General features: G+C 34.6%; 52 protein-coding genes (1 of these 52 cut by a window edge). 17 read left to right on the forward strand and 35 right to left on the reverse strand.

Annotated features, from left to right (window positions below):
- The 4 genes from DN408_RS29980 to DN408_RS29995 form a co-directional block, all read right to left on the reverse strand.
- On the reverse strand, positions 1-395 hold the 5' portion of the coding sequence (locus DN408_RS29980; protein WP_002147366.1) for a GNAT family N-acetyltransferase. Its footprint begins 118 nt before the window's first position; 395 of the gene's 513 nt are visible here — the first part of the coding sequence; it begins with the start codon at positions 393-395; its stop codon lies beyond the left edge, outside the window.
- Positions 396-456: 61 nt separating this feature from the next.
- Complete coding sequence (locus tag DN408_RS29985) at positions 457-1,464, reverse strand: HAAS signaling domain-containing protein (protein WP_033734045.1); 1,008 nt, start codon at positions 1,462-1,464, stop codon at positions 457-459.
- Positions 1,451-1,798, reverse strand: a complete 348-nt coding sequence (locus DN408_RS29990) for a PadR family transcriptional regulator (protein WP_003189810.1) — start codon at positions 1,796-1,798, stop codon at positions 1,451-1,453. The genes DN408_RS29985 and DN408_RS29990 overlap by 14 nt, the downstream gene beginning before the upstream one ends.
- Positions 1,799-1,971: 173 nt before the next feature.
- Positions 1,972-2,304: a DUF952 domain-containing protein gene (locus tag DN408_RS29995; protein ID WP_016095585.1), complete on the reverse strand. Its 333-nt coding sequence runs from the start codon at positions 2,302-2,304 to the stop codon at positions 1,972-1,974.
- Positions 2,305-2,386: 82 nt separating this feature from the next.
- Here DN408_RS29995 and DN408_RS30000 point away from each other — a divergent pair, with 82 nt between their 5' ends.
- From DN408_RS30000 to DN408_RS30005, 3 genes are all read left to right on the forward strand, one after another.
- Positions 2,387-2,593, forward strand: coding sequence for a hypothetical protein (locus DN408_RS30000; RefSeq protein ID WP_003189808.1), 207 nt, complete (start codon positions 2,387-2,389; stop codon positions 2,591-2,593).
- 72 nt (positions 2,594-2,665) lie between these two features.
- On the forward strand, positions 2,666-2,803 hold the full coding sequence (locus tag DN408_RS31700; RefSeq protein ID WP_000882914.1) for a hypothetical protein: 138 nt from the start codon (positions 2,666-2,668) through the stop codon (positions 2,801-2,803).
- Between the two features lie 84 nt (positions 2,804-2,887).
- The gene (locus tag DN408_RS30005) at positions 2,888-3,616 is read left to right on the forward strand and encodes a hypothetical protein (RefSeq protein WP_003189806.1); all 729 of its coding nucleotides are present in this window, start codon (positions 2,888-2,890) and stop codon (positions 3,614-3,616) included.
- 64 nt (positions 3,617-3,680) lie between these two features.
- On the opposite strand, the gene DN408_RS30010 is transcribed toward DN408_RS30005, so the two are convergent.
- The 4 genes from DN408_RS30010 to recQ form a co-directional block, all read right to left on the reverse strand.
- Complete coding sequence (locus DN408_RS30010) at positions 3,681-5,756, reverse strand: HelD family protein (protein WP_033734042.1); 2,076 nt, start codon at positions 5,754-5,756, stop codon at positions 3,681-3,683.
- Positions 5,757-5,827: 71 nt separating this feature from the next.
- Positions 5,828-6,616 carry a class I SAM-dependent methyltransferase gene (locus DN408_RS30015; RefSeq protein WP_003189802.1) on the reverse strand — a complete coding sequence of 263 codons (789 nt, stop codon included), beginning with the start codon at positions 6,614-6,616 and terminating at the stop codon, positions 5,828-5,830.
- A 193-nt stretch (positions 6,617-6,809) separates the two neighbouring features.
- The gene (locus DN408_RS30020; protein ID WP_003189801.1) at positions 6,810-7,193 is read right to left on the reverse strand and encodes a gamma-glutamylcyclotransferase family protein; all 384 of its coding nucleotides are present in this window, start codon (positions 7,191-7,193) and stop codon (positions 6,810-6,812) included.
- Between the two features lie 25 nt (positions 7,194-7,218).
- Positions 7,219-9,336: a DNA helicase RecQ gene (gene recQ, locus DN408_RS30025; protein ID WP_002013002.1), complete on the reverse strand. Its 2,118-nt coding sequence runs from the start codon at positions 9,334-9,336 to the stop codon at positions 7,219-7,221.
- Positions 9,337-10,428: 1,092 nt separating this feature from the next.
- Between recQ and DN408_RS30030 the strand changes: the two genes are divergently transcribed.
- The 3 genes from DN408_RS30030 to DN408_RS30040 all read left to right on the forward strand — a co-directional run bounded on the left by DN408_RS30030 (position 10,429) and on the right by DN408_RS30040 (position 12,128).
- Complete coding sequence (locus DN408_RS30030) at positions 10,429-11,052, forward strand: hypothetical protein (RefSeq protein ID WP_002127750.1); 624 nt, start codon at positions 10,429-10,431, stop codon at positions 11,050-11,052.
- A 129-nt stretch (positions 11,053-11,181) separates the two neighbouring features.
- A complete protein-coding gene (locus tag DN408_RS30035; RefSeq protein WP_002012999.1) occupies positions 11,182-11,538 on the forward strand; it encodes a hypothetical protein in 357 nt (118 codons plus the stop codon).
- A 137-nt stretch (positions 11,539-11,675) separates the two neighbouring features.
- Positions 11,676-12,128 carry a hypothetical protein gene (locus DN408_RS30040; protein WP_002012998.1) on the forward strand — a complete coding sequence of 151 codons (453 nt, stop codon included), beginning with the start codon at positions 11,676-11,678 and terminating at the stop codon, positions 12,126-12,128.
- Positions 12,129-12,179: 51 nt separating this feature from the next.
- Here DN408_RS30040 and DN408_RS31705 read toward each other — a convergent pair whose 3' ends face one another.
- A complete protein-coding gene (locus DN408_RS31705; protein WP_002085081.1) occupies positions 12,180-12,365 on the reverse strand; it encodes a hypothetical protein in 186 nt (61 codons plus the stop codon).
- A gap of 126 nt (positions 12,366-12,491) precedes the next feature.
- Positions 12,492-12,941, reverse strand: a complete 450-nt coding sequence (locus DN408_RS30045) for a DUF6884 domain-containing protein (RefSeq protein WP_002012995.1) — start codon at positions 12,939-12,941, stop codon at positions 12,492-12,494.
- Between the two features lie 319 nt (positions 12,942-13,260).
- Here DN408_RS30045 and DN408_RS30050 point away from each other — a divergent pair, with 319 nt between their 5' ends.
- On the forward strand, positions 13,261-13,449 hold the full coding sequence (locus DN408_RS30050) for a DUF4017 family protein (protein WP_002012993.1): 189 nt from the start codon (positions 13,261-13,263) through the stop codon (positions 13,447-13,449).
- 129 nt (positions 13,450-13,578) lie between these two features.
- Here the strand turns inward: DN408_RS30050 and ppaC are convergent, their stop codons facing one another.
- The 4 genes from ppaC to DN408_RS30070 form a co-directional block, all read right to left on the reverse strand.
- Positions 13,579-14,508 carry a manganese-dependent inorganic pyrophosphatase gene (gene ppaC, locus DN408_RS30055; protein WP_002032629.1) on the reverse strand — a complete coding sequence of 310 codons (930 nt, stop codon included), beginning with the start codon at positions 14,506-14,508 and terminating at the stop codon, positions 13,579-13,581.
- Positions 14,509-14,659: 151 nt separating this feature from the next.
- Complete coding sequence (locus DN408_RS30060) at positions 14,660-15,325, reverse strand: lytic polysaccharide monooxygenase (RefSeq protein ID WP_063226209.1); 666 nt, start codon at positions 15,323-15,325, stop codon at positions 14,660-14,662.
- Between the two features lie 437 nt (positions 15,326-15,762).
- Positions 15,763-16,278, reverse strand: a complete 516-nt coding sequence (locus DN408_RS30065; protein ID WP_002168219.1) for a DinB family protein — start codon at positions 16,276-16,278, stop codon at positions 15,763-15,765.
- 255 nt (positions 16,279-16,533) lie between these two features.
- A complete protein-coding gene (locus tag DN408_RS30070; protein WP_048516846.1) occupies positions 16,534-17,037 on the reverse strand; it encodes a GNAT family N-acetyltransferase in 504 nt (167 codons plus the stop codon).
- Between the two features lie 105 nt (positions 17,038-17,142).
- Here DN408_RS30070 and DN408_RS30075 point away from each other — a divergent pair, with 105 nt between their 5' ends.
- Positions 17,143-17,784: an HD domain-containing protein gene (locus tag DN408_RS30075; protein WP_003189790.1), complete on the forward strand. Its 642-nt coding sequence runs from the start codon at positions 17,143-17,145 to the stop codon at positions 17,782-17,784.
- A 1-nt stretch (position 17,785) separates the two neighbouring features.
- Positions 17,786-18,058, forward strand: coding sequence for a P-loop NTPase family protein (locus tag DN408_RS30080; RefSeq protein WP_033713265.1), 273 nt, complete (start codon positions 17,786-17,788; stop codon positions 18,056-18,058).
- 54 nt (positions 18,059-18,112) lie between these two features.
- On the opposite strand, the gene DN408_RS30085 is transcribed toward DN408_RS30080, so the two are convergent.
- The 7 genes from DN408_RS30085 to DN408_RS30115 form a co-directional block, all read right to left on the reverse strand.
- Positions 18,113-18,478, reverse strand: coding sequence for a carboxymuconolactone decarboxylase family protein (locus tag DN408_RS30085; RefSeq protein ID WP_002168216.1), 366 nt, complete (start codon positions 18,476-18,478; stop codon positions 18,113-18,115).
- A gap of 126 nt (positions 18,479-18,604) precedes the next feature.
- Complete coding sequence (locus DN408_RS30090; protein ID WP_016127119.1) at positions 18,605-20,095, reverse strand: alanine/glycine:cation symporter family protein; 1,491 nt, start codon at positions 20,093-20,095, stop codon at positions 18,605-18,607.
- A gap of 132 nt (positions 20,096-20,227) precedes the next feature.
- Positions 20,228-21,712: an aldehyde dehydrogenase family protein gene (locus tag DN408_RS30095; protein ID WP_002032614.1), complete on the reverse strand. Its 1,485-nt coding sequence runs from the start codon at positions 21,710-21,712 to the stop codon at positions 20,228-20,230.
- A gap of 18 nt (positions 21,713-21,730) precedes the next feature.
- Positions 21,731-22,627 (reverse strand): 4-hydroxy-tetrahydrodipicolinate synthase, encoded by an 897-nt coding sequence (gene dapA, locus DN408_RS30100; RefSeq protein WP_002127763.1) that lies wholly within the window; start codon positions 22,625-22,627, stop codon positions 21,731-21,733.
- Positions 22,628-22,649: 22 nt separating this feature from the next.
- Positions 22,650-23,591: a proline racemase family protein gene (locus DN408_RS30105; RefSeq protein ID WP_016120361.1), complete on the reverse strand. Its 942-nt coding sequence runs from the start codon at positions 23,589-23,591 to the stop codon at positions 22,650-22,652.
- Positions 23,588-24,625: a proline racemase family protein gene (locus DN408_RS30110; protein ID WP_001257535.1), complete on the reverse strand. Its 1,038-nt coding sequence runs from the start codon at positions 24,623-24,625 to the stop codon at positions 23,588-23,590. Before DN408_RS30110 ends, DN408_RS30105 begins: the two co-directional genes overlap by 4 nt.
- Positions 24,622-25,797: an NAD(P)/FAD-dependent oxidoreductase gene (locus DN408_RS30115; RefSeq protein ID WP_147740507.1), complete on the reverse strand. Its 1,176-nt coding sequence runs from the start codon at positions 25,795-25,797 to the stop codon at positions 24,622-24,624. Before DN408_RS30115 ends, DN408_RS30110 begins: the two co-directional genes overlap by 4 nt.
- A gap of 182 nt (positions 25,798-25,979) precedes the next feature.
- Between DN408_RS30115 and DN408_RS30120 the strand changes: the two genes are divergently transcribed.
- From DN408_RS30120 to DN408_RS30135, 4 genes are all read left to right on the forward strand, one after another.
- Positions 25,980-27,641 (forward strand): sigma-54 interaction domain-containing protein, encoded by a 1,662-nt coding sequence (locus tag DN408_RS30120; protein WP_147740508.1) that lies wholly within the window; start codon positions 25,980-25,982, stop codon positions 27,639-27,641.
- A 73-nt stretch (positions 27,642-27,714) separates the two neighbouring features.
- The gene (locus DN408_RS30125; protein ID WP_003189776.1) at positions 27,715-27,990 is read left to right on the forward strand and encodes a (2Fe-2S)-binding protein; all 276 of its coding nucleotides are present in this window, start codon (positions 27,715-27,717) and stop codon (positions 27,988-27,990) included.
- Positions 27,983-28,315 (forward strand): (2Fe-2S)-binding protein, encoded by a 333-nt coding sequence (locus DN408_RS30130; protein WP_033713751.1) that lies wholly within the window; start codon positions 27,983-27,985, stop codon positions 28,313-28,315. Before DN408_RS30125 ends, DN408_RS30130 begins: the two co-directional genes overlap by 8 nt.
- Entirely contained in the window at positions 28,312-29,547 is a 1,236-nt protein-coding gene (locus DN408_RS30135) for an NAD(P)/FAD-dependent oxidoreductase (RefSeq protein WP_002127769.1), read from the forward strand. Before DN408_RS30130 ends, DN408_RS30135 begins: the two co-directional genes overlap by 4 nt.
- A 24-nt stretch (positions 29,548-29,571) precedes the next feature.
- Here the strand turns inward: DN408_RS30135 and DN408_RS30140 are convergent, their stop codons facing one another.
- Both DN408_RS30140 and DN408_RS30145 read right to left on the reverse strand, forming a co-directional pair.
- Positions 29,572-29,880 (reverse strand): YxcD family protein, encoded by a 309-nt coding sequence (locus DN408_RS30140; protein ID WP_002127770.1) that lies wholly within the window; start codon positions 29,878-29,880, stop codon positions 29,572-29,574.
- The gene (locus tag DN408_RS30145; protein WP_002032604.1) at positions 29,868-30,317 is read right to left on the reverse strand and encodes a hypothetical protein; all 450 of its coding nucleotides are present in this window, start codon (positions 30,315-30,317) and stop codon (positions 29,868-29,870) included. Before DN408_RS30145 ends, DN408_RS30140 begins: the two co-directional genes overlap by 13 nt.
- A 257-nt stretch (positions 30,318-30,574) precedes the next feature.
- Between DN408_RS30145 and DN408_RS30150 the strand changes: the two genes are divergently transcribed.
- Together DN408_RS30150 and uptA are read left to right on the forward strand one after the other, a co-directional pair.
- A complete protein-coding gene (locus tag DN408_RS30150) occupies positions 30,575-31,339 on the forward strand; it encodes a DUF1836 domain-containing protein (RefSeq protein WP_016127125.1) in 765 nt (254 codons plus the stop codon).
- A 232-nt stretch (positions 31,340-31,571) separates the two neighbouring features.
- On the forward strand, positions 31,572-32,177 hold the full coding sequence (gene uptA, locus DN408_RS30155; protein WP_002032601.1) for an undecaprenyl phosphate transporter UptA: 606 nt from the start codon (positions 31,572-31,574) through the stop codon (positions 32,175-32,177).
- 35 nt (positions 32,178-32,212) lie between these two features.
- Here the strand turns inward: uptA and DN408_RS30160 are convergent, their stop codons facing one another.
- Positions 32,213-32,704, reverse strand: a complete 492-nt coding sequence (locus DN408_RS30160) for a DinB family protein (protein WP_003189773.1) — start codon at positions 32,702-32,704, stop codon at positions 32,213-32,215.
- Positions 32,705-32,852: 148 nt separating this feature from the next.
- Between DN408_RS30160 and DN408_RS30165 the strand changes: the two genes are divergently transcribed.
- Entirely contained in the window at positions 32,853-33,077 is a 225-nt protein-coding gene (locus DN408_RS30165; protein ID WP_078179085.1) for a hypothetical protein, read from the forward strand.
- Positions 33,078-33,124: 47 nt separating this feature from the next.
- On the opposite strand, the gene dltD is transcribed toward DN408_RS30165, so the two are convergent.
- The 7 genes from dltD to DN408_RS30200 all read right to left on the reverse strand — a co-directional run bounded on the left by dltD (position 33,125) and on the right by DN408_RS30200 (position 39,477).
- Positions 33,125-34,306, reverse strand: a complete 1,182-nt coding sequence (gene dltD, locus DN408_RS30170) for a D-alanyl-lipoteichoic acid biosynthesis protein DltD (RefSeq protein WP_002127775.1) — start codon at positions 34,304-34,306, stop codon at positions 33,125-33,127.
- 335 nt (positions 34,307-34,641) lie between these two features.
- The gene (locus DN408_RS30175; protein ID WP_078179084.1) at positions 34,642-36,264 is read right to left on the reverse strand and encodes a peptide ABC transporter substrate-binding protein; all 1,623 of its coding nucleotides are present in this window, start codon (positions 36,262-36,264) and stop codon (positions 34,642-34,644) included.
- Positions 36,265-36,284: 20 nt separating this feature from the next.
- Complete coding sequence (locus tag DN408_RS30180; protein ID WP_002185644.1) at positions 36,285-37,286, reverse strand: C40 family peptidase; 1,002 nt, start codon at positions 37,284-37,286, stop codon at positions 36,285-36,287.
- Positions 37,287-37,325: 39 nt separating this feature from the next.
- Complete coding sequence (locus DN408_RS30185) at positions 37,326-38,378, reverse strand: dipeptide epimerase (protein WP_078179082.1); 1,053 nt, start codon at positions 38,376-38,378, stop codon at positions 37,326-37,328.
- Positions 38,379-38,491: 113 nt separating this feature from the next.
- A complete protein-coding gene (locus DN408_RS30190; protein WP_002127779.1) occupies positions 38,492-38,818 on the reverse strand; it encodes a DUF3870 domain-containing protein in 327 nt (108 codons plus the stop codon).
- Positions 38,819-38,906: 88 nt separating this feature from the next.
- Positions 38,907-39,182, reverse strand: coding sequence for a hypothetical protein (locus DN408_RS30195; protein ID WP_002127780.1), 276 nt, complete (start codon positions 39,180-39,182; stop codon positions 38,907-38,909).
- A complete protein-coding gene (locus DN408_RS30200) occupies positions 39,121-39,477 on the reverse strand; it encodes an FtsB family cell division protein (RefSeq protein WP_078179081.1) in 357 nt (118 codons plus the stop codon). Before DN408_RS30200 ends, DN408_RS30195 begins: the two co-directional genes overlap by 62 nt.
- A 288-nt stretch (positions 39,478-39,765) precedes the next feature.
- Here DN408_RS30200 and DN408_RS30205 point away from each other — a divergent pair, with 288 nt between their 5' ends.
- Positions 39,766-40,692: an aldo/keto reductase gene (locus tag DN408_RS30205; RefSeq protein ID WP_078179269.1), complete on the forward strand. Its 927-nt coding sequence runs from the start codon at positions 39,766-39,768 to the stop codon at positions 40,690-40,692.
- Between the two features lie 48 nt (positions 40,693-40,740).
- On the opposite strand, the gene DN408_RS30210 is transcribed toward DN408_RS30205, so the two are convergent.
- The 4 genes from DN408_RS30210 to DN408_RS30225 form a co-directional block, all read right to left on the reverse strand.
- A complete protein-coding gene (locus tag DN408_RS30210; protein WP_002168209.1) occupies positions 40,741-41,337 on the reverse strand; it encodes a DJ-1/PfpI family protein in 597 nt (198 codons plus the stop codon).
- On the reverse strand, positions 41,334-41,825 hold the full coding sequence (locus DN408_RS30215; RefSeq protein ID WP_002127784.1) for an ankyrin repeat domain-containing protein: 492 nt from the start codon (positions 41,823-41,825) through the stop codon (positions 41,334-41,336). Before DN408_RS30215 ends, DN408_RS30210 begins: the two co-directional genes overlap by 4 nt.
- A gap of 385 nt (positions 41,826-42,210) precedes the next feature.
- Positions 42,211-42,441 carry a hypothetical protein gene (locus DN408_RS30220; RefSeq protein ID WP_000789035.1) on the reverse strand — a complete coding sequence of 77 codons (231 nt, stop codon included), beginning with the start codon at positions 42,439-42,441 and terminating at the stop codon, positions 42,211-42,213.
- A 167-nt stretch (positions 42,442-42,608) separates the two neighbouring features.
- Positions 42,609-43,109, reverse strand: coding sequence for an invasion protein (locus tag DN408_RS30225; protein ID WP_002012946.1), 501 nt, complete (start codon positions 43,107-43,109; stop codon positions 42,609-42,611).
- Positions 43,110-43,287: the final 178 nt, after the last annotated feature.

A 43,287-nucleotide genomic window follows, 5' to 3' on the forward strand; every position in this document is an offset into this window, starting at 1 on the left:
TTTTGATGCAAGGCAATACTTTTCTCATTTTCCGCATCAATTCCAGCAATTAAGGTCATATATTCTCTTTCTTTTGCAAATGTGATTAATTCTTCCATCAAAGAGGACCCAATACCATTTTTTCTATATTCCTTATCAACATACACAGAATGTTCAATTGAATATTTGTAGGCAGGCCACGCTCTAAATGGGCCGAATGTCGCAAATCCTACTACTTTATTATCTAGTTCGTATACGAAAATTGGATAGCCATCAGCCTTTTTTTGTTCATACCAATCTATTCTATTTTCAAGGGTTACAGGTTTATACGCATATACAGCTGTTGTATAAACTATCGCATCATTATAAATATCTAAAATACATGCTAAATCTTTTTTTGTTGCTTCCCTTATCATTGTTTTCTTCCTTTCATAATGGTTATCTTCTAAATGGTTTCATATTATCGGAATTTCTGATTCATTTCCACATACGAATACTAGCTTTTCGGAAACCATCAAATATATTAATCGCAGCGGACAACGTATAAATGATAATTCCACCACCAACTAACCACGTTTTAAATCCCTCTGGGGAAATCGTAAACACATTTGCCACATACGTAATGAATCCTTCGTTAAATAAATGAGGATTTACTACAATTATAATGAATACTATTGTTCCGGTTATCTGAAGAATTGTATTTCCAATTGCCAATCTTGTCGTCCATTGTCCCTGTACTAACTTATAAAAAGATATAGCTACTTCGAAAACGATCATAACCACAACGATTGGCCAGTATTGAAGTAAAACATCTTGATTAAACGTTGGCACTACAAATTTCAGGCCATTTTCAGTACCTTCATATACGCCAACGAGATGATTCGCATAAAAGTAAAGTGTAGCCCACACTGCTGTCCACATCAAACCTCCAAAAACTTCAAACTTTGAGATTGACTTTTTCTTTGGAACATACGAGATATTTTTCAAATCATCAGGAGTCCATTTTTTTAAACTTGTCGTCAACGGTTGGGTACCTTTGTCTTTATCTGTTCTTTCTAAAATAGCAAATACAAGTGTCAACCAGAAAAATACATGGAGGCCTACTTCGACAATTTCCCCAATGCCTTTACCTATCAATTGTAAAATAACATTTAATACTGCTTGATCACCAGTATAGCCTATAAAATTTTCTGCAATCATCGCAATGAGTGCGATAACAGCTGCAATTGGTATAATCATTTTTAATAACGTCGTATATACATCAAAATAGCGTGGTCCAATTAAATGCATCGGTCTATCCAAATACCCATTAGCCAATGAAACTGGGCTCCCCAATTTTTCAAGGACACTCTTTACATCTTCCTCATTGTATTCATCAGGTAACATATCCTCTATAGTTGACCGAAGTTCTAGTGTAATATCTTCACGATTTTTTTCAGGTAATCTCTTCGCAACCTCCTGAATATAAACCTCAATTAAATTCATTCTCGTCCTCCTCCTTTAATAAGTTATAAAGTTCTTTCGAATCCTTTATCCACTCCTTTTTCAATTGTAAAAATATCTCTAATCCATATTCACTTAAAATATAATACTTACGAGGTCTACTCTCCGTTTTATCCCAACTACTCGTCACTAGATCCTGCTTTTCTAATCGGCGAAGTAGTGGATATAAAGTACTTTGATCTATCATGATTCCTGATTGCTCCAATAATTGGACAAGCGAATATCCATATTGCGGCGTTCTTAGTTGACTTAAAACCGCTAATGTCAATGTCCCTCTCCTTAGCTCAGTAATTAATGAATTTAATAAAGTATCCATTCACCCACCTCATTTCCATTACTATATGTCATACAGTATGTGTTTTATACTATGTATCGTACAGTATAGTTGTGACAAAAATCAGATATAATATAGAAAAGCACAAACTATATAATTTGTGCTTTTCTTATTTTCTTGCAGCTTACTAACAAACTTAAATACCATTAATACTTTTAACTATGTACCTCTGGTAATATAAACTCTCCTTTTTCTTTAGAAAATGGGACAACCTCTACAATCGCCTCAACATTAATTACTCCATATACATGCGGGTATTCTTGACCGTTTGAAGCAAGTTCATATTTTATTTCTGCTTTTACAAGAGATGGATCTATTGTAAGTAATAAAACATCTTTTTCATGATTGAAATGTTTTTGAGCAACTTTTAAAGCTTGGTCTAATAATGAACAATGAATAAATCCCTCTTCTTTAAGTGAAGCTTCATTAATCTCTCCAATGTTTTTCGCGATTCCCCAATTTCTTTTTGTTATTACTTTTGTAATAATAGTTACTCTCCTTTTTTAATATATGTAATGATATAATAATACTAAAATTTTCAACACATGATTAATAGATTGGAGACTTATAATGGATAAAAAATTAGAAGAGATCATTGTAAAATCATTTTTTACTAAACGACTTCAAGATAGAATCATGTTTGAGCTTTCTTCTACTAAAAAACGTAAAGATGCGATAGGTCGACTTTGCCATAATTACAGAACTACGTTACGTGAAGAATATATGATTGAAATTCCTAAACCTAATTCGTGTCCAATTGATATAGGTCGTCTGTAAAAAAAACATGGGGCCGATGATTCTTGCTACGCCATATCATGGGACACAAAAATTGAAGGGAAAACCCTCCCTTTGCTAGACGCATTAGAGGCTGCTGTTGGAATGGGAATGCCTTCTATTCTATACTCAATTACAAATCAAGTTGCGTATTTTGAAGCAGAACAAGAAACACTTCCATCACCAAGATTTATACTTAAACGCACATATTAAATCATATAACTCCAGTGAATTTTTTCTATATGCTTACGTTATTCAATTAAAATAGCATTTTATCGGGATGGAGATACATAACTAATGAGTAAAAATCACACTGCACTACAAGCCATTATTATACATATGAATACAAATGAGAACTGGCATGATTTTATTTCTTACTGTCAGCAGCTCGAAGCAGGACTACGAAAATTAGCTTTTAAGCATTTAGAAACATTTATTTCAAATGCAAAGAAATGGGAACTCAAAGAACAACAAGAGTTTGCTATTATGCTGTTTACTATTTTAGATACATCAAACGAAAAAAATGAAGTGTTAACTTTCCCACTAAATCGTTTTCTAATAGACATTCTATATCGATGGATAGAAAAGGATCCATCTGATTCAAGACCTTTTAGATGGATGGGACTTTATATGGGTTCCGGAAATACTGATGAGGATTTGGAACAACTTCTCCAAAAAACCATTGAATTAGGTGGCGATACAGAACAAGAGGCAATGATACATCTTGTTTCTTACTATATAAGTAGCTTAGAGTTTGGTACGCATGAATTTCCATCAGGTTATTGCGGAGATTTAAACGAATGTAAAGAAAAACTTCCCTATATGATTCAATTAATTGAGAGAATTCGGGATGAGAACATAAAAGAACAAATAATATGGCAAACACAAGAGCAACTAGACTTAATTCTAGATTGGTTAAAGAATACACAAAATCCGGTAGATGCTGTTCGTCTATGGGAAAAAGAGCAGATTCAGGAATTTGAGAATATGATATTTTATTATTTAAAAAACAGCTTAGATTGTTAATTCATATACCTTTTAACTATAAAAAGAGGATTTTCATGAACTACTAGAAAATCCTCTTTTTTATTTATTTTAATCCCTTAATTAAAGGTGATACTTCCCCGCTATAGAAAATCCATAAATCATGAAGCGACCTTGTACATCCGACATACAATAATTTCGCATCATGTTTTGTATTTTTGTAATGTTCTTCATCAACGTCGATTAGAAGTACGGCATCAAATTCTAACCCTTTCGCCAAGTATACTGGTACTACCGAAATACCACCTTCATACTTGCTTTGATCTGCTTCAATGACATTAACTGTCAACCCTACATTTGTTAATTTCTCATATATATCACGGCATTCATCATCTGTTCTACCAATTACCGCGATTGTTTTCACATCTTCATTTTGCAAATGCTGTAATGTCTTTAAAACTTCAGTAAATTGGTCCTCTGCCCGGATTACTTTCACGTCTTCACCGCTACGGAAAACTGGTGTTGCGAGTCCTACTGGAATCTCTGCATTTTTAATTATTTCATTCGCGAATTCAATAATTTCTTTTGTAGAACGATAACTTCTCGTCAGTTCATAATAACCTGCTTCTTGGAATACTTCCTTAAAAGCATTCCAGTCTTCAATTCCTTGATAATCATAAATCGCTTGAGATAAATCACCTAATATGGTGAAAGAATTACCTAGTGTAATTTCTTTTAATACATACACTTGGAATGGTGAAAAATCTTGTGCTTCATCAATAACGACGTGATGAAACTTCTGTCCGATTTCAATTCCATTTATGCGATGGTGTATGTAAATTAAAGCTGGTAAATCTTCTACATATACTTCTTTTTTACGGCAATTCTTTTCTGTTTCTTGAACAAGTTCTTCAGGTAATACTTCGAGTATTTCTTTACTCTTCATCATCGAACTATATAGTGAAAGTGGGCTCATTTTTGGCCAAAAATTCATATATGTGTTTAATCTCTTTGTTGCTTCTTTTTTTAGTAACTTTTTCTCGTTTGTTTCTCCAAACTTTTTAAGTTCAATTTCAATCCAGCGCTTCATTCGGCCGACTAAACGTTCTCTTCTTTTCTTTAATGGATAATGTTTATATTCAACTTGCATCCATTTTTTAACGTCTTCCACTGGAATAACTGCTTTATCCCATGCCTCAAAATCTTTTGTCGGTACTAATTCTTTTTCAAATTGAATCATTCTTTCTTCAATAAACGACTTAAATTCCAGCGTGCCTTTTAATTTTCCGAGCATAACCTTTTTTTCATCGCGATTAATTGAAAAAGCTTCTTTCAATTTTTCTTCTGTCTGCTTTAGTTTCACCGAACCATCTAACGTACGTAATGCCCAATCTGGAAACGTTGTTTGACTAATATTTCCTACCCCTAACTCAGGAAGTACACTCGAAATATAGTCTAAAAACAAACTGTTTGGAGCGAATACGATCATTCTCTCCGCTTCAAGCTGTTCACGATATTCATAAATTAAAAAAGCAAGGCGATGTAAAGCGATCGTTGTTTTTCCGCTCCCTGCAACCCCTTGAATTAATAATGGTAAGTTTCTTTCCGCACGAATAATATCATTTTGTTCCGATTGTATAGTCGAAACGATATCTTTCAATTTATTATCTTTATTCTCGCCTAATCGATATAGAAGAAAATCATCAGCATGCGAGACATCTTCATTTCCTTTCACATATGTATCAACAACACGTTCTAATTCTCTCTTTCGAATCGAAATATTTCGCTTTAAATAAACATCGCCTTCTACTAATCCGTCTGGTGAATGATAAAATGCTAATTCATCACCACCGGTAAATGAATAAAACATACTTGCGACAGGTGCACGCCAATCAATTACAATTGGTTTCATCGTATCTTTATCTGAAACACCTACTTTACCGATGTAAATCGGCATAACTTCTTCCTTGCCATCCTCCTGAAAGTCTAATCTTCCAAAATACGGCTCATGTACACCAATACGTAAGCTTTGTCTATTAGACTCCCTCATACTTTCAAGAATTTGCTCTTTAAAATCTTCTCCATAATAAACTGGGATTTTTTCAAGTTGCTCTAATTGCTCATCCATCGTACATAAAATATCTTTCATTTTCTGTAATTCTTCTTCAAATATGTTACTCATTTGATGATTCCCTCCTGCCCGTTCCAATTTTTCAGTCGAGATACAATTGTATTAAAAATCCATTCATAAAGTCAATAGTTTAAGTAAGAATTTTCTAAAATATAAAAGAGTAGAGATAAATCTCTACTCTTCTTTACTTTAATTCTATATGACAAACATTCATTTAAACTTGCCAGTTCTTTATATTTCCATTGTTCAAAATCAAATGCTCCCCCTGGGAAGAATCCTACAATACTTAAACCTGCTTTAGCACATAAATCACTAATCTCTTCAACTGTATAACAACGTAAAGACTGTGTCACAATCTCATTAGGTTGATTAGGATCCCACCAATGATCTAACATTCTTTCATTTATACTATCGTATTCATATTTTCGCATAGCTGAACTTAATAGCATCTCTTGTCCACTTACCTTTTTCCAATACAAAGATTGATAAATATCAATAAGTGCACATCCATCATCCTTCATCCAATCTTTAATCCGTTTTAGTAGAAACAATTGCTCATCATTTGTTCCTACACCAAATCCATCTAAATAACTAACCACATCAAATTTTTCTTCAAAGTTAATTTTATAAAAGTCAGCACAGTGAATAGCAATGTCATTAGTAGAATGTTCTTTGGCAAACATAACCAACTCTTGTACAAGCTCAACAGTAGTCATTTTTATATTTAACTTAGACATCGCCCTTGCAAATTCACCATTTCCTGCACCAAGTTCTAACATCGTTTGAAATGGATATCCGACTTGTTCTTGCACCTCTTTAGCAACCTGCTCTATCCAGCTTTCTGTGTTTATATCATAATTCGACAGTTCAAATTGTTTTTTGTAAAATTCCTTCACATTTAATTCGTCCATTATTATTCTCCTCTCGCAATAGATTTTTCTACTACAGGTGAGAAACTAAATTTCTGATACCCATGAAAAATCCCCCGTATTATTTCCCTATATTTACATTTCATCAAAATAATAAGAATTTTAAAAGTATAAATTCAAAAAGCAGATAATGGATTATTCCACTATCTGCTTTCACATCATTCTATTGCTTTTTTTATTTTCCCTTTTGATACTCCACCCAATCACCAGAAATAATAACTTTCTTTAACATTTCTCTATCTTGAGCAACATACACATATGCATGTGTTTCTATATCCCCAAAATAAATAGTTTGGGTAATCCGGTCATATAAATCACTCTCTGCATTACCTGTATATTCTTCAAGTTCATCTAATTTTTGCAAAACATCACTATTTACTTCATAAACTTCCCCGTATACTTTTTCCTCGTTTGAACAAATCATTGCAGGATACCCCTCGTTTGTATCAAATAATTTGCCATACGTCCATGCTCCGTCTACGATGCATGTTGCACCTCGCATATAATGAGCATTCGTTTGCTCTTTTCTTAACGTGCCATACACGAAAACGTGATGCATAAATCCCTATCCCCTTTATATGTCTCTACTTTCTAATTTGTAAATAAGCACGAATCATAAAGTAACTCACTTCATTTGGAAGTTGGTCCTTAATCGATTTCAGACCACCCTCTGCATTTTGCACGGCAGTTTCAATCAGTGATTCATATTCTGCAGGAACAAAACTGTTCCAGTCTACTTCCATTCCATCTTCAAAGCAGCGAATTAAATGATTTTCAATTGTTTGTCTTGATAAGCTACGTTCTTTAGCAATTTCATCTAGATCAATGCCTTGTTTATACATTTCATACGTTTCTAAATGAGAATTCGCTGACGCTTTTCCTGATTTTTTACTCTCTGAAACAACTTCAGTCTTAATTGTTTCCGCATAGTTTGGGTTATCCTCAATAAAGTGCTGAACTGCTTGTAAGAAGTGAGACCCGTACTTCACAAGTTTGTGTTCTCCGATTCCTTTTACAGTTAGGAGTTCGGAGTCACTTTGTGGCATTTTCGCACACATATCTTTTAACGTTTGGTCAGAGAAAATAACGAACGGTGGTACACCTTCTCCTTGTGCAATTTCTTTACGCACTTCACGAAGCACTTCAAATAAAGGATGGTCTTGAACAATTTGTCTCGTTTCTACTCGTTCTTTGCGTAAAACATTCTCTTTACCAAGTAATACTTCTTTTCCTTTTTCCGTTACTTTTAATGTTGGATACGTACCATGTTCAACTGCAATTAACTCATCTGAAATTAAAAACTCAATAAACTCACTGACTTCTTTTACACTACGGTTTGATAAAAGACCGTACGTTGGCAAAGTATGAAAATTAAATTCAATGACTTTCTTATTTTTAGATCCAGTTAATACTTGTGCAATCATTTGCTTTCCGAATCGTTGGTTCGTCCTAATCATACAAGATAGTACCATTTGGGATTCTCTCGTCACATCGATACTTTCACGGTCGTCCGTACAATTACCGCAGCGACCACAATCTTCCTTCGGCTCTTCTCCGAAGTATTGCAAAATAAATGATTGTAAACATTGTTCTGTATGACAGTAATCGGTCATATTTTGGAGTTTTTCAAGCTCATTTGAAAAACGTGATTCTCCAGTTGATTGATCGATTAAAAAGCGTTGTACTTGCACATCTTGAGAAGAATATAACAAAATACATTCACTATCTAATCCATCACGACCAGCACGTCCTGCTTCTTGATAGTAACTTTCCATATTTTTTGGAAGTTGATAATGGATAACGTAACGTATATTCGATTTATCTATACCCATTCCAAATGCAGATGTTGCCACCATAACACTTATTTCATCTCGTAAAAAGAGTTCTTGCTGTTCATTTCGATCGTGGTCGCTCATACCAGCATGATATTTCGATACAGAAACTCCTGCTTTCCCTAAATCTTCATATAACTGATCGACAACTTTTCTTGTAGCTGCATATATAATCCCAGATTCCTTCTGATTTTGACGAATATAATCCGCTAAATAAGCATTACGATCCTGTCCTTTAATGACAGAGAATGATAAGTTCTCGCGCTCAAACGTTGTCATAATCGTGTTTTCTTGATTAATTCCAAGCGTGTTGCAAATATCTTCACGAACTTGTGGTGTTGCCGTAGCAGTTAACGCTAATACGAGCGGCTTTTCTGGAAGATAATCTAATATGCGATGTATATGTAAATAACTAGGACGGAAATCATGTCCCCACTGCGAAATACAGTGCGCCTCATCAATTGCAATCATCGGGATTTTCATATCGATAAGTTGATCAACAAATTCCATTGAATCAAGACGCTCAGGCGCCACATAAAGTAACTTATAATGGCCTTGTTTCGCTAATTGAATTCGTTGATTTGCTTCTGTAATAGAAATAGAACTATTAATATAAGTCGCTGAAATACCGTTTTGTACTAATGTATCTACTTGGTCTTTCATAAGTGAAATCAAAGGTGAAATAACTAATGTCGTTCCTTCGAATACTAATGCGGGAATTTGATAACAAATTGACTTACCACCACCCGTAGGCATAATACAGACTGTATCTTTCCCATCTAATACATTTTTAATTGTTTCATCTTGTCCTCTTCGGAATGACGAATAACCGAAATAAGACGCTAAAAGTTCTTGTGCTTTTGTAAACAAAAAAGAGTCACCTGCTTTTCTTTATCTTTCATCTATTCCCATTATATCATCAAACTGATTCTCGCCACTTTGAATTTTATAAGTATTTGAGTTCTATTTGCTTCCTACGTTTTCCAACATAAAAAAACAAATCTAGTACACAAGAAGAAAGAATTTCAAAATAAATATTCATTTAATTTACCTTCCTAGAATACTACTAATCGTATACATATGAATTTGAGGAGGTTAAATTATGAAGAGTCGTTACAATAATTCCAACAAACCTAAAGCATCAAATAAACAACTCCAATTCTCTAATAATGATGCGTGGAAATATGAATCATTTTATAAGTATCAGCCCTTATTTTCTTATAGCAAGCTTATGAATTTCCTTTCTCAACTTTTTAAACGTTAATACATGTGCCAAATATATATCATTCAAACAAATTTTCTCAACATATAACTTATAGACTTACTACAATACAGTTGTTACCATATATAATAATCTGTTAGATAAACCCCTTATGTTGACCTGCTTAAATTAGCAGGTCTTTTTTTATACTTACATATTGCAATGTATCGTAGCCTGGCTGAAAAGTCTTTTCTCCATTTTAGAACCCTATTCCGCTCTCCACAAATGATTATAATTCCAAAAAGCAAAATATAAATCCGCTACATTCATACAAGCAATTCATTTTTTCTCAATACACAAAGTGAATTTCATTTGTTACTATAAAAGTACTCTAGATGAGTTTTTGCTCATCAACATTATCTAGTTAAAGGGATCTGCCGCGGGAAGCAGATCCCTTTAACTTTATTAAAAAGCACCCTTCTCATTTGGACACATTTACCAGGTTTTTTCGAAAGAATTTTATGTTAATATTACGTAGTCGAGTCCGACATCTCGGCAATACCCTTTTGAGGTCCTGCAATTTCCCTTGCAGGACCTCTATTATTTTAAAATTCTTTTTATTCATATATATCATAAATGTGTTTTTTATTCCCCTTCAACTTTCTCCTTTTCCAACTCTCAAAAAATCTCTTGGACACGTAACTTAAAAATAACGTTTATCATATTGTGAGATATACATGTTCAAAGGAGTGTAACTATTTATGTATACTTATTGGCAATCGTATTACTCCCCTTATCATATCACTAATGGAAACTTCGATTCATTTGTACGAAATTACCGAGTTAGTAAAAACGAAAACTTTCTAAAAGGATATATGCGTTCTTTATGGGAACAACACGTTGCTTGGACACGATTAGCCATTATAGGCATCATCTTTAACTTGCCCGACGTAAACGTTACCGTTGGACGTCTTCTACAAAATGCAACACACATGGGGCTATCACTTGAACCATTCTACGGAGAAAATGCAGTAAAAAAATATAGTGCATTAATTAAAGACCACTTAACAATCGCTGCTGATCTTGTTAAAGCCGCAAAAGCTGGTGATCAAAACGAAGCGGCCGCTATAGAAAAGAAATGGTACGCTAATGGAGACGAAATTGTTGAGTTTCTAACTAGTATCAATCCACATATAGAAAAAGAAGAATTTAGAAAAATGTTTTATGAGCATTTAGCGTTAACGAAAGCGGAAGCACTTGCCTTCCTAAATAAAGATTATGATGCCAGTGTAAAACTATACGATAAAATTGAAAAAGAAGCATTAGAAATGGCCGACATGATAACAGACGCAATCGTAAAACAATTTCCGCAAGTATTTCAATAAAAACAAGCCGATTTGAAAAAACAAATCGGCTTGTTTAGTTTTCTATCAATGATATTTCACTACTCCTCTTTACATTTAACGTATATCGATATATTTTATTAATATCCGTTTTTTATAGGAGGAAATAGTTTGATTAACGCAATTGGTCTCGTATTTATTCTCACAAATAAGCACGAGAAAAAGAAGAAAGTTTATCTGAATGAAAAATTCGCATTAATAGACATTATTGATTCTAAAGAAGTATTTGATGATGAAGGTAACTCATTAGTAGAACTAACATGTAAATACAGCATATACTTAGATGAAAAATACTATTGTAAATCTCTCGATGATTATACTGGACAAGTATTCCCCTTCTTAAGCACAAAAATAGGAAAGGGACTTCTTAGAAACTTAAATTATTACTTTTCTTACGTTGATGCCTATGATAAAAAACCACCTGTTAAAGAAATAAGACCGCTTATGAAACAAGTAACTAACAGATAGCGGACAGTATTCAAAAAGAAAGCACCTAACTTCAGATGCTTTCTTTTTTTGAATCAGTAACTCTCTAACTTTCATCTCCTTCTAAATATATATACCCAAGCATACTTTAAAATAAAAACATTGGAGGATTAGGCTGAATGAAATATTCAGAATCAATCGTAAGTAAACGGCTTCGAAAACTTAAAACAACTGGTATGTTTTTTATACTATTTTTAATCGCCTGGCTTGGATATACAAAATTCCTTTATGGAAATGGTTTTCTTCTAGAAAAGAAAAATTCAGTTGAAGTAATGAATACTAGCGTTACTGGAGAAATAGAAAAGAATTTCGATGTAAACTTACAAGGTTTTCGTAAAACAAACCTTGATACACTTATAGATGCTAGTAAAACCGATCCTAGCGAACTATCCTTAATTGAACTTATCAACACATCTTGTTCTAAAGATTGCATTGGCGAGCCTTTAACTTACGTTAAATCAAACCACGGATATATCTTTTATAAGGAATCTAATGGTACTAATGTAGCTTTAAAGATTATAAAACAGGATTCATGGGAAATTGAAAAAAAATCTGTTCAAGATGGAATTTAAAAGGTTTATACACAAAAAGAGTACTTACTTCGAAGTACTCTTTTTAAAATATTACCACTTACGACATTTATCATCATCGTCGTCACGTTTACGATTGCGACGGCAATCATCACAATCACAGTCACGTTTACGTCTACAACCACAATCATCACAATCTCTGCGTCTACATCTTCCAAACATTAAATCATCCCAAAATCTATTACAATCTCTGCGTCTACAACCACAATTATTACACATGAATATGACTCTCCCCTCAATAGCGTTCATCATATTCTATGTTTAAAAACGTAAAAAGGCTTGTTTACTAGTCTATTTTAAATGTATTAATTTGGTATAATTTGAATCTATATTACTAATTTATCCCTATACTTCCTTCTGCGCTTCCACTGCCCCATTCAACCTCTGCAACATATACCCAATTCCTTTACACCCTTCTAATGGATATGTAATGATTTCTTCTGGATATAGCTTCGTCACAACTTTTTTATGCTTCTTCCCTGCAAGTAATACTATTTCATCAAACTGAAGTAAATCTTTATCAATCATCTGTTGTTTTAATTGATCTATGCTAATAATCTCATTACTATTTGAATCAAATGCAAGATCATAATTTCCCTTTACAATATCATTTGGTCTTAAAAATCCATGCTTTGCTGATAATATAACCCAATTCTCGAAAAACTCAGTTGCATACGCCTGACATGCTTTTCCGAATGGACTAATATATACATCTTTTGCCTCTGCCTCTCCGTAATCTGAGTACTTATCCCAAATTTTCTTCTTTCCGCATGGAATTATGCATAACCTTTTCATCGTTATTTCTTACCTCGATTCTATATTTCTTATGAAATATCAATTTTTCAGTACATTTTTTTACAGAATACTATATACTTATCTCGAAAGATAAAATTACATTATATCCTATATTTGGTTTAATTTATTTCAGAACAGTCTATTAAGCATATGTATTATTACATAAACACACCGTACTAAAGTCACTTTCATACAGCATGCAGACTCCTCATCCTTTAGTGAATTTGTAAAGATTTCGTAAAATCAAGTACACTTAATCTCCCAATCTCTATTCAATAGCACAATATATAAATATAGTATAAAAAGGAGGTGAACAACTATGAAAAATATACTCCCAGCATTATTAGCTTATATTATTGTTTGTATCATCGCGATTATCATTCCAGCATCTGAGGGCTATAATACTGTAGGTTGGAAATTCTTTGTTGGGCAAGCGTACGCAATACCTATTTTCATTATTGCAGCTATTATCACATTTTATATAAATAAGAAACGATCTTATGAATAAATGATAAGAAGGATAGCTATTGCTATCCTTTTTTATTTCCATCCAATAGGCTCTTCTGTAATTTTATAATAAAAAGGACAAGTAGCCAATATGACTACTTGTCCTTTCTTTTATCCATACTCAATAATATTAAGCTTGGAATGTTTCTGTTAATACAGGAACGATTTGTTTTTTACGAGATACAACACCTTTTAAAGTAGCTGTGTTGTTTTGTAATGTTACGTTGTAAGCTTTCTCAACAACGTTTGTTGCTTTACCAATCGCAAGACCAACAGAATCGTTAGTTAAGATATCAGTTACAACGAATAAGAATAGGTCCAAACCTTTTTCTTCTACTACTGTAGTGATAACTTTTTCAAGTTCTGCTTGGTGTACAAGAACGTCGTTTGTATCAACAGCGTTTACTTGTGCGATTTCAACTTTCGCGTTACCCATTTGGAATTCTTTAGCGTCAAGAGAGATTAATTGCTCCATTGTTTTTCCGCTTAAATCAGCACCAGCTTTTAACATTTCTAAGCCGTAGCTATCTGCATCTACACCAGCGATTTCCGCTAATTCACGAGCTGCTGCTACGTCTTGTTCTGTGCAAGTTGGAGATTTGAATAGTAAAGAATCTGAAATGATTGCAGATAACATTAAACCAGCAACTTCTTTACGAATTGTAACGCCATTTTCTTTGTACATTTTGTTTAAGATTGTAGCTGTACATCCAACTGGCTCACAACGGTAGTAAATAGGATCGCTTGTTTCAAAGTTAGCAATACGGTGATGGTCAATAACTTCTAACACACGAACAGATTCGATATCGTTAGCACTTTGTTGACGCTCGTTATGGTCAACTAAAATAACGTTGTCCACTTCGTTTGCTACTGTCTCAACAAAACGCGGTCCTTCTACTTTAAAAGAGTCTAACGCAAATTGAGTTTCACCACTGATTTCGCCTAAACGTACAGGCTCAGCATTCATTCCTAATTCTTTTTTCAATTCTGCATAAGCAATCGCAGAACAAATTGCATCTGTATCTGGGTTTTTATGCCCGAAAACTAGTACTTTTTCCATGTTTTCCACCTCTTCATGAAAAGGATATCTTAAAGAAGCAAATATGACAATATTTTAGACACATTTTTTTATAAATAATTGCAGTTTCTTCTATATTTTTCATAAAAAAAATCATCTAAAATGAATTAGATGATCAAAATGTATATTTAATTTAAAATAGTTTAGGAACTTGCACTACATTGTTAAAAGCAAAATTGGAATTTAAACCATTATTCACAAGGTTCACATCAATAACTTGATAAAACGCATTTCCAGTGTCCGCAATCTCCCAAACAGCTAAAATAAGATGGTAGCCATTACGGTCAGTTGGTACATTTGCTTCATGCGTTACTGTTGTCCCCGGTCTAACTCCGCCATCATTTTTTACATAGAACGGCACTAAATCTAAACTAGACCTTGTTAAAGGCATATTTGGATTCCAATCCTTCTTTGTAATGTAGTATTTCCATTCTTTCGTACTATGAGGAGCGGTTAGTTTCCACTTGAATGTATTCATCCCGCCGTTTAACGTAACTTTCTTCCACCTATCAACTGCTTGAACGTCTAAAGCAGGAAAATGGCCAGCTCCTGCGATTTGTCCATCAGAAGGTCCTAATTGCGGAAAACCCCCTATTCCTTCTACACTTTGTGGTTCATATTGAACTGGACCGCAATTTACATTTACCCCTTGCTTACATAAATAAGATCGGCTCGCTGGTGATTCTACATACCCATGTGCTGAAGCCTTTTCTGAAAATCCAAATGTTAATACCCCCGTAAGTAATATCCCGCCACTTAATATAACCTTCTTCACCTTTTGTAAACTTGTCTTTTTCATTCTTTCATCCCCTTCCCAAAAATGAAATGAAAATAACTATAGTTGCCTAGTCATCTTCTCTACATCCATTATAAGTGGAAGAGTATTACTAAAAGAACCCTCTAAAAACTTTCTCAAATTCTTCTAGCTACAAAAATATCAATTCTTCACGCATTTTAATTACCAGTTATCAAATCTATTATTTATTTTGTCGTTTTACTGTTAAATACTTATAACACCGTCTGAAAATACAAACGGCGTTAAAGTAGTTAATAATTACTTACAATTATATATCACAGTGTAGCTTCGAAAAAAGTTTGATTACATTAACTCTATAAACCTAGATAAAATAATACAAAGAAAAAGTGTGTTTTGAAAAAGATTGATCTAAACACGCTTTAAATATACTCAATTAAACCATTCGTTTATAAATAAATTACGAAATTGGCAAAGGTAGTCTAGTTATCAAATAGCCCTCTCCCTCTCAGATTTGCGGAAACTGGCTCCTTTCCTATCTCACGTGCCCATATAGATAACTGGCCGATATGGTGGATTTCATGGACAATGACATGACGTATTATCTCTCCGTGTGTACATTCAATGACTCGGCGCCTAATTGGGGCGTCTCTAGAGCTAATCGGTTCTTCATTGAAATCAGTTTCTGAAAGTTTCCGAGAATCCATTTCATTTGTCCAAGAGGTCACAAATGGCTTCACTTTCTCGTGGTATTGATCCGAAAGATTTTTCACTTTTTGCAAGCTAGCATAATCTTCAAACAATGGCTCCTCAGGCACTGGTTCACCTCGCAAACCTAAGATCCACATATATTCCACATCTACAATGTGAAATAGGGTATGTAGTATACTGCCGAACCCACCGACCCGTTTCTTTACCAGTTCTTCAGCCGACATGTCTTCGCACAATGTAAACCAATCATCACGAACTTGCCAGTTATATTGAAACAGTTTCAACATCACAGCAACCTCCATCTTTTAGATTAACATTTAATATTCACCAAAAGACTTCAAAATTCCTATTTAAATAATACCTCTTATAAACCTATTAAAACCTTATACAAATTGGCCCTCAAATTGAACATTCAATATAAAGTTAATGAATGAAAAGAAAACCCCTATTATACAGGGGTTTATCAATCTTTTTATAAATCAATACTCAGACCTAATAACAACTTTGTGGTTTGAAAATATCCCTCTTTTTAAATAAAAATACTAAATCATTTTATAATAAATAACCGTTGCATCTAACTCACCATTCGGAGAAATTGCATACCCCGGTATTTTACCGGATTCTTGAAAGCCTAATGACTTGTACAATCTATTGGAAGAATCCCCTTCTCTAGTATCTAATACTAAAAGAGATCTGTTTTCTCGCTTTGCCCGTTCTTCTGCTTTTTGCATAAGTAAACGCCCAATACCATTTCGTCTATAATTCGGATGAGTCATTAACTTGCAAATTTCAGCTCTATGTATCCCATTAGGCTTTGTAACTAAATGTAATTGAATACTCCCTGCCACTTCATTGTTTATTTTAGCAACATACAATATCACTTCTGGTGCTAATACAGTTTGCCAATAATTTGTTGCTTCTTTTTGTTCCAGTGGAGGTAAAAAACCAATTGACGCCCCATCATTTACTACAGTTTTCAACAGTTCAGAAAGCTCTTCAATGTCTTCATCAAGTCGTTTAATTTCTTCTATTACTATACTTCGCATTCCTTTTCCCCCTTTTGTTTCATTGTAACAACTTTTAAAGAAGGAATAATGAAATTCTAAGATGAAATTATTAAATATATGATTTTTTAAAGAAAGGATACCTATATGAAATATATATTAGATAGGACATATGCAAGAGAATTACTCCAGTGGGCATATGAACAAAACCCAGGTCCGTGGTTCGATCATTCACGTAATGTTGCCCTTGCAACTGAAAAGATAGTTGTTGAACTTATTAATAATGGGTACGACCTAGATGCTGATATAGCATACAACGCTGCCCTCCTGCATGACATAGGAAGATATAAAGGTTTTACTAAATCTGTTATTCATTCCTATGATGGTTATATGTATATGAATGATTTAGGGTATACAGGAAACGCCATTATATGTGTGACGCATTCATTTCCTTGCAAAAATGAGCATTTAGATATCGCGGCAGAGTGGAGCATTGTTCCTGATTATATGGAAAGCCGATTAATTGAAATATTGAATGAAAACAGTGACTACGACTTATACAATAAGGTGATTACCCTTTGTGACGCACTTGCTGATGCGGAAGGCTTTACTACTCTTGAAAAAAGATTGGTTTCAGTTGGTTTACGTCATGGCACAACCTCTCATACTTCTTTACATTGGAAGGGATTCTATGCAATTAAGAAAGAATTAGAATCTTTAATTGGTAAGAGCATATACACACTTCTCCCTAATATAGAGACATCGATTTATAAAAATATAGAATATTAAAATGGGATTTGACTTGATAGAACATAAAGGTAACTTTGATTTTGGATATGAAGATATTGCGGGTATATCTCGGAAATGTAAATTTTCTAATTGTTCGCATACAAATGAACCACACTGTGCAGTAAAAAAAGCTATCTCTGACGGCATACTTTCTGAAGAAATATTTAATAGTTTTTATAGAAATTTAAACGAGGCACACTATGTTTCTAAACAGAGTAATAAAACAAAAGCTATCGACTATATGAAACAATTGAAACTCTTTCAAAAAAATTAGACTAAACTAGAAAGTCCCCCTTAAAAGAATATTTTAAGGAGGGCTTTTTCTTGTTTAATGATTTTGATGTTTCAATTCCACCAGACATTCTTGTACTAAGGTTACTGCCTGACTCATTGCAGCTCCCCCAGCAAACGCGGCTGAAACACCACAAGCTTCTAAAATTTCTTTATCAGAACATCCTTGGTCAATACAGCCCTTCGTATGATAAATCGTACAATATTCGTCTTGTGTTGCTAAACTAATCCCTAATGCAATGAGCTGCTTTTCTCTTTTAGTTAATGTACCCTCCTGAAAACATGCTTGTGTAAAAGCGTTATATGTTTCTGCAATTTCAGGGATTTGTTGCGTAAAATTCCCTATACCTTCTTTATAATCAAGTAATACATCATTTATAGAGCCATATTGTTGATTTTCCATCGTATATCCTCCATTCATTTTATTCACACTTACTTTAGTATGAGATAAAATAAAGGACATATACAAATATTTACTTTAAAAAAATAGAACGAATTTTCAGTTTATTTCACTTTTAAATTTGCACATCTACAGTTTCAGCCCATTATCTACTGACACTTTTTCTTTAGAATTTTTCCTTTCAACCTCTTTACTTCTTTCTTCCCAAAATGTTAAACCTTCAATTCCCACATTTTTAGGATCAAACACTGGATCTTTCCCTTCTTTTTTCTGCGTTTCATAGTCTTTTAACACTTTTAATGCCGTTTTACTTAATAATAGAATCGCGATTAAGTTTAACCATGCCATACTACCGATTCCTAAATCTCCAAGGTTCCATAATAGCGAAGCTGATTCTACGCTACCGATGTAAACCATAATTAAAAACCCAATTTTCAAAACTGGTTTTAACCAGCTATATTTGAGGTCACGATCTAAATAAGTGATTGTCGTTTCAGCGATATAGTAGTACGCGAGTAAAGTTGTAAATGCAAAAAAGAAGATTGCGATTGAAATAAATAATGGACCAAATCCTGTCATAACAGTTTCAACTGCTTGTTGTGTATAGATTGGACCTGCATCTACATTTCCCATATTCTTTACAATAGCGCTTTTCCCTTCAGGTATTACATTATACATACCTGTTATTAATATCATAAGAGCTGTCGCTGTACATACTACAATTGTATCAATATATACAGAAAACGCTTGAACTAGCCCTTGTTTTGCAGGATGAGATACTTCAGCAGCGGCAGAGCTATACGTTGCTTCTCCAACACCAGCAACATTTGAAAATACAGCACGCTTTACACCCCATGCAATAGCTGCGCCGACGATGCCGCCAAACATTTCATTTACACCAAAAGCACTTGAGAAAATTAAAGCAAACATACTTGGAATTTCCGTTACATTCGCAATTAATACGATACATGTAACAATTACATAACCAATTGCCATAAATGGAACTAGCATTTGAGAAACGCCCGCAATTCTCTTTACGCCACCAAAAATGATAGCTGCTAATAATACGACTAACAATATACCAGTTATATATTTGCTAATACCATTTGAATTTTCAAATCCAACTGCGATACTACTCGATTGAATACCTGGTAATAAAACGCCATATGATAGTGTTACAACGACCGCTACAATGACCGCAAACCATTTCATTTTCAAGCCTTTCTCAATGAAATATGGCGTACCACCACGGTATTCATTGCCTACTTTACTTTTATATACTTGTGCTAATGTTGATTCAACAAATGCACTAGCTGCTCCTAATAATGCCATCACCCACATCCAAAATACAGCTCCAGGTCCGCCGAAAGCGATAGCTGTCGCTACTCCTGCGATATTACCAATTCCAACCCTACCTGATAACGCCAAACAAAATGCTTGAAAGGATGATATCCCAGTCTCCGAGCTCTTCCCTTCAAATAATAGTTTAATCATCTCCTTAAAATAGCGAATTTGTAAAAAACGAGTTGCAATTGTGAAATACACTCCTGCTCCTAATGCAAAAACAACTAAGCCAATACTCCAAACTTGCCCTACTAACCATTCTACTAATTTCTCCATCCAAATCCCCCTTATAATTCTTTTAAAAAAGTAATTTTATATATAAGAAAACGGACAACTATTATTAAACCTTCCAGTTGTCCGCATCTCTCATTATTTCATCCCTCTATTTATTAACAGTTAGACTCTCTATTACTTTATATTTACCCAAACACTTTTCACTTCTGTATAGTTATCAAGGGCGTATGAACCTAATTCACGTCCGATACCAGATTGCTTATATCCGCCAAATGGTGCAGCTGCATTTTCTAAGTTATAATCATTAATCCACACTGTTCCTGCCTTTAATTTATTGGCAACTTGATGTCCGGTTTTAATATTTTGTGTCCATACGCCCGCAGCAAGCCCGTAAGACGAGCGATTTGCTCTTTCAATTACTTCTTCTGTCGAATCGAACGGGAGTACAACGACAACTGGTCCGAAAATTTCTTCCTTAACGATTGTCATATCGTCTGTAACATTTGTGAATACTGTTGGCTGTACAAAATAACCTTTTTCAAATGCACGTTTACCACCAGCTGCAACAGTAGCACCTTCAGATTTTCCTTGTTCAATGTAATTTAGCACACGCTCTTGTTGTTTTTTAGATACGAGCGGTCCCATTTCAGTTTCCGCCTCCATACCTGCCCCTAGCTTCACGTTATTTGCCATTTTCACAAGTTCATTTACTACTATTTCATAATGCTTCCGATGAACGAAAACTCGAGATCCTGCGCTACAATTTTGACCATGATTATACATAATGCCTTGGAACGCACCGTTAATCGCTTCTTCTAAGTCAGCGTCTTCTAAAATGATGTTTGGTGACTTACCACCAAGTTCTAACGTTACATGTTTAATTGTTTCTGCAGATTGACGCATAATATATTTCCCTGTAACTGTTGAACCTGTGAAAGCTACTTTATCAATATCATGATGGTTTACAATTGCCGATCCTGCTTCAGGACCGAAACCTGGTACAAAGTTTACGACACCGTTTGGAAAACCAGCTTCTTTAAAAAGCTTCGCTGTATATAGTAAAGATAAAGGTGTTTGCTCTGCTGGTTTTAATACAATCGTACAACCCGTCGCAAGAGCGGCTCCCATTTTCCAAGAAGACATAACGAGCGGAAAATTCCACGGGATAATTTGACCTACAACGCCAACCGGTTCATGGCGTGTGTAATTTAAATAGTCTTTTGAAATTGGAATGGTTTGACCAATAATTTTTGTAGCCCATCCCGCGTAATAGCGGTAATTTTCTACAGTCGCTGAAATATCATCATCAAGTGCTACTTGATATGGTTTTCCATTATCTAAAGCTTCCAGCTGTGCTAATTCTTCTCTATGCTCTTCAATTAAATCTGCTAATTTATAAATAAGGTGTGCTCTTTCAGCAGTAGTCATCTCTGCCCACGGGCCTGATTCAAAAGCAAATCTTGCCGCTTTTACTGCGACATCAACATCTTCTTCTTGCGCTTCACATACGACTGCTAGAACATCTTCTGTTGCTGGATTGTATGTTTCAAACGTCTTTCCACTTATTGAAGAAACAAATTCACCATTAATAAACATTTTAATTTCTTCATTTAAAAACGCTTTCACTTTTGGTTTCAGCTCAATGTTTGTCGTTAACATATATACTCTCCTCCTTATTTAAACAGCTGCATGAGCTGCAATTTCTAGTAAAATAGCTTGAAGCTTTTGATCTTCTTCTTCAGTTAATCCTAATCTCGGATAACGTGAAGGTCCTCCGACTTGCCCATGTAATTCCATTGAACGTTTAACGATTTGCACATACTTTCCTGATCCTTCAAGAAACTCACAAAGAGGTAAAATAGCATCGTTCATTTCCCACGCTTTTTCTAATTCACCATTTTGAAAATGCTCATACATTTTCGTAACGAGTCCTGGAACGATATTTCCGGCTACTGAAACCCATCCCGATGCACCAACTAAATAAGATTCCATAACTAAATCTTCAGATCCGCAGAAGACTTGGAAAGCACCTTCACCTTGTCTTACTAAATCTCTCGCTTTTCGAATATCTCCGCTAGATTCTTTAATATGTGTAACATTTTTACACTCTTTTCCAATACGGAGCATTAACTCTGTGCTCATATCAACACCAGAAGTAAATGGGTTATTGTATAGCATAATTGGTATATTTACAGCGTTTGAGATTTCTTTAAAATGAAAATAAATCTCCTCTTCCTTCGGTTTACAATAGTAAGAGTTTATAATTAATGCGCAATCCGCTCCGTGCGCTTCTGCATGTTTCGTATATTCAATCGTTTCTTTCGTCGTCTCTGCAGCAGTTCCAACAATGACAGGAATACGGCCATCAACTTCTTTTAATACTGTTTCTACCATGTTAAATCGTTCTTCTTTTGATAAACTAACAAATTCCCCTGTACTTCCATTAATAATAATTCCAGCTACCTTTTGCTCAATAAAGTAGTTTACGTTTTGTTTTACGCCTTTCCAATCAATCTCTTGAAATTCATCCATCGGTGTTATTAATACTGGAAATGCCCCTTTAATTTTTTGCATCTTTATCTCTCCCTTTAACATATTATTTTAATAAGAAACCTGTTGGAAACGGATCAGTAGGATCTAATATAAATGTTTGCATACCTGTAATAAACCCTCTACTTTCAAATCGAAAAATGTATCCGAGTTCTTCTTTCTTCACTTTTTCTACTGTTATAAAGCTGTTAAAAATACTTTCATTTCTAAAAGGTTTATCCGCTATATAATCATTTTTAAATAATGTATGAACATAAGACACAATAGTAGAAACAAAACCTGGTGAACGTACTATAAAGTTATCTTCATGAAATGTAATCGACTTTATATGGTTCTTTTCTTTTTGCATAGAATCTACTAAAATAAGTCTTTTTATTAATGACTGTTTTTGTATAGTTTGAAGTGTAGCTTCACCCCATTTTTTTAATTTAGAGATGTTTTCAATACTGATTTCTGGCGAATACGTATCTTTTTCTACAACTGCATATACTTTATCTGCCTGTATGAGAGAGTAACTTATATTACCAATCTTTAAATTTTTCTCAATCATATAACATAGTTTGCTTTCAATCGAAACAGATACAACTTCATCATTCTCTACATATGCATCGACTGAAAATATGCCAGATAGCGTTTCGATTTTGTATTGATTAGACTCTCTCTTTTTTAAATACCCGCTTTCTAGTAACATCGTTATTACTGCGACAATGCCTCCGTAATGAAGAGGAATGGATCCTTCATGATTAAAAAACAATACAGCTGCATCCACTTCATTATGAATAGAAGGAACGACAATACATCCATTTAAACCGATAAAACCACGTGGTTCATTTAATAAAAGCTTCATTTCTTCTGCTAATTCACCTGAAAATTGTTCATTTAATTGCTCCAAACTGTAATAGTATTTGCATGGTACGTCTTTCATTACACGAAACGCCTCGCCATTTACGTGTACGTCTACTGCTGTATACATTTTTTGAATGTTCATTTTACATCCTCCGTTTCATGTTCCATCGGCGGAATTAGCAAAAAGCCTTCTTTAAGTGGATCCTTTTCATTGTAAAAAAATCTATGCATACCCATAAGCCAAGCTGATCCCGTAATTTTCGTTACTACAGCTTCAATATTTTCTACATATGTTGTATTCATAACACACCCTTTAAATAAAGAACCTACAATACTCTCATGAACAAATTCTTCATCGATATCAATTTTTTTATGAGCATATAATACAGCTAACTTCGCTGATGTTCCTGTGCCGCATGGAGATCGATCAATTCCTCCTGGCGGAACAACAACTGTATTTTTCACATGCGCACTTTCATGAGTAGGATCTGTATAAAATTCAACATGTGTTAATCCTCTTATAAACGAATACTCTGGATGAATGATTTCAAACTTCTCATTAATTGTATTTCTAATATGAATAGCCTTATCAATGATTGTAGATGCGTTTTCTGGTACTAACTCTAAACCTACTGACTTCGCATCGATAATGGCATAAAAATTCCCTCCATACGCAATATCAGCCTCTACAGTTCCAATTTCTTCGACGTGTACAGAAATATTTTTCAGTAAAAAAGCTGGTATGTTACAGAAGGAGACTTCTTTCGCTTTCCCATCTTGAACAGAAATATCTACTTCAACTAAGCCAGCTGGTGTATCTAGCTTTAAAGAAGTAACCGGTTCAATTACTGGAATTAAACCTGATTCAACTAAAGCTGTACATACACCGATTGTATCGTGGCCACACATCGGCAAATATCCACCTGTCTCTATGTATATAACACCTATATCAGCTTCAGGATGACACGGATCTGTTAATAGTGCTCCTGACATTACATCATGACCACGTGGCTCATTCATTAACAATTTACGAATCCAGTCATACTCCTTTTTCATATGTAACATCTTCTCTGCCATCGTCTCCCCAATTAACTTAGGAAGTCCGCTAATTAATGTCCTCGTTGGATTCCCGCCCGTATGTGTATCAATCGTCGTAAAGACTCTTTGTGACCTCATCCGTTTAACACCCTTTCTGTAAAACGACTCAAACGAAGTTGTTCAATAGGAATGATTGTTTCTTTGTCATTTAATAACTCTTCAATTACTTTCCCGGTTACTGCTGCAAGACTAATTCCATCACCTTCATGTCCTGCTGCTATAAAGTAGTTCGGAATATGTTCCACTCGTGAAATTATCGGCAAATGATCTTCTGTCCACGGGCGTAATCCAGCATATGAACGAATCACCATCATATCTGCCATTTTCGGATAAAAACGAATTGCTCTATTCGCAATACATTTAATAACCTCGTTATTTATCTTCGTATGAAAACCTACAAACTCTCTACTACTACCAATTAAAAAATTTTGGCTTTCTGTCGGTTCAAATACAAGTGCCACCCCATACTTTTCAGTTAAAGCATCCACTTTTCGTTTTCCACCAAATTTAGAAATTAAATAACCAAATTCCATTACTTTACGGCAGCCAACGTGTTGTTGCCTTGAAGCTACAATAATATGTCCCTTTCTCGGTTCAATTGGGATATTCACATCTAACATCTGTCCGATTTTAGGAGCCCACACACCGGCTGCGTTCACAACTTGCTTCGCAGTAAACGTTCCATTTGTCGTTTCTACAATAAAGGAACCGTCTATATCTATTTTTATTTCTTTCACTTCTGTATGATTAAAAGCTTTCGTACCAAATTTCTTCGATTCTGCAAGAAGTGAAAAAGCAAGAAGATATGGATTTACAGTCGAATCAGTTGCGCATTCTAAACCACCTAATAAATCATCCGCAAAAAATGGTGATTCCTCTCTTATATCTTGCCTATCAAGCATTCGAAATGGTAAACCAGCCTCTTTTTGACGATTTACCCATTGCTGCGCTGCCTCCATCTCTTCGTCTGATTCACAAACGAGAATGCTTCCTGGCGCCCTATATTCAAATGAGTGTGCCAACTCTTCACTTAATTCAGTTACTAATTTTTGACTTACTAACGACATTTGACTATCAAATCCTGGGTCTTTATCAATAGCCAAAATGTTCCCGTCACACCGTGAAGACGTCCCACTGACAAATTCTCCTTTTTCGATGATTGTTACGTCTCTTCCATATTTTGATGTGTAATACGCGATAGAACAGCCTATAATACCACCGCCTATTATTAAAACGTCACAGTGTCTCACATAGCACCCCTCCTTTCTCCTAAATCTCTCACTTTCTATTTATGCAATTGGTGTGCCAACTCTACATACAGAACTATTTATATGAAATAATTTTTATTTGTAAAAATATTTTAAATTTATCGTAAATAGGTGTATTATTTTTTTATCACTGTCTAAATTTTTATACATAATAGGAGGGCAATATGGCATTTTCATTCCCAACAATAAAAGAGTTAATAAAAATTTTGTCAATTGATTGTACAAGTATCGTTAAGCGCATGAAACAGGTAGGTGAAAAATTTTATTACCTCCATTCACCTACTGAGGAATGGAGGTGCACAGTTATATATGAAGATGACTCTTTCACTACTTTAATCGACGCATTTTCTCATGAACTAGCCGTTGTCATCATTAAAGAAAATCAAGAGCCTTTATGCTGTATAACTGCTCAGCAAATGATTCCTTTTCTTTATAAGTATTACAATGAACTACTAGCTTTTTATAACACTGTTATTCAAACGTCTGATTCTTCTGTTACAGTCATCGACGATAAAGAATGCGTTCGTACTTGGACAGATGGCGCTGAAAAGATTTTTTCAGTGAACCATAATGAAATTATCGAACAACCCATCACCCGTTTTTTTGATTATAAAGATTTAGAAATTTTGCAATCATTACATGACGGAAAAAGCATAATTGCTCAGTTCCATCAACCACGTCCAGATTTGTTCGTATTAATTAATTCAAACCCAGTTTATTGCAACGATAAAATTATTGGAGCAGTCGTTTCAGAAACGGATGTTACAAATCAAGTCGTATTAAATGAAAAACTATTTAATATGTCGCATGAAATGCACCGTTTAGAACAAGAAGTAGCAAAATATAAAGATTCATCCGATCCTTTCCTTGCGATGAATGTAAAAAGCCCTGTTATACAAAGAACGATTCAATTAGCTAGAAAGGTTTGTTCAGTGAAATCCACGGTTTTAATACTCGGAGAAAGCGGAGTTGGAAAAGAAGTGTTTGCGAAAGCAATTCATGAAGCAAGTGAGACAGCAAATGCCCCTTTCATTTCAATTAACTGCGGCGCAATCCCAGAAGCGTTATTTGAAAGTGAATTATTTGGTTACGAGCGCGGGGCTTTTTCTGGTGCAAATAGTAAAGGTAAGAAAGGTAAAATAGAACTCGCACAAGGTGGTACTTTGTTCCTCGATGAAATAGGTGAAATGCCGCTCGATATGCAAGTGAAGCTTTTACGTGTACTGCAAGAACGAAAGTATTACCGAGTTGGCGGAGAAAAAGAAATAAATATTGATTTCCGCATTATCGCTGCTACAAACCGTGATTTACAAGAAGAAATGAGAAAAGGAACTTTCCGAGAAGATTTATACTATCGCTTAAATGTAGTTAGCTTGCTTATTCCACCGCTGCGCGAAAGACGAGAGGATATTATCGAATTGACGTACTCCTTTTTAAACGATTTTTCAATAAACTATAACAGGCCTATTCGAGACTTACCTTCAAATATTATGCATGAACTACTTCATTACAATTGGCCTGGTAATATTCGCGAGCTCCGAAACGTAGTTGAAAGACTCGTCGTATTTGCGACAGACGGCATTATTAAACAAGAATATTTACCATTTCATACAAATGAAACTTTAGACAATCATACAGCCCAATCCCTATTACTCAGCAACAATAATACGATTCTTTCTTTACAAGAAGAAATGGATGAGCACGAGAAAAAGGTAATTGAAAGAGCTTTACGCATTTTAGATGGTAATAAATTAGAATGTGCGAAACAACTTGGCGTAACGAGGGCCACTTTATATAACCGTTTAAAAAGACTAGGGTTACAATAACCCCTCTCCTCCTCTATATTGGCATAGTTTTTGCATAATAATTTATGTAAACCGAACTAGAGGAGGAATACATATGACGAATAAAGAGAACTTAATTGTTTGTCGTTGTGAAGAAGTTACATACGGACAACTTCAATCGACAATTGCTGAATATAATTGCTCAGCTCGTGAGCTAAAACTAAGAACACGTGCTGGTATGGGTTTTTGCGGCGGTAGAACATGTAGAATGACGATAGAACGAATGGTAGAAAATGCGAATCCTAACATATCCCAAAATGAAATTCCATTAAAATATCAACCACCCGTGCGTGCAGTTACTTTTGGAGCGGTAGGTGAAAATCATGAGTAGAATTACAAATCACCCTATTTTAGGTAATTTAAATAATAATCAGCACATCACTTTTCAATTTAACGGTCAACAATACGAAGCATATGAACATGAAACGATAGCGGCCGCTCTACTTGCAAACGGAATAAGAACGTTAAGAGTACATGAAGATAGCGGAACTCCGCGAGGTATTTATTGTAATATCGGGCATTGTTCTGAATGCCGCGTGACTGTAAACAATCAAACGAATGTACGAGCTTGCTTAACTGTAGTTGAAAACGATATGGTTGTTGACAGCGGAAAACAGCATCCAAATATCGTGAGAGAGATGGTGAAAAAGCGATGATCGATGTAATTATTATTGGTGCAGGACCAGCAGGATTATCAGCTTCCATCTCTTGTGCACGTTTTGGACTTAACGTACTTGTTATTGATGAATTTATGAAGCCGGGCGGGAGATTGTTAGGACAGTTGCATCAAGAGCCTACTGGGGAATGGTGGAACGGAATAGAAGAATCAAAACGTCTTCACGAAGAAGCAAAATCCCTTTCAGTCGATATTCGGTGCGGTGTTTCCGTATATAATTTAGATAAAGATGAGAGTTGTTGGTTCGTGCATACAAATATCGGTACGTTAGAAGCACCGTTCGTACTAATTGCTACTGGGGCTGCGGAGTATTCTATTCCCCTACCCGGTTGGACACTTCCAGGGGTTATGTCAATTGGCGCAGCTCAAGTTATGACAAATGTTCACCGCGTTCAAGTTGGTAAAAAGGGAATCATTATCGGTGCTAATATTTTGTCATTCGCCATTTTAAACGAATTGCAATTAGCTGGCATCACAGTGGATCATATTGTAATCCCTGAAAAAAGCGAGTTAAGCCAAAAGGCCGGTGAACCAGAAGAAGTTTTAAAATCGCTCTTAAATGCGGCTCACCTCGCCCCATCTCCCTTCCTACGTATAGGTAGCCGTTTTATGAAATATGATTGGATTCGAAAAGCTGGATTAACATTTTATCCAAATAGCGGCATGAAAATAAACGGGACGCCGCTTCATCTTCGTAAAGCTGCACTTGAAATTATCGGTACAGATCAAGTAGAGGGTGTACGTGTTGCTAACATTGACTCTAAAGGGAATATTATTAACGGATCAGAAAAGATCTATGAGGCAGACTTCGTTTGTATAGCCGGAGGTTTATATCCGCTTGCTGAGCTTGCCGCTGTAGCAGGATGCCCTTTCCATTACATTCCAGAATTAGGCGGACATGTTCCACTTCATTCAGAAGAAATGGAAACCCCTCTTCCAGGTTTATTTGTAGCTGGAAATATTACTGGTATTGAAAGCGGAAAAATCGCGATGGTGCAAGGGACAGTTGCAGGTCTATCTGTCGCTAAACATGCAAGTGAGAAACTTGACGTAGTCGACCAACAATTACAACAAGCAATTCAAAACGTTCACTCTGTTCGTCAAAAAGCAGCGATTCAATTTAATCCAATGATTGATGTTGGTAGACGGAAGATGAATGAACTTTGGCGTGATTATTCTTCTACATATGCACATACTAAAAAGAGCTGCTGAGATTACTCTCAACAGCTCTTTTCACTACTCGTCCGAGTTATTAAATTTCGCTAATGCGTAGATGCCTTCTTCATCATCTAATTCAAGTTGCAATCTTGCTGCAAATGAATTGACGTTGTATTCTCGATCAAGCAACAAGCGTAGTGCTTCGATTAAGTTTGCTTGAATTAAAATTTGCTGGCGACCATTTACCTCTACTTCTGCAGAGAAACCGTAGTCATCATCATACATTAGTTCAACTGAAACTTCTTCTGGACCAACTTGTCGTTTTTCAGCGATATATACGCAAAGTGCATTTATAAGTTCTTGTTCAGAAATTTTTATTGTTTCCATGCTACTTCATCTGCCTTTTTCTTACGTTGATCTTTGAAGTATTTAAATGCACGAACTGCTAACATTACGATACCAGCCATTACTAACATATTTACCATAAACGCTAATACAGAACCAAGTGCTCCCATATTTGCAAATAAGCTACCCATTAGTAAACCACCAAGACCACCTAGTAATAGGCCTTTCATAAAGCCACCTTTATTACTTTTTGGCGCTGTGTTTGTTGCTTTTGTTTTTGAATCAGTTGTCGTTTTTTGTGAATTCACATTAGAATCTTTTTTGTTTAAATCAACTTTTGACTTTTGACCTGAACTTGGTGTATATGATTTTTTACCAGATTTGTAACTTTTCGCTGCCGCATGATCTACGAACATAAAGCTACTAGCCCCAAAGATAACCATGAATGCTGTCATTACTGCTACAAGTTTTTTCAACATATTATATCCATTCTCCTTTTATATAGATATATGTGAAATCTATCTTTCTAGTAAATTCAGAATGATAGATTTATTTTAAAACCATTTTAAAGGTTCTTATGAACTTATTATATGAACTTTTGTCGAAATATGCAAGCATTATTTACTTACGACAATTTCATGACATAGGAAAAATTAAGCAAAACGGAATTGACTTTAAATGAAACAAAACATATTATAAGTTCATAAGAACTTTTTATAATTTTGGAGGTGAAAAGATGGAAACATTTCATCTCACACGAAACGAAATGGCAACGCTCCTTCTATCACTAAGAGGATGGAATACGAAGAAGCCTCTCGGCATTTTACAAGAAGCTTGGGCAAAGTCACATAAAAAAGATATTGAAAGCGGACAAAGCGTTACTGCTTTTATTACAACCGCACTTTCACCTATTTTTGAAAAATTGATTAAGATTGACGATACGGATGTCGGTTTTTCTTTAAATGAAATAGTTGCGCTTGGCAATCAGATTGAAAACACGAGTTTCTCTGTAACTGCTATGCAAAACTGGGTGAAACGAGATATAAAAGAAATGATTGGCTCCCCTCAAAAAGGGAAGAAATACTCAATCGAACAAGCAGCATTACTATTCATTGTCGAAGATTTAAAAACAGCGCTTGATTTTGAATCTATTCGCAAACTATTACGACTCATCGTAAATGACCCGGCCGATCGAAGTGATGACTTAATCAATCCTGTTCATTTGTACGGAGCATACTCTTCTCTATTTGAAGAACTCAATCAAGGGAATTGCTTACAATTAAATGCAACAGACACAATCCATACAATTGAAAATATCGTGAAAGAAAGAGCTGATAAAATTGCAAGCAATTTCGATCAGGTTAACAACGAACAACGCGAAGCAATTCGTAACGCCATTATTATCGCCACCCTTTCTGTACATACCGCATATGTACAAATGTTAGCGAAACGTTACGTAACAGCAACTTTATTTTTACAAAATTTAGAAGTGAAACCGTAAAAAATAGGAGCAGAAATGCTTCTATTTTTTTATGAGAAATTTTTAATAATCTTTTCATTATCTCTTCATGAAAACTGGGCTTATATCCTTTACTATAATACTTATGAGAGACATAAAAGAATTGAAATGGCAATCCCCTATATAAATAAGGTATAATCTACATATAGTGAACCTTTTATATTGTTAAATAAAGGGGCTTATATTCAAAATTCATAAATTAGAAGGTGCAACAATGTTAAGTAGTTTTATTCATTCAGTATTAACATTTTTTGAGGGATTAGGTTATTGGGGCATAATGCTTGGACTTATGATTGAAATTATTCCAAGTGAGATTGTCCTTGCTTATGCGGGATACTTAGTATTCAATGGTAGTATCTCATTTGTAGGCGCAGTTATATTCGGTACAATTGGTGGTGTTATTGCCCAAATCTTTGTTTACTGGATTGGTCGATATGGTGGTCGCCCTGTATTAGAACGTTACGGTAAGTATATTTTCATACATAAAAAACAAATGGATGCTGCTGAAGATTGGTTTAATCGTTACGGAACTGGCGTAATTTTCACTGCACGTTTCATTCCTATCGTTCGTCATGCGATATCAATTCCTGCTGGTATTACAAAAATGCCATTACTACGTTTCACTACATTAACAGCACTTGCGATCATCCCTTGGTCTATCATTTTCATTTATTTAGGTGAGAAACTAGGTGAAAATTGGGAGAATATTAACGATATTGCTGGACCGTATGTGAAATCGTTCGCTATCGGTGGTGTTGTACTTATACTTTTATATTTCGTAATAAAAAAGTGGACAAAAAAACGTAAAAATCTTGCTTAAGATTATAATAAAAACCGCTATAAATTCATGTAGAATTATAGCGGTTTTTTATTATAGGCTTGTTTATATATTATAAATTGCATTATTTCTTCTTTATGCTTTAAGTCATGCTGAATGAGTGATGGAAAATAATCGTTTAACCTCACTCTTTTTGTGCCGAATTGATAGTCACCATTAAAATTCTGGGCAGGAATTTGATTAATTTGATCAACTAATTGTTTACGAGTAAAGCTGAATTGATCTAATAGTTCTTCTTTTGAAATACCGGATCTCGCATATTTTATTGCACCCTCATTCATTTCCTCAACACCTGTTGGAACATTGGATACAGATTGTCCGCTTATAAAGTATGGAATTCTAAACTTCATTAAAAACTCATCCCAAACGATTAAATGTGAAATCACATCCGCGGTTCCCCATGAACCTTTTCTAAAAGGTTTAAACCATACATCATTAGTTACATACTTCAACGTTTGGCACCAATCTATTAGACTTAACTTTTTTTCTAGAATACTTTCTTTCTCCATAATTCATTCCTTCCTCTTTCACACTAATAATCGATTCATATATAACTTCTAGACATTACATAAAAACCCCTCCAGTCTAAGATTTACATGGATAAGCAACAATTCCACTATAAAATACGTATAGTAACTCAAAAAGGATTGATTCCCTATGCATTGGCAGCAAAAAGCACCATACTTAATCGGACGCCCTGTTGGTGTTTCTCTCATTAATGGGCAAGGGACATCCGGCGTTTTATGCGGCGTTCAAAATAATCAATTATTTGTTTATGAATACCTTTACCAAGCCCAGTTCGCCATGAAACATTATGACTTTAGACAAATTCAAGATATACACGCCTTTCCAAATTGCCCACACCAAAATCCTCTATACTAAAAAACAGGAACGGCTTTATTGCCATTCCTGTTTCTATTGTTTATGCATTATTTTTCAGAGTAAAACTTCTGCACTGCTTCATCAAAATAGATCCATCCTTTCCAGCCTAAATGAATCGTATCTTTTAAGAAATACTTATCATATTCATGGCTAGAAAAATCGACTACTGGGTATCCTGCTTTCTCAACTTGATCGCGAACCTTATTGTAATACACATCACGACGTTCTTTTGGGAAACCAGCGTAATCATACCACGGTCCGTTTACAGGCACAGAAATAAAGAGTGGTTTTACATTTTTTTCTTTGAAAAGATCTAAAACAATTTGTAAGTCATCATATTCTGGTGAATCATCATACGATTCATTTGCTCTAAAGTTTTTTAAACCTTTTAATTTTTTCTTTAAATTATGTTTATAATAATATGGATTTTCAATTCCGAATGTATTTGTTGTGGATCCTACTTTACCTTCTTGTTCCGCATGTTTACGTGCATCTTCCCAAGAAAGCGAACGTAATCCCATATTTGTTTCCTCTTTCATCGGTTCGATCTTAAATAGAGAGTTAAATAAATCTCGATGATCTAAAATGTTCCGGTACATATACGCTAGCGGTTTAGCTAGTCCAGCTTTTATGTTATGTTTTGTATCGTTATATACAATACTTTCTAGCGAACTACTTAATATCGCATCCTTACGAACAACTTTATAATCTAGTAAACGTTTCGCGATTTTTTTCTTCATTTCAGGCTTTATTTCGTCATTAAAAATAAAGTGATAGGCTTGTTGTTTGGAGAAATTATTTGTAAAATCCCCTTGTGATACACCGGTTTTTGTAAACCATTGTGGTGAAAGAACAAAGACTACCTTTTTACCTTCTAATTCATCCATTGTAGACGTCATATTTAATATATGAGCCAAGCTTTGCGTACCACCAGTCCCTATTAAAAATGGAGTAAAACCTGCTGGATTTACTCTAAAATAGTTAGATGGATGATATGCATCCATTCGTAAAAACTCTGATGAACCATACATCGGTAAATACTGCGAATTCTCTAACATTTTCTGTTGCAAGAAAACACTTTGTAATTTCTCTTTTTGTAAGGAAGTTGCTGCATCTTCTATCTTTTTATCGCTTATTAGTGACACTAAACTCTTAGATGGAATAAGCAATACAATGAAAAAGAGTACACAGGCTAAAATAATTGGTCCGAAAGCATGCTTCATCTTCATCGTTTATTCCTCTTTCTATTGCTAATAAATTGTAACCCTTGTTTATGACACGTCATCATTTTTCTCCTTTTTTCTATACATGTCCCATTCTATTTATCTATTGTATACATGTATGTATTCCTCTCTTTTCTCTGCAAATTCATACATTCATAGAGAAAGAAAATGTTTCCAAAGAAACATGTTAATTATACAAGATTCTACATAAATTTCACACTGGAATTTATGTAATAATTTTATTTTTAAGCTATGAAAAAACTTATAAAATGTCTATAATTCATTTGAATCTATAAGAAAAAACAGACTATCACATACGTGAAGTCTGTTTCTCCATCACTTTATTTTTGTACATCTGCCCATTTTAAACTTGTAGCTGGACCGAATTGATGTACATATAATTCTTTCACATATGGTTTTTGTAAGTAAGAAAGACCGCGCTGGAATACTGGTGCAATTACCGCATCATCAAGGAGCACTTTTTCCGCATCTTGCAGTGCTTTCCAACGAGCTTTTTCATCATTACCTAATTCTGTTTTAATCTTCTTAATTAACGCATCATATTCTGGATTTGCATATCCTGTATTATTTACGGTACTTCCCGAAAGGAAAACTTCTAAGTATGTCATTGGATCTGGATAATCAGGTAACCAACGTGATAACGACATTTCGTATTCTTTTTTCTTCTCTAGCGCTAATTTTTGCGTATGTGGTTGTAATTTCACATTTACTTTTAGCCCCGGTAAGTTTTTCTCAAGCTGTTCTTTAATATATTCGCCTACCTTTTTAAAGTTCTCTAAGTCATAGTTTAATAGTTCTAACGTCACTTCATTTGTGCCTGTCTCTTGCTTCGCCTTTTCCCAATATTCTTTCGCTTGCTTTACATCCGTCTTATTAAACTCACCTGCCGTACTTCTAAAATCTTTCTTATCTGGTCCTTTTAAAAATCCTTTTGGTACGTAATAATTCGCAGCAACTGATCCGTCATTTAAAAATGATGTCGCCAAGCCCTTTTTATCAAACACTGTACTTAGCGCAAGACGTGCATTTTTATTTTTAAGAATCGGCACATTTTCATTGAAACGGAAGAAATACATAACCGGATCTGTATATTGTTTCAAATCTTTATTATTTTTATATTTATCTACGAATTCTGTTGAAATGACAGCTCTATCAACTTTATCTGTCTCATATAAATTTACCGCAGTTGAAATTTCTTTAACAATTTGATAGTTTACTTCATCTAACTTCACTTCTTTTTTATCCCAATATTTATCGTTTTTCTTCATTGTAAAGCTCGCTTCGTGCTTCCACTCTGATAATGTAAACGGCCCATTATATATCGCTTTATTTGCCTCTAACCCGTATTTATCACCTTGCTCCTTCGCATATTTTTCATTAATTGGATAGAAAGATGGTAAAATGAGTAGTTTCGTAAAATACGGTACAGGATGTTCCAGCTCTACAACGAACGTTTTATCATCCTTTGCTTTCACACCTAATTCTTCTAAGCCTAATTGTTTCTTATTTATCTTCTCCGCATTTTTCACATCGTACGCGATATATGCATATTGAGAGGCTGTATCTGGATTTATAAGTTGCTTCCAAGCATATACGTAATCATGAGCTGTTACTGGATCTCCGTTAGACCATTTCGCATCACGTAAGTGGAATGTATATGTCTTACCATCTTTACTCACTTCATATTTTTGTACTCCCGCTTGAATCACTTCATCATTTTTCGATAAACGGAATAACCCTTCCATTACGTTATTCAAAACGTTAAATGATACCGCATCTGTTACTTTCCCTGAATTTAATGATGGAATTTCACCCGTTTCTAGTAGTTGTAATACTTTCTTCTCATCTTTCGGCTTTGTAGCTGTTTTTTCTTTAGCACAGCCTACTAAAAATGAAGATACAAGTAGAGTACTAACTAATGAGTAGTGAACAACCTTTTTCATATAAAGCCCCCCTATCTTTTTTAAGGTAAGTAACGACGAGCACCAGCGTATTCTTCTATATATCCTGGTGTATTTAGCGGTATAATTTCTACCGATCTTTCAGCCTTTGGAGAGTGAATCATATTTCCATCACCAATATACATGGCAACGTGATGAACACTACCTTTTCCTTGATTATGTGCAAAGAATATTAAATCGCCCTTTTGTAGGTTTTCTTTATCAACCGCAATTCCTGCTTTTGATTGTGGCCCAGAATCCCTCGGTATTGTAATGCCATGTGATTTATAAATCGTATGTGTAAATCCAGAGCAATCAAATCCAAAACCACTTGTACCAGCCCATATATACGGTAATCCTAAAAACATTTTTCCGGTGTTTATTAAGTCATCAGCGGTTGGAGTCGGAATATCATTTTGAGAATGGTAAACAGTTCCATCATTTTTCCGTAGCCACGCCTTCTGACCATTTGGTAACAATACGCGGTATGAGATCGTATCTTCACTTAATAGCGGTAAACGCGTATTATAACTGACTTCTAGCGATTTATGTTTTTCAGAAGGGTTAATATATACAATTGCTGTCGGTTTCGTTACTAATACAAAAGCTTCGTTTGTTTTATCTGCAAATTCCTGATTATACGTTAATTGTTTTTCAGGCATCCACCCTGGATACCCTTCTTCATTTCGCGGCGTTGGCTGTCCGTGCACTAGTACTTTTACCCAATCACCTTTTTTATCAATTACTGTTACTTCTTGACCGAGTAGCGCTTGCGTTTCTAATTTATTTGCACTCGTTAACCAAAGCTTCTCATCTAGCGTCATTGATTTCGTCCACTTCCATAAATCAACTGGATTTGTCGCACTCGGTGCATCAATTGGTCGTAATGAATCTGGTGCAGTCCATAACGTTGCAGCAGATACATCTATAAATGCTTTACTATCCTTCTTCTCTTCAGCATTCACCGAAGTAAACGATGAAAATATAAATAAAGTTGTTAAAAATGCAGTTCCTACTTTTTTCATATATATCCCCCTTATAAGATAGTTTACTAGGTACTACTTCTAAGATTGTATATTCACTCTAGAATGCAGGTTTACCTTTGGACCAGTGTAAGTCATCCCTTCTGGCTCTTCTACTAACCATAACGGTGCATCAAGATCAAAGTAATGAATATTCGGATGAGCCGCAGCTAAATGGGCAACAGCGCTAACTGAAAGTGAAGATTCCATCATACTTCCGACCATACATTTCACACCTGCTACTTCCGCAATATCCGCAATTTTCCATGCTTCTCGTATGCCGCCGCATTTCATTAATTTAATATTAAGTAGGTCTGCATATCCTCCTTGGACAATCTTTAATGCGTCTCTTGCCGAAAACATACTTTCATCTGCCATAATAGGCGTTTGTACATTGTCCTTCACGTACTTTAATCCTTCCCAATCTTTCGCATGAACTGGTTGTTCTACAAATTCTATATTTAAATTTCTATTCTCCATTTCTCTAATAATAGAAACCGCTTCTTTCGGTTTCCATCCTTGATTTGCATCTAAACGTAACGTCGTATTCTTTGGTACTACATTTCGAATTGCCTCTATGCGTTCTAAATCTAAATGTGCCTCTTTACCCACCTTAATTTTTAATGTTTGGAATCCCTTTTCGATATGCTTTTTCGCTTCTTTTGCCATTAATAAAGGCTCATCAACACTTACTGTAATATCAGTATAAATCTCTTTCTTCCCACCTAACAATGCATATAACGGTATGTTGTGAAATCGACAATATACATCGTATAAAGCCATATCTACCGCCGCTTTCCCACTTGTATTTCCTATACAGCTCATTTGAATGTGTAACAATAACGTTTGAAATTGCAGCACATCTTTATCAACTAATACGGAGCGAATTGGCCCTAATATCGCTTCCTCAATCCCGTTGGCAAAATCACCTGTAATAACCGGTGTTGCTGCAGCAGCTCCTTTTCCAACAATCCCTTCATCTGTATGAATAAACACATCTATACTTTCGATTTCCGTTACAGTGCGAAGCGCAGTTTTAAACGGTGTATGAAGCTTTACATGTCGGCGGTTTACCTTCACATCGGTAATTTTCATTTTGTTCATCCTTTCATTGTTTATAGAGTGATACTTTAATATCCGGGTGGCTTTTCCGTTAATGCGAAACAAAAAAATCCAGCCATAAGAAGATTCTTACGGCTGGATTTTGTCTATGAATGGGTAGACAAAGCAGCGATCTGATTATATTTTTTCTGTGCATCCTTTAGCGCTACAAGTAGCGCCTTTTGACACGAACCGAAGTACCGATTTTTTATTTCTGTTACTAATGCTGGGTCATTAATATTTTTATGTAGAAACAAATATTTAACAAATTGAGATGTTAATGCAATTGTGGCTGAGCAATCTGCATCTACAATTTCCCCTGTATCCTTCTCAAGTACAAATGCTACAAAATAACTTTTGAACTTTTCGGTAATGGGATTATTTTGAGGTGCTTTCGCATCCCCTACGACGTAAATTGTATTTGAAGCGTACACAGCTATCTTCCTTTCTTATACGAGGATAACGGTTTTCTTAACAGACGTATAAGCTGTTAACTCAACGTTGATTAAAAAATGTATCCGCTTACCTTGTATTATATACAATTGACAGAATTTTAACAATATTTATTTTGACATATATTCCATAATTATGAAAATCTCTTAAAACAATTAAAATTGGCTCAAACTTCTCATTTTTACAATATGTCATTTCTCCTTGTACCATGACATTCACACTACAAACAACTTTTCCCTCATACATCAAAAAACAGTTAGCTATCGCTAACTGTTCCACCACTTCACTTTGGCAATACGAATATTGTTTCGTTTGACTTAGAAAATTGATACTCTTTTCTAGCAAACTTTAAAATCTCTTCTTCATTATCGGTTAAATTCTCAATGTTAATCTTTAAAGAACCTTGATCTTTCTTTAAAGAAACTAATTGTTTCTTTTGATTTGTTATTGTATTTTTTTTGCCATTAATTACTTCTTGTTGTTTCGTTAAAATATATTGAACGTACAAAGTAGTCGCAGCAATAAAAATGAACATGAAAATAAAACGCCTTAACTTCTTCTTATTTATAGTTCGCTTGTCGTTAGGCTGTGATAGTTGCTCTGGTATATTAGGAACATTGACTCTTTTGAGTTTCCTCATTTTCAAATCCCCCTAACCCATATTTTCTCACTACCATAGGCACGATCTCTTACTAACTTAAATTCTATTCTTATAAAATAACCTCCTTCACAAAAAAATCTCACAAATTAACCAATTAGAGATAGCGTTCGACGACATCTCTGTATTTAAAATGAGAATTTTTATTTATGCTGCTATAAAATAGTAGTTTATGTTATTCTTTTTCCCCAATTGTAGAAAACATTTTTACACATATAAATTCTAGTTTTGCATACCGATGTTATAACATGCTTACAAGGAGGAAAAATGATGCACTACCGTACATTAGGTAAAACTGGAATTACTGTTTCTGAAATTGGCTTTGGAGCGTGGGCGATTGGCGGCGATGAATGGGGTCCTGTTAACGACAAACAATCTATAACCGCTATGAAGAAAGCAATTGAATGTGGCGTAAACTTTATTGATACTGCTGATGTATACGGATTAGGACATAGTGAAAGGTTAGTAACTCAAGCGATAAGAGAGCACCGCAATAATATCGTTTTATCAACGAAAGGCGGTTTAATTGGGCATCACTATGATCCAAGTGGAGAGCCTGTTTATAATACTGCAGAAAAAGTGATCGCAGTATTTGAAACTAGCTTACTGCGCCTAGAAACAGATTATATTGATGTTTATTTCTGTCACATTTGGTGGGATAAACAAGAAGAAACAGAATCATTTTTACGAGCATTTGAAATATTAAAACGGGACGGAAAAGTAAGAGCTGTTGGTGTTTCAACTCACGACATACAATATATAAAACACTTCAATAAAAACAATGAAATTGATGTTGTGCAACTTGATTACAACATATTAAACCGAAAACCGGAAAACGACATACTGCCCTACCTACAGGAGAACAATTTAGGAGCTGTTATACGCGGCCCTTTAAAAATGGGGATATTAACTGGAAAATTTACAAATAAAACAACTTTTCTTGACGGAGATTTACGCAAAGAATGGCCAAAAGAAAAGTGGTTTCAAGAAGATTTACAAAAAGTAGAGAAACTACGATTACTCTCAAATGAAAATCAAACCTTAGGGCAACTTGCACTTCGTTATGTCCTCACTCATCCAGCGGTATCGGTCGCAATTCCTGGCGCAAAAACAGAAAAACAAGCGAAAGAAAATGCAGACTCGTCTATCCGTCCGATTCTTACAGATGAGGAATTAGCGCATATTCAGTCAATATAAAACAAGACCAGCAGCTGGAAATATCCAACTGCTGGTCTTGTTTTACTTTTAATACTTTAAATCTATATCATATTCCATCCTCTTCGCTGTTTCTTCAGCAACTCGAGCACCCAACAAATTTCTCACAATGTGAAATGACATATTAATTCCAGCTGAAATTCCTCCAGACGTAATAATATGCCCCTCATCTACAAACTTTACATTCTCTAATACTTCCACATTCGGAAAATCATTTCTAAAACTTTCAATACTTGCCCAATGTGTTGTCGCTTTGAAGCCATCGAGTAATCCAGCTTTCGCAAGTAAAAGCGCACCGGTACAAACAGAAGTCATTAACTTTACTTCTTTCATTTGCTCGCGGATCCAATTTGTTATTATTTCATTTTTCATTTCGTTTTCTCTAACACCTAACCCACCAGGAATAATTAAAATATCAACTGGAGGCAAGTTTTCGATACTATAGTCCGGTTGTACCTTTAATCCATTTCTCGCTGTAATCATTTCTCCATCTTGACTAACAGTATGAACTGTAAATAGTTGACCTTCACTTGTTGCTGTAACGGAAAAAACTTCAAATGGACCCGCAAAATCTAACACTTCCACTTCATTAAAAAGAAAAATCCCTACATTCCAGTGGCTAATCATAAGCTCACTTCCTCTTGCAAATGATGTAATAGGGATTCATACCCTTTTTCTAAAGCAATATCATATGCGGTTTTTCCATCATTTTTCTTAATCATTTTATTAGCACCATTTTCAAGAAGTAATATAATGATTTCTTCATTTCCTAATAACGCCGCTTCATGAAGTCCTGTCCAGCCACCACTTTGCACAGCATTCACATCTGATCCCTTTTCAATTAAGAAAGCTACAAGCTCGCTTTGCTTATTCGCAATTGCTGCTTGAAGAGGTGTATTTTCATTTTCGTTTTTTGCTCTAATATGTATTTCTGCTCCCTGTTCTAAAAGGAAACTTGCAATTTCTTTCTGTCCAAAATAAGCAGCTAAGTGAAGCGGTGTCCATCCATCTTCACTAAATGAGTTAACAACACTTGGATCCGTATTAATGATTTCTACTACCTTTTCTTTTTCCCCTCTTATGACTGCTTGTGATATTGATATGATTTGTTCCATAATGAACCTCCATGTATACAAATATTAAGTACCCCTTAATAAATTCCATTAATAATCACATGTTCCTTTCTAAATAATTAAGTTTACATAATAATATTATTTTTATAATTCGCTATCCTAATAAAAAAACAACCCACTCTAATGAGTAGATTGTTTTTGAATTTCATTTTTATATTTGTTTAAAAAAATATCATTTTCACTTACAACTAATAAACATTAATAAAAATGAAATGAAATTATATATTTAGCAGCCATGAACTCTTTATATATTCAAAACCGGCTATTTACTTAGATTAATAGTTTTTTATCACTTGAAAATAAAAATGGAATTTATCCTTACATTTGAAAAATACATATATAGCAAGAATCTCTAGCAGTACTCTTATCATACTAATCTATAACAATTCTGCCTTCTTCCCTTACCTGTATCCTTTAAAACATAAGACTTTAAAACGAGTGCTGTTAGTGAATCTGTTAATGTTTTATATGATAAATTTGAAAGAGCTAATAGATCGTTCGTATATAACATTCTATGCTTCTCTAATAATAATAGTACTAATCGTTCTGACGGTTTTAATGTTTCATCACTTTCTAGTATAAAATCTATATTTTTCATATCCCTACTTCTTACTCCTTATATAAAAAAATGATTTTAGTAGTTATTTAATATAAAAATACTACACAACAAATTTGAAGATATATCGAAATAACATAACACCCAAACACTTTTTATACTATAACATAAAAAAGACATTTCCCCAAATTGAAAATGCCTTTTTATATCTACTTCTCTTTTTTATATAATTGATATGATTGTTCTAGCCCTTTATTATATTTCGTATTATTATCTGTCCATTCTCCCCCTAAGTTTCCTGGCCACCCTGATGTATTAGCAACATATTTAAGCAACTCCCAATCCTGCAGTCCTTTTTTCACACCACGTTCATACGATTTGACCATACTTGAAATTGCTATCGTTGTATTTATACGCGAATCCACTAAACTCTCTTCCGATAATTGCGCTGGTGCTAATCCACCACGATGTAATTGGAATAATCCGAAAGATGTTCCGTTATCCCCTATCGCTTTTCGATCAAATTTTGTTTCATGATCAGCAATAGATAATGGTATCCAATCTGGAATATCATACCTCTTTGCAACTTCACTAATTACTTGTTTATTATTTTTAATCTCTTTCTGCTTTTCATAGTTAATATAAATTACATAACTTAAAGTAACTAACGTAAATAATATGAATATATATTGTAGTGCCTTTTTCATCATTTCATCTCCTGCTTTGTATATGTTTCACTTTCTATATACACTATAAGACTTTTATGTGACATTCATTTGACAAAATGATATTAATTATACATAAGCTGTTACAGTTTTAACTATCAATCTAAAAACTACAATTCTTCTAAAAGACTCCTTCAACACATAAAAACAATCAGCCTTTCAT

The sequence above is a fragment of the Bacillus sp. AR13-1 genome (assembly GCF_008042285.1).
GTDB classification, from domain to species: domain Bacteria; phylum Bacillota; class Bacilli; order Bacillales; family Bacillaceae_G; genus Bacillus_A; species Bacillus_A mycoides.

Coding starts and splice junctions, on each gene's coding strand:
- DN408_RS29990 (WP_003189810.1), bottom strand. CDS start 1,798: ATGGATACTTTATTAAATTCATTAATTACTGAGCTAAGGAGAGGGACA.
- DN408_RS30095 (WP_002032614.1), bottom strand. CDS start 21,712: ATGTTAACGACAAACATTGAGCTGAAACCAAAAGTGAAAGCGTTTTTA.
- DN408_RS30120 (WP_147740508.1), top strand. CDS start 25,980: ATGGCATTTTCATTCCCAACAATAAAAGAGTTAATAAAAATTTTGTCA.
- DN408_RS30085 (WP_002168216.1), bottom strand. CDS start 18,478: ATGGAAAATCAACAATATGGCTCTATAAATGATGTATTACTTGATTAT.
- DN408_RS30125 (WP_003189776.1), top strand. CDS start 27,715: ATGACGAATAAAGAGAACTTAATTGTTTGTCGTTGTGAAGAAGTTACA.
- DN408_RS31705 (WP_002085081.1), bottom strand. CDS start 12,365: ATGTGTAATAATTGTGGTTGTAGACGCAGAGATTGTAATAGATTTTGG.
- DN408_RS30080 (WP_033713265.1), top strand. CDS start 17,786: ATGGGATTTGACTTGATAGAACATAAAGGTAACTTTGATTTTGGATAT.
- DN408_RS30030 (WP_002127750.1), top strand. CDS start 10,429: ATGTATACTTATTGGCAATCGTATTACTCCCCTTATCATATCACTAAT.
- uptA (WP_002032601.1), top strand. CDS start 31,572: ATGTTAAGTAGTTTTATTCATTCAGTATTAACATTTTTTGAGGGATTA.
- DN408_RS30175 (WP_078179084.1), bottom strand. CDS start 36,264: ATGAAAAAGGTTGTTCACTACTCATTAGTTAGTACTCTACTTGTATCT.
- DN408_RS30150 (WP_016127125.1), top strand. CDS start 30,575: ATGGAAACATTTCATCTCACACGAAACGAAATGGCAACGCTCCTTCTA.
- DN408_RS30140 (WP_002127770.1), bottom strand. CDS start 29,880: ATGGAAACAATAAAAATTTCTGAACAAGAACTTATAAATGCACTTTGC.
- DN408_RS30210 (WP_002168209.1), bottom strand. CDS start 41,337: ATGATTAGCCACTGGAATGTAGGGATTTTTCTTTTTAATGAAGTGGAA.
- dapA (WP_002127763.1), bottom strand. CDS start 22,627: ATGCAAAAAATTAAAGGGGCATTTCCAGTATTAATAACACCGATGGAT.
- DN408_RS30040 (WP_002012998.1), top strand. CDS start 11,676: ATGAAATATTCAGAATCAATCGTAAGTAAACGGCTTCGAAAACTTAAA.
- DN408_RS30015 (WP_003189802.1), bottom strand. CDS start 6,616: ATGGACGAATTAAATGTGAAGGAATTTTACAAAAAACAATTTGAACTG.
- ppaC (WP_002032629.1), bottom strand. CDS start 14,508: ATGGAAAAAGTACTAGTTTTCGGGCATAAAAACCCAGATACAGATGCA.
- DN408_RS30060 (WP_063226209.1), bottom strand. CDS start 15,325: ATGAAAAAGACAAGTTTACAAAAGGTGAAGAAGGTTATATTAAGTGGC.
- DN408_RS30045 (WP_002012995.1), bottom strand. CDS start 12,941: ATGAAAAGGTTATGCATAATTCCATGCGGAAAGAAGAAAATTTGGGAT.
- DN408_RS30135 (WP_002127769.1), top strand. CDS start 28,312: ATGATCGATGTAATTATTATTGGTGCAGGACCAGCAGGATTATCAGCT.
- DN408_RS30005 (WP_003189806.1), top strand. CDS start 2,888: ATGAGTAAAAATCACACTGCACTACAAGCCATTATTATACATATGAAT.
- DN408_RS30000 (WP_003189808.1), top strand. CDS start 2,387: ATGGATAAAAAATTAGAAGAGATCATTGTAAAATCATTTTTTACTAAA.
- DN408_RS30205 (WP_078179269.1), top strand. CDS start 39,766: ATGCACTACCGTACATTAGGTAAAACTGGAATTACTGTTTCTGAAATT.
- DN408_RS30165 (WP_078179085.1), top strand. CDS start 32,853: ATGCATTGGCAGCAAAAAGCACCATACTTAATCGGACGCCCTGTTGGT.
- DN408_RS30200 (WP_078179081.1), bottom strand. CDS start 39,477: ATGAGGAAACTCAAAAGAGTCAATGTTCCTAATATACCAGAGCAACTA.
- DN408_RS30075 (WP_003189790.1), top strand. CDS start 17,143: ATGAAATATATATTAGATAGGACATATGCAAGAGAATTACTCCAGTGG.
- DN408_RS30130 (WP_033713751.1), top strand. CDS start 27,983: ATGAGTAGAATTACAAATCACCCTATTTTAGGTAATTTAAATAATAAT.
- DN408_RS30090 (WP_016127119.1), bottom strand. CDS start 20,095: ATGGAGAAATTAGTAGAATGGTTAGTAGGGCAAGTTTGGAGTATTGGC.
- DN408_RS30160 (WP_003189773.1), bottom strand. CDS start 32,704: ATGGAGAAAGAAAGTATTCTAGAAAAAAAGTTAAGTCTAATAGATTGG.
- DN408_RS30145 (WP_002032604.1), bottom strand. CDS start 30,317: ATGTTGAAAAAACTTGTAGCAGTAATGACAGCATTCATGGTTATCTTT.
- DN408_RS30220 (WP_000789035.1), bottom strand. CDS start 42,441: ATGAAAAATATAGATTTTATACTAGAAAGTGATGAAACATTAAAACCG.
- DN408_RS30065 (WP_002168219.1), bottom strand. CDS start 16,278: ATGTTGAAACTGTTTCAATATAACTGGCAAGTTCGTGATGATTGGTTT.
- DN408_RS30050 (WP_002012993.1), top strand. CDS start 13,261: ATGAAAAATATACTCCCAGCATTATTAGCTTATATTATTGTTTGTATC.
- DN408_RS30010 (WP_033734042.1), bottom strand. CDS start 5,756: ATGAGTAACATATTTGAAGAAGAATTACAGAAAATGAAAGATATTTTA.
- DN408_RS30105 (WP_016120361.1), bottom strand. CDS start 23,591: ATGAACATTCAAAAAATGTATACAGCAGTAGACGTACACGTAAATGGC.
- DN408_RS30070 (WP_048516846.1), bottom strand. CDS start 17,037: ATGCGAAGTATAGTAATAGAAGAAATTAAACGACTTGATGAAGACATT.
- DN408_RS30020 (WP_003189801.1), bottom strand. CDS start 7,193: ATGCATCACGTTTTCGTGTATGGCACGTTAAGAAAAGAGCAAACGAAT.
- DN408_RS29985 (WP_033734045.1), bottom strand. CDS start 1,464: ATGAATTTAATTGAGGTTTATATTCAGGAGGTTGCGAAGAGATTACCT.
- DN408_RS30185 (WP_078179082.1), bottom strand. CDS start 38,378: ATGAAAATTACCGATGTGAAGGTAAACCGCCGACATGTAAAGCTTCAT.
- DN408_RS30215 (WP_002127784.1), bottom strand. CDS start 41,825: ATGGAACAAATCATATCAATATCACAAGCAGTCATAAGAGGGGAAAAA.
- dltD (WP_002127775.1), bottom strand. CDS start 34,306: ATGAAGATGAAGCATGCTTTCGGACCAATTATTTTAGCCTGTGTACTC.
- DN408_RS30110 (WP_001257535.1), bottom strand. CDS start 24,625: ATGAGGTCACAAAGAGTCTTTACGACGATTGATACACATACGGGCGGG.
- DN408_RS30180 (WP_002185644.1), bottom strand. CDS start 37,286: ATGAAAAAAGTAGGAACTGCATTTTTAACAACTTTATTTATATTTTCA.
- DN408_RS30225 (WP_002012946.1), bottom strand. CDS start 43,109: ATGATGAAAAAGGCACTACAATATATATTCATATTATTTACGTTAGTT.